The 57,419-nt window shown below is 69.3% G+C and carries 54 protein-coding genes, 1 tRNA gene and 4 pseudogenes (2 of these 59 cut by a window edge); 31 read left to right on the top strand and 28 right to left on the bottom strand.

Translation table 11 applies throughout. The annotated features are described in order from the left end of the window. The 3 genes and pseudogenes from HUT19_RS19295 to HUT19_RS44320 form a co-directional block, all read right to left on the bottom strand. On the bottom strand, positions 1-694 hold the 5' portion of the coding sequence (locus HUT19_RS19295; protein ID WP_176181670.1) for a PP2C family protein-serine/threonine phosphatase. It extends 551 nt beyond the left edge of the window; 694 of the gene's 1,245 nt are visible here — the first part of the coding sequence; it begins with the start codon at positions 692-694; its stop codon lies beyond the left edge, outside the window. A gap of 323 nt (positions 695-1,017) precedes the next feature. After that, a complete protein-coding gene (locus HUT19_RS19290) occupies positions 1,018-1,278 on the bottom strand; it encodes a hypothetical protein (RefSeq protein WP_176187045.1) in 261 nt (86 codons plus the stop codon). Positions 1,279-1,599: 321 nt separating this feature from the next. Beyond that, positions 1,600-1,929, bottom strand: a pseudogene (locus HUT19_RS44320) (DUF5994 family protein); the annotation flags it as partial. A 269-nt stretch (positions 1,930-2,198) separates the two neighbouring features. On the opposite strand from HUT19_RS44320, the gene HUT19_RS19280 reads away from it, so the two are divergent. Next, on the top strand, positions 2,199-2,726 hold the full coding sequence (locus HUT19_RS19280) for a DUF5994 family protein (protein ID WP_176181669.1): 528 nt from the start codon (positions 2,199-2,201) through the stop codon (positions 2,724-2,726). A 419-nt stretch (positions 2,727-3,145) separates the two neighbouring features. On the opposite strand, the gene HUT19_RS19275 is transcribed toward HUT19_RS19280, so the two are convergent. After that, complete coding sequence (locus tag HUT19_RS19275; RefSeq protein ID WP_176187042.1) at positions 3,146-5,584, bottom strand: SpoIIE family protein phosphatase; 2,439 nt, start codon at positions 5,582-5,584, stop codon at positions 3,146-3,148. Positions 5,585-5,898: 314 nt separating this feature from the next. On the opposite strand from HUT19_RS19275, the pseudogene HUT19_RS43095 reads away from it, so the two are divergent. Continuing rightward, positions 5,899-6,218: pseudogene (locus tag HUT19_RS43095) on the top strand (DUF5994 family protein); the annotation flags it as partial. Positions 6,219-6,341: 123 nt separating this feature from the next. On the opposite strand, the gene HUT19_RS19270 reads toward HUT19_RS43095, so the two are convergent. From HUT19_RS19270 to HUT19_RS19250, 5 genes are all read right to left on the bottom strand, one after another. Next, a complete protein-coding gene (locus HUT19_RS19270; protein ID WP_254886188.1) occupies positions 6,342-6,524 on the bottom strand; it encodes a hypothetical protein in 183 nt (60 codons plus the stop codon). Between the two features lie 186 nt (positions 6,525-6,710). After that, positions 6,711-7,112 carry a PIN domain-containing protein gene (locus HUT19_RS19265; protein ID WP_176181668.1) on the bottom strand — a complete coding sequence of 134 codons (402 nt, stop codon included), beginning with the start codon at positions 7,110-7,112 and terminating at the stop codon, positions 6,711-6,713. Beyond that, a complete protein-coding gene (locus tag HUT19_RS19260; protein WP_176181667.1) occupies positions 7,109-7,357 on the bottom strand; it encodes a type II toxin-antitoxin system CcdA family antitoxin in 249 nt (82 codons plus the stop codon). The genes HUT19_RS19265 and HUT19_RS19260 overlap by 4 nt, the downstream gene beginning before the upstream one ends. Positions 7,358-7,737: 380 nt before the next feature. After that, complete coding sequence (locus tag HUT19_RS19255; protein ID WP_059146466.1) at positions 7,738-8,001, bottom strand: hypothetical protein; 264 nt, start codon at positions 7,999-8,001, stop codon at positions 7,738-7,740. Then, entirely contained in the window at positions 7,998-8,351 is a 354-nt protein-coding gene (locus HUT19_RS19250) for a hypothetical protein (protein WP_176181666.1), read from the bottom strand. The genes HUT19_RS19255 and HUT19_RS19250 overlap by 4 nt, the downstream gene beginning before the upstream one ends. Before the next feature lie 574 nt (positions 8,352-8,925). Between HUT19_RS19250 and HUT19_RS19245 the strand changes: the two genes are divergently transcribed. The 6 genes from HUT19_RS19245 to HUT19_RS19220 all read left to right on the top strand — a co-directional run bounded on the left by HUT19_RS19245 (position 8,926) and on the right by HUT19_RS19220 (position 15,821). Next, positions 8,926-9,765 carry a hypothetical protein gene (locus HUT19_RS19245; protein WP_176181665.1) on the top strand — a complete coding sequence of 280 codons (840 nt, stop codon included), beginning with the start codon at positions 8,926-8,928 and terminating at the stop codon, positions 9,763-9,765. A 440-nt stretch (positions 9,766-10,205) separates the two neighbouring features. After that, the gene (locus HUT19_RS19240) at positions 10,206-11,576 is read left to right on the top strand and encodes an IS701 family transposase (protein WP_254885339.1); all 1,371 of its coding nucleotides are present in this window, start codon (positions 10,206-10,208) and stop codon (positions 11,574-11,576) included. Between the two features lie 96 nt (positions 11,577-11,672). Continuing rightward, a complete protein-coding gene (locus HUT19_RS19235) occupies positions 11,673-12,167 on the top strand; it encodes a winged helix-turn-helix domain-containing protein (protein ID WP_176178559.1) in 495 nt (164 codons plus the stop codon). A 41-nt stretch (positions 12,168-12,208) separates the two neighbouring features. Beyond that, positions 12,209-12,739: a transposase gene (locus HUT19_RS19230; RefSeq protein WP_254886098.1), complete on the top strand. Its 531-nt coding sequence runs from the start codon at positions 12,209-12,211 to the stop codon at positions 12,737-12,739. A 171-nt stretch (positions 12,740-12,910) separates the two neighbouring features. Next, entirely contained in the window at positions 12,911-14,281 is a 1,371-nt protein-coding gene (locus HUT19_RS19225) for an IS701 family transposase (protein WP_254885339.1), read from the top strand. A gap of 169 nt (positions 14,282-14,450) precedes the next feature. Then, a complete protein-coding gene (locus HUT19_RS19220; protein ID WP_254885339.1) occupies positions 14,451-15,821 on the top strand; it encodes an IS701 family transposase in 1,371 nt (456 codons plus the stop codon). A gap of 237 nt (positions 15,822-16,058) precedes the next feature. Here HUT19_RS19220 and HUT19_RS19215 read toward each other — a convergent pair whose 3' ends face one another. The 10 genes and pseudogenes from HUT19_RS19215 to HUT19_RS19170 form a co-directional block, all read right to left on the bottom strand. Further along, on the bottom strand, positions 16,059-17,435 hold the full coding sequence (locus tag HUT19_RS19215; RefSeq protein WP_176178549.1) for an IS1380 family transposase: 1,377 nt from the start codon (positions 17,433-17,435) through the stop codon (positions 16,059-16,061). A 270-nt stretch (positions 17,436-17,705) separates the two neighbouring features. Continuing rightward, positions 17,706-18,128, bottom strand: coding sequence for an integrase core domain-containing protein (locus tag HUT19_RS19210; protein ID WP_176181664.1), 423 nt, complete (start codon positions 18,126-18,128; stop codon positions 17,706-17,708). A gap of 22 nt (positions 18,129-18,150) precedes the next feature. Further along, positions 18,151-18,456 (bottom strand): annotated as a pseudogene (locus tag HUT19_RS43090) (DUF4253 domain-containing protein); the annotation flags it as partial. 252 nt (positions 18,457-18,708) lie between these two features. After that, positions 18,709-22,878, bottom strand: coding sequence for a trypsin-like serine protease (locus HUT19_RS19200; protein ID WP_254885651.1), 4,170 nt, complete (start codon positions 22,876-22,878; stop codon positions 18,709-18,711). Between the two features lie 69 nt (positions 22,879-22,947). After that, a complete protein-coding gene (locus tag HUT19_RS19195) occupies positions 22,948-23,286 on the bottom strand; it encodes a CU044_2847 family protein (protein WP_176181662.1) in 339 nt (112 codons plus the stop codon). Positions 23,287-23,667: 381 nt separating this feature from the next. Further along, the gene (locus HUT19_RS19190; protein ID WP_176178549.1) at positions 23,668-25,044 is read right to left on the bottom strand and encodes an IS1380 family transposase; all 1,377 of its coding nucleotides are present in this window, start codon (positions 25,042-25,044) and stop codon (positions 23,668-23,670) included. 60 nt (positions 25,045-25,104) lie between these two features. Then, on the bottom strand, positions 25,105-25,416 hold the full coding sequence (locus tag HUT19_RS44315; RefSeq protein WP_176181661.1) for an HNH endonuclease: 312 nt from the start codon (positions 25,414-25,416) through the stop codon (positions 25,105-25,107). Between the two features lie 404 nt (positions 25,417-25,820). After that, complete coding sequence (locus HUT19_RS19180) at positions 25,821-26,111, bottom strand: hypothetical protein (protein WP_176181660.1); 291 nt, start codon at positions 26,109-26,111, stop codon at positions 25,821-25,823. Continuing rightward, positions 26,108-26,464, bottom strand: a complete 357-nt coding sequence (locus tag HUT19_RS19175) for an ATP-binding protein (RefSeq protein WP_368661698.1) — start codon at positions 26,462-26,464, stop codon at positions 26,108-26,110. Before HUT19_RS19175 ends, HUT19_RS19180 begins: the two co-directional genes overlap by 4 nt. 108 nt (positions 26,465-26,572) lie before the next feature. Beyond that, positions 26,573-26,980: an NUDIX hydrolase gene (locus HUT19_RS19170; protein ID WP_176187036.1), complete on the bottom strand. Its 408-nt coding sequence runs from the start codon at positions 26,978-26,980 to the stop codon at positions 26,573-26,575. 111 nt (positions 26,981-27,091) lie between these two features. On the opposite strand from HUT19_RS19170, the gene HUT19_RS19165 reads away from it, so the two are divergent. The 12 genes from HUT19_RS19165 (at position 27,092) to HUT19_RS19110 (ending at position 34,473) form a co-directional block, all read left to right on the top strand. Next, the gene (locus HUT19_RS19165; RefSeq protein WP_176181658.1) at positions 27,092-27,877 is read left to right on the top strand and encodes a GntR family transcriptional regulator; all 786 of its coding nucleotides are present in this window, start codon (positions 27,092-27,094) and stop codon (positions 27,875-27,877) included. A gap of 186 nt (positions 27,878-28,063) precedes the next feature. Further along, positions 28,064-28,414 (top strand): hypothetical protein, encoded by a 351-nt coding sequence (locus HUT19_RS19160; RefSeq protein ID WP_176181657.1) that lies wholly within the window; start codon positions 28,064-28,066, stop codon positions 28,412-28,414. A gap of 5 nt (positions 28,415-28,419) precedes the next feature. Continuing rightward, positions 28,420-29,796 carry an FtsK/SpoIIIE domain-containing protein gene (locus HUT19_RS19155; RefSeq protein WP_176181656.1) on the top strand — a complete coding sequence of 459 codons (1,377 nt, stop codon included), beginning with the start codon at positions 28,420-28,422 and terminating at the stop codon, positions 29,794-29,796. A gap of 79 nt (positions 29,797-29,875) precedes the next feature. Next, positions 29,876-30,085: a hypothetical protein gene (locus HUT19_RS19150; RefSeq protein WP_176181655.1), complete on the top strand. Its 210-nt coding sequence runs from the start codon at positions 29,876-29,878 to the stop codon at positions 30,083-30,085. Between the two features lie 50 nt (positions 30,086-30,135). Further along, entirely contained in the window at positions 30,136-30,327 is a 192-nt protein-coding gene (locus HUT19_RS19145; RefSeq protein ID WP_176181654.1) for a hypothetical protein, read from the top strand. Positions 30,328-30,329: 2 nt separating this feature from the next. After that, a complete protein-coding gene (locus HUT19_RS19140; RefSeq protein WP_176181653.1) occupies positions 30,330-30,926 on the top strand; it encodes a DUF2637 domain-containing protein in 597 nt (198 codons plus the stop codon). Positions 30,927-30,938: 12 nt separating this feature from the next. Beyond that, positions 30,939-31,124 carry a mobile element transfer protein gene (locus tag HUT19_RS19135; RefSeq protein ID WP_176181652.1) on the top strand — a complete coding sequence of 62 codons (186 nt, stop codon included), beginning with the start codon at positions 30,939-30,941 and terminating at the stop codon, positions 31,122-31,124. Positions 31,125-31,137: 13 nt separating this feature from the next. Further along, positions 31,138-31,332, top strand: a complete 195-nt coding sequence (locus HUT19_RS19130; RefSeq protein WP_176181651.1) for a hypothetical protein — start codon at positions 31,138-31,140, stop codon at positions 31,330-31,332. 24 nt (positions 31,333-31,356) lie between these two features. Then, on the top strand, positions 31,357-31,653 hold the full coding sequence (locus HUT19_RS19125) for a hypothetical protein (protein ID WP_176181650.1): 297 nt from the start codon (positions 31,357-31,359) through the stop codon (positions 31,651-31,653). Positions 31,654-31,818: 165 nt separating this feature from the next. Then, positions 31,819-33,111, top strand: coding sequence for a replication initiator (locus HUT19_RS19120; protein WP_176187034.1), 1,293 nt, complete (start codon positions 31,819-31,821; stop codon positions 33,109-33,111). Further along, on the top strand, positions 33,104-33,316 hold the full coding sequence (locus tag HUT19_RS19115; RefSeq protein WP_176181649.1) for an excisionase family DNA-binding protein: 213 nt from the start codon (positions 33,104-33,106) through the stop codon (positions 33,314-33,316). Before HUT19_RS19120 ends, HUT19_RS19115 begins: the two co-directional genes overlap by 8 nt. Beyond that, positions 33,316-34,473, top strand: coding sequence for a tyrosine-type recombinase/integrase (locus HUT19_RS19110; protein WP_176181648.1), 1,158 nt, complete (start codon positions 33,316-33,318; stop codon positions 34,471-34,473). The genes HUT19_RS19115 and HUT19_RS19110 overlap by 1 nt, the downstream gene beginning before the upstream one ends. Positions 34,474-34,524: 51 nt before the next feature. Here the strand turns inward: HUT19_RS19110 and HUT19_RS19105 are convergent. After that, a tRNA-Gly gene (locus tag HUT19_RS19105) sits at positions 34,525-34,598 on the bottom strand. Between the two features lie 577 nt (positions 34,599-35,175). On the opposite strand from HUT19_RS19105, the gene dcd reads away from it, so the two are divergent. Then, positions 35,176-35,751, top strand: a complete 576-nt coding sequence (gene dcd / locus HUT19_RS19100; protein ID WP_176181647.1) for a dCTP deaminase — start codon at positions 35,176-35,178, stop codon at positions 35,749-35,751. A gap of 23 nt (positions 35,752-35,774) precedes the next feature. Then, on the top strand, positions 35,775-36,287 hold the full coding sequence (locus HUT19_RS19095; RefSeq protein ID WP_176187031.1) for a phosphoribosyltransferase: 513 nt from the start codon (positions 35,775-35,777) through the stop codon (positions 36,285-36,287). Between the two features lie 314 nt (positions 36,288-36,601). Here HUT19_RS19095 and HUT19_RS43990 read toward each other — a convergent pair whose 3' ends face one another. The 6 genes from HUT19_RS43990 to HUT19_RS19075 form a co-directional block, all read right to left on the bottom strand. Continuing rightward, positions 36,602-36,724 (bottom strand): hypothetical protein, encoded by a 123-nt coding sequence (locus tag HUT19_RS43990; protein ID WP_303331915.1) that lies wholly within the window; start codon positions 36,722-36,724, stop codon positions 36,602-36,604. Between the two features lie 534 nt (positions 36,725-37,258). Beyond that, the gene (locus tag HUT19_RS43085; RefSeq protein WP_254885650.1) at positions 37,259-37,852 is read right to left on the bottom strand and encodes a zinc ribbon domain-containing protein; all 594 of its coding nucleotides are present in this window, start codon (positions 37,850-37,852) and stop codon (positions 37,259-37,261) included. Between the two features lie 51 nt (positions 37,853-37,903). Next, positions 37,904-38,629, bottom strand: a complete 726-nt coding sequence (locus tag HUT19_RS43080) for a recombinase family protein (protein WP_254885649.1) — start codon at positions 38,627-38,629, stop codon at positions 37,904-37,906. A 236-nt stretch (positions 38,630-38,865) separates the two neighbouring features. Beyond that, complete coding sequence (locus HUT19_RS19085) at positions 38,866-39,831, bottom strand: Yip1 family protein (RefSeq protein ID WP_176181646.1); 966 nt, start codon at positions 39,829-39,831, stop codon at positions 38,866-38,868. A 156-nt stretch (positions 39,832-39,987) separates the two neighbouring features. After that, positions 39,988-41,496 (bottom strand): FG-GAP repeat protein, encoded by a 1,509-nt coding sequence (locus tag HUT19_RS19080; protein WP_176181645.1) that lies wholly within the window; start codon positions 41,494-41,496, stop codon positions 39,988-39,990. Between the two features lie 529 nt (positions 41,497-42,025). Next, complete coding sequence (locus HUT19_RS19075; protein ID WP_176181644.1) at positions 42,026-43,540, bottom strand: FG-GAP repeat protein; 1,515 nt, start codon at positions 43,538-43,540, stop codon at positions 42,026-42,028. Positions 43,541-44,452: 912 nt separating this feature from the next. Here HUT19_RS19075 and HUT19_RS43075 point away from each other — a divergent pair. Beyond that, positions 44,453-47,671 carry a SpoIIE family protein phosphatase/ATP-binding protein gene (locus tag HUT19_RS43075; RefSeq protein ID WP_254885648.1) on the top strand — a complete coding sequence of 1,073 codons (3,219 nt, stop codon included), beginning with the start codon at positions 44,453-44,455 and terminating at the stop codon, positions 47,669-47,671. Between the two features lie 161 nt (positions 47,672-47,832). Here HUT19_RS43075 and HUT19_RS19060 read toward each other — a convergent pair whose 3' ends face one another. Next, positions 47,833-50,097 (bottom strand): (Fe-S)-binding protein, encoded by a 2,265-nt coding sequence (locus tag HUT19_RS19060; protein ID WP_176181643.1) that lies wholly within the window; start codon positions 50,095-50,097, stop codon positions 47,833-47,835. A gap of 305 nt (positions 50,098-50,402) precedes the next feature. Here HUT19_RS19060 and dnaK point away from each other — a divergent pair, with 305 nt between their 5' ends. The 7 genes and pseudogenes from dnaK to HUT19_RS19025 all read left to right on the top strand — a co-directional run. Continuing rightward, positions 50,403-52,274: a molecular chaperone DnaK gene (dnaK, locus tag HUT19_RS19055; protein ID WP_176181642.1), complete on the top strand. Its 1,872-nt coding sequence runs from the start codon at positions 50,403-50,405 to the stop codon at positions 52,272-52,274. Further along, positions 52,271-52,927 (top strand): nucleotide exchange factor GrpE, encoded by a 657-nt coding sequence (gene grpE, locus HUT19_RS19050; RefSeq protein ID WP_176181641.1) that lies wholly within the window; start codon positions 52,271-52,273, stop codon positions 52,925-52,927. Before dnaK ends, grpE begins: the two co-directional genes overlap by 4 nt. 54 nt (positions 52,928-52,981) lie before the next feature. After that, a complete protein-coding gene (dnaJ, locus tag HUT19_RS19045; RefSeq protein ID WP_176181640.1) occupies positions 52,982-54,148 on the top strand; it encodes a molecular chaperone DnaJ in 1,167 nt (388 codons plus the stop codon). Between the two features lie 4 nt (positions 54,149-54,152). Beyond that, entirely contained in the window at positions 54,153-54,632 is a 480-nt protein-coding gene (locus tag HUT19_RS19040) for a heat shock protein transcriptional repressor HspR (protein ID WP_176181639.1), read from the top strand. A 222-nt stretch (positions 54,633-54,854) separates the two neighbouring features. Beyond that, positions 54,855-55,403, top strand: a complete 549-nt coding sequence (locus HUT19_RS19035; protein WP_176181638.1) for a hypothetical protein — start codon at positions 54,855-54,857, stop codon at positions 55,401-55,403. Between the two features lie 87 nt (positions 55,404-55,490). Next, a complete protein-coding gene (locus HUT19_RS19030; protein WP_176181637.1) occupies positions 55,491-55,871 on the top strand; it encodes a cupin domain-containing protein in 381 nt (126 codons plus the stop codon). A gap of 104 nt (positions 55,872-55,975) precedes the next feature. Then, positions 55,976-56,245, top strand: a pseudogene (locus HUT19_RS19025) (MFS transporter); the annotation flags it as partial. A gap of 28 nt (positions 56,246-56,273) precedes the next feature. Here the strand turns inward: HUT19_RS19025 and HUT19_RS19020 are convergent. Further along, positions 56,274-56,687 carry a pyridoxamine 5'-phosphate oxidase family protein gene (locus HUT19_RS19020; RefSeq protein ID WP_176181636.1) on the bottom strand — a complete coding sequence of 138 codons (414 nt, stop codon included), beginning with the start codon at positions 56,685-56,687 and terminating at the stop codon, positions 56,274-56,276. A gap of 131 nt (positions 56,688-56,818) precedes the next feature. Between HUT19_RS19020 and clpB the strand changes: the two genes are divergently transcribed. Continuing rightward, positions 56,819-57,419, top strand: partial view of an ATP-dependent chaperone ClpB gene (gene clpB / locus HUT19_RS19015; protein WP_176181635.1) — the beginning only. 1,994 nt of this gene lie beyond the right edge of the window; only the first 601 of its 2,595 coding nucleotides appear in the window; it begins with the start codon at positions 56,819-56,821; the stop codon falls past the right edge of the window.

The following is a 57,419-nucleotide window of genomic DNA, read 5'->3' as shown; positions in this document are numbered from 1 at the left end:
CCAGCACGGCCGCGTCCAGCCCGTGCCCCATGGCATCGATGATGGCCATGTGCAGGATGTTGTCGTTCAGGGCGTAGTCGAAGCTGTCACCCGCGACGTCGTAGGCAGGCTCGAGGATTCCGGCCACCGCGACCTGCGGTGTGATCATGGTCAGCGGGGGGAGCAGTGACCACTGGATCTCCGCGGCCAGGCTCATCGGCTCACGGCGCCGGGCCTGGAAGAACTGATCGGTATAGCTGTTCTTGGTGACCAGCATGTCGGCGACCAGGCCGGAGAGGCGCCGCAGCAACCGCCGGTCGTCGTCATCGACGGTGCTCAGGGTGACGGTCAGCACCCCCACTACGTCGCTGCCGTCCAGCAACGGCAGGAACATCCGTACGCCGTCGGCCTGCCGCTGTTCCACCACCGCCGCGCCGAGAAAAGCCTTACCGGCCTGCGAATCGTCGATCCGCTCGGGCTCCCCGACCATGAGTCTCCTGCCCGGCAGGGGTGCCAGCATCAGCTGGTCGTAGTCCTGGAGGAGGATCGAGACGTCCCACCCGCCGATTCTCGCCACCTCCTCCGCGACCAGCGGGGCGATCAGCTGGGGCGGCATCTCATGGGCCCGGTCCAGCAGCACACCCAGCAGCCGCTCACCGAAGCCCTCCGACCGATCCACTGTGACTCTACGGAAGTCCCGTTCACCGTCTGTCATGGCGACCTCGTTCCGCCGCACGGCCCTCACACAGAGGCGAGCGTCTGCGTGTTCGCCCCATGCTGGTCCTGCGGTCTCCTCTCACCCCAGCGTCGCGCACATGGGAATCCGCGGCACCTGTCACCAGGTCGCCGGAGCGCGGCCGATGTCCGAGGCGTCCCGAAGAGCGATGTGCCCACCCCGCCGGAGGCGTCTCGTGCGGCGATCAGCCACGCATGTCGACCTTCGCCTCTGCCCCACCCCGGCGTGGCGGAGGGTACTGACGATGAGTCCATGGACACGGGGCGGCGGTGCCCTGCCGCACCCGTTTGCGAGGCGTCACTTCAGACTTCGTCCGTTTGCGTGCGGTCTTGCCCGGAGGACTGACTCGCTGCCAGCCAGGACCGTGCCGGCTCCGCCGTGCGTGTGGTGTCCACGGTGAGATGGAGGCGGGTTCCGCCGTCGGCGCCGGCCGGGTAGCTGCGCTGTTCGGCGCCGGCGAAGCAACGACGGAGCACCTCAGCGACCTGACGGGCGACCTCGGGTGACGCGGCGACAATACGCACCTCGGCGCGCCCTGCCGAGGGTGGTTCCGGTGGCTGCATGGTGACCTCGTTCATCAGAAAGACGCGGCGAGCTCCGAGCATGATCATGGTGATGATCAGGGACACCGTGATGACGGTCTCCACATCCTCACCTCCCCTGGAGCTCAGAAGTCCGGTCGGGTTCGGCTTCCGGGCACCATCGAGGGAGGCCCGCCATCGGTCTCCCACTCCTCCTCCCGGCTGGCATCCTCCCCGGCCGTCACGGGTGGCGGCCTCGTTCGCCATCAGACCGCTGGCGGTGAGAAGGCCGCCGACGGTCGCCGCGGCGGCCATCAGCCGGGCGGCGGCTGCCGCACTCGTCTCCGGCGGGATCACCAGAAGGTCCCAGCGGCCTGCGGTGTAGGAGCGCAGGATCAACTTGTGCGGGTCCTGCTCGGTGAACCAGCCCACGTGCACCGTGTGTCCGGTCGCGGGCACCGTGCGCGGGATCACGGGCCAGTGGGTCGGGTTCACGGAGACGCGGGTGATCCGGCCCCAGCGTGCGTCCAGCACATCCGTCAGGGCGGGCAGCTCACGGAGCAGATCGCGGGAGCGAGGCCACCACGCACCGTCCAGAAGACCCGCAACCGGGCCGGCCGGGGTCAGTGACAGGCGGGTTGGTGGGGAGGGCGCACCTTCATCCGGGAGCGTACGGTCGATGGTCACGGTCATGGCGCGGACCTGTCCCCGGGGCGTCATCAACGTCCCGGTGTTGTTGCTCACCGAAAACGACACCGGCGTGGAAGCCGGTGTGCGAAGTGCTCCCGGTGGTTCGAGTGTACTCCGGGGCGGCCCGCTGAACCCTCGTATGATCAGCGACTTCTTCAGGGGCCCGGCTCTGGGTCCGCAGGGCATGGGCGAGCCTGGGAGCGGGCTCTCGGAGTACGGTGAAACCGGTGGCCCACGGCCCGCCACCGAACCCCGCGGAGGGTGAGCAGACCATGTCCGACGCCGACACCCCGCGTGAAGTGAATCTTCTGCCGGACGCGATGCATCATGCGGTGAAACCTGGAACGGCCCTGCTGCGACTGGTGACGACACATACCCGTGAGGGCAATCTCGACGGTGCGTGGTGGCCGCGTTCCCGCGACATAGGCGCCGAGCTTCCCGCCCTGATCACCGCGCTGACCGAGCACCTCGGGCCCATCGTGCGCGTCGGCTTGGACTCCAGTGCCTGGGAAGAACTGCCGACACGACTGATCATCGACGACCGCATCGTGCACATCGACTCGTTCCCGGTGGGTGACGACACCATCCTCATCACCCGAGGCGATCAAGACCTCTTCTCCCTGCTGGTGGTCCCGCCACACGCGACGCCCGACGCGGCACGCGCCGCGATGGCCCGGTCCGTCCGCTTCGACAACATCACACCCGCCAAGCAGATCCTCATCGACACCGGCACCGGCCGAGCCCGCCCGATCGCCGAGGAAGGCCCGCGGACAGGCCAGGAACGCCGCGGCACGGCCTGATGCCGGCCTCCTCCCGGCGCAACCATGGGCGCAGCCTCAGCCCGCCGACCCCCAGTAGGACACCGACGTCACACCCCCCGATGAACGGTCGGCCGCGAACCCTTCCTGATTTCCGCTGCATGCGGCCCATGACGACTGAACGTGCCCTTGGCGCGCGGTTGTGCCCGTATGGAGCGGGTGACGGGAATCGAACCCGCGCTCCGAGCTTGGGAATCACCGGCGCTTCTCGCTCCCCGAAACGGTCTGACCCGTGGACGTCTACTGCCAGGGAGCGTGGTCGGTGTAGCGTTCCGGCCCCCCGATCGACTGCTGGTGACCGCTGTGAAGGGCACGGATGGGGAACGACGGTGTCGTGTTCCGGACCAGGACGAAGTCCGCCAGGTCGACGTCGACCGCGGCGCCGGCAGCAGACGTCCCGCTCAGCTTCCACTGGACAACACAGAGGTGGGCGTGCCGGCCAGGGGTTGTTCGGTCCACACGGTCTTGCCCTCGCGGGTGTAGCGGGTGCCCCAGCGCTCGGTCATTTGGGCTACCAGGAACAGGCCGCGCCCGCCCTCGTCGGTGGTACGGGCTCGGCGCAGGTGCGGTGAGGTGTGGCTGGCATCGGTGACCTCGCACACCAGACACCGTTCACGGATCAGCCGCAGGGTCGCGGGGCCGCTGGCGTACCGGTAGGCGTTGGTGACCAGTTCGCTGACGATCAACTCGGTGGTGAACGCCAAGTGCTCCAGCCCCCATTCCGTCAGCTTGGCAGAGGCCAAGGCCCGGGCATGAGCGGCGCTGGCGGGCTCCAGCGGCAGACTCCACGAGGCGACACTGTCCGATGGCAGTACGCGGGTGCGGGCGATCAGCAAAGCGATGTCGTCGGCGGGGCGTGCGGGCACGAGCGAGTCGACAACCGCCTGGCAGGTCCGTTCGAGCGCGTCCGCGGGGCGGGTGAGCGCCGCGCGGAGCCGGGTCAGACCCACGTCGGGGTCGATGTGACGTTCGCCGATGAGCCCGTTGGTGTAGAGGCAGAGCAGGCTTCCCTCGGCCAGTTCGATCTCCCGGGCCTCGAACGGCAGGCCGCCCAGGCCGAGCGGTGGACCGGCAGGCAGGTCGAGCACACCCACCTGCCCGTCCGGGGCGGTCACCACCGGCGACGGGTGGCCGGCGCGCGCCGCGGAGCACCGCCGGGAGACCGGGTCGTACACAGCGTACAGACAGGTGGCGCCGACGACCTGCTCGCCCAGGGGCCGTTCGCCGACCGCCTCCTGTTCGGCCGCCAGCAGGCTGACCAGATCGTCCAGGCGGGAGAGGACCTCGTCCGGTTCCAGGTCGAGGCTGGCGAGCGTATGCACGGCGGTACGCAGTCGGCCCATGGTGGCAGCGGCGTGGACGCCACGGCCCACCACGTCGCCGACGACGAGGGCGACCCTGGCCCCCGACAGGGGAATGACATCGAACCAGTCACCGCCCAGGCCCGGGGCCGCACTGGCCGGCAGATAGCGCAGGGCCACCTCGACGGCCGACTGGTGCGGGACCGCCCTGGGCAGAAGGCTGCTCTGCAAGGTGAACGCGGTCTGCTGCTGCTGGGTGAAGCGCCGGGCGTTGTCGATGGCGACGGCGGTGCGCGAGGCGAGTTCCTGGGCCAGCGTGAGATCGTCCGTCTCGAACGGATCGGGGCGCCGCGAGCGCCACAGGGTCATCACGCCCAGCACCAGGCCCCGCGCGGCAAGCGGCACCACGATCAGCGAGTGGACGCCCGGGTCGGGAGGGTGGCCACCTCGGCGGTCCTCCATCGAGAACCAGTCGGGCGGAAGAACCGGCTCCAGGACAGGCCGCCCGTCGGCCAGGCATCTGGCCTGGGGTGTGTCCGGTGCGAACTCGACCGGCTCGCCCTGCGGGTGCGGCGGGACGCGTTCCCCGGCATCGACGCTGCAGACCCCCACCCGTACCACAGGCCCCGCCAGAGCCTGCGCCGGTTCCTCACCACGGATCACCGGCTGCAACAGGTCCACTGATGCCTGGTCGGCGAGATGAGGGACGATCACCGCCGCGAGTTCCCGGGCCGTCTCCTCCACATCAAGTGTGGTTCCGATACGGGTGCCGGCTCGGCCGAGAAGTGCGAGCCGACGCTGAGCCCGATGGCGTTCGGTAATGTCCTCGATTATCTCGGCCACTCCCAGGACCCGGCCGGAGGGATCCTCCATCCGAAAGGCCGACACCAACGCGACCCGCTCTCGTGCCGGATCCTGCTCCAGGCGGGTGTACTGCTCGGAGTAGACCAACGATCTTCCAGTCTCCATCACCTGGCGCACACGATCCACGGCCTGCCGTGCGTCCTCGGGGAGGAGGAGAGAGCCAGTGGGAATGCCCCGAAAGTCTGCGGCCGGGACGCCGGTGAACCGTTCGACCGCCCGGTTGACCCGTAGGATCCTCAGCTCGGGGCAGTGAACCACCAAGCCGATCGGGCACCGGCGGTACATCCCGTCGAGAACCGCGTGGTCCCTCTGCCACTCCAGGACATCAGCCGCGAGCGCCCCGGCAACGAACCATTCACGCACCCCGTCATCACGGGAGAGCGCACAGACCCTGAGCCCCATCTCCACGAACTGCCCGCCGCGGTGCCGCACCGCAAGCACCCCGAACCAGCTGCCGGTTCGCCTGCACCTCGCCGCGGCGGCCTTGACGGACGACAGAGCGCGGTCATCCGTCAGGGCATCGAATGCCGGACGGCCGATCACGTCTTTGTCCGAGTAGCCGAGCAGCTCCTGGGCCCGCCGACACCACCCCACCACGGTCCCCCGGTCGTCGAGCACCGCCAGGGCGGCGAGGTTCCCCGCGACCGGATCGTCATGGCACTCGCTGAGCTCCATCACCCGCTTCTCCACGGCTGGACACCACCTCGTACACGGTTACTGAGCTGCCCCGGGTCTTCGTCCACTGCCGATGCCGGATGACCTGCTGGTGTCATGCGAGCCTAATCCTGCCCGACGGTGCAGCGGCGAAGGCCGGGCTGATGGGGCTGAATGAACCGGATCCCGGCGCGGGTGGGGAGTCTTGCCGGGCATCCTCGAGCACAAGGCTGAAAGGCCGGTCGCATCCCCGGGTATCGCAGTGGACGTGGCGTGTACCCCTCTGAGCGGCGTATTCGTGGAAGGGAAGGCGTGTTACGCGGTCATGGGACGGCACGCGGGTCGGCTTGGACTCCAGTGCCTGGGGAGAACTGCCGACACGACTGATCATCGATGACCGGAGCGTGTACATCGACTCGTTCCCGGTGGGTGACGACACCGTCCTCATCACCCGAGGCGATCGAGACCACCTTTCCCTGTTGGTGGTCCCGCCACACGCGAGCCCGACGCGGCACACGCCGCGATGGCCCGGTCCGTCCGCGTCGACAACATCACGCAGGCCGAACAGATCCTCATCGACACCGACACCGGCCGAGCCCACCCGATCGCCGAGGAAGGCCCGCGGACAGGCCAGGAACCCCGTCGCACGCCCTGACGCCTCCTTGCGGCGCGACCACAGCCTCAGCCTGCTGACGCCCAGTAAGGCACCGACGTCACATCCCCTGAGGAACGGCTGGGCCGCGAACTCTCGCATGCGAGCTTGCGCCGTAGCGACTGATCAGCCGAGCCATCTGACGCGGGTGATCACAACCAACTCAAGGCGTCCCAGCGCCATGAACATGAAGAAGCCCCGTCCCCCGAAGATGTCCTGGGTCCGCAGACCTCCGCCGTGCGGATTTCCGCGGCCGACGTCGACCGCGTCGCGGCCCAGGACCGTCAGCTGCTCAGCCAAGCCCCCCACCTCGGCCACGACTTCGTGAGGCAGGCCGCCTACGACGTGCGTCGCTGACCAGCGCAGACGAGCGCTGGCGGCAAACTGGCGCGTAACTCGCTCGCAGCACCGTCATTGACCGCTGTTCACGGCTCTATCTGGTGCGCATCTGGTGCGTCGTCCACCGCGCATCTGTCTGTCCTGGAGGACCGCACCTCATGGGGCGATCAGTCGCACGCGCTCATTGCAGAGCCTGGCCATGTCGGCGGTGTCGGAGGTGAGTACGGCGACTGGTGGCGGCTGGCGCAGGGCAGCCTCTGCGACGGTGGCGTCAATCGCGTATTTGTGCCCGTGCAGTCCTGCTGACTTGAGTAGTTCGGCGGCAGCCTTGGCCGCCTGTTCGGTGACGGGTTCGACCTTGACCCGTGAGAGGGCCCAGTTCAAGCGTGGCAGGTTCACCCGCGAGTGGCTGACTTCGACGATGGTGTTGGCGCTGACGACGAGATCAGCTCCCATTTCGTGGAACACCTGGAACATCGCGAGAACTTTGCGATCCTGGGCAACCCAGGCGGACAGCCCCTGGGAGTCCAGGACGACGGTCTCCAGGTGTGTGCTCACGCCGCGCCCGTGTGGCCGGCACGGTCGGCGGTGCCGAAGATCTTGGCGCGGGCTTCGGCCAGCTCTTCGTCTGTGAAGGCGCCTTGTTCCTCCTGATGGCGCCGCAGATCGTCGCCGAGGAGTTGGTGCCTGATCTGGCGGGCCACCGCTTCGGCCACATACCCGGACACGTTGTCCGTGAGCTTCCTCAGCTCGGCGACCTGCTCGGTGGGCAGGGTGACGGTGATGCGTGTCGTGGCGGACATGAGTCGAGCATACTCCAGTATGCGTCCAATCGAGCCCCCGACTGCGAACGGCATCCCGTGAAAAGCGGACAAGGCCCGGGTCTGTGACCTGGGCCTTCGCTATGGAGCGGGTGACGGGAATCGAACCCGCGCTCTGAGCTTGGGAATCACGTGATGATCAGGACTGAGTAGGCTGCTGACCAGCGCAAACGAGGGCTGGCGCACGTTGCCGACCTTTCGCAGTTCCCGGCATTGACCGCTGTTGACCGCCGTATCTGGTGCGCTTCTGGTGCGGGGAACGCTACGCAGTTGCTCAGGCGGCGTCCTGGCGCGCCCACCCTGGCTCACCCCGCAGCAGTCAAGCGGGCCGATCGCATGCAGGCTGGCGCCGTAGTCGCTGATCAGCCGAGCCATGTGACGCGGGTGATCACAACAAGTTCGAGCCGCTCCAGAGCCATGAACATGAAGAAGCCGCGCCCTCCGAAAATGTCCTGTGTCCGCAGACCTCCGCCGTGCGGGTTTCCGCGGCCGACATCGACGGCGTCGCGGCCCAGGACGGTCAGCTGCTCAGCCAAACGCTCTACTTCGGCCACGACTTCATGAGGCAGGCCGCCTACGACATGCTCGGCATCGGGGTCGTAGTCCCAGGTCCAGTTATCGCTCACGCGGAGATCTCGCGCTGCGCCAGGTCTGTGATCTGTCGCATCTCGGCGAGTACGGAACGCAGGGCCTCGCGGTCCGTTGCCTCTTCCGCCACGGTTTCCAGTTCACGCAGGCGGGCCGCTCGCGCGGGATAGCGCTGGATGGCTACGAATTCTCCCCACCACAGCAGGAAGGTACGCAGCGGAGCGATAGTGCTCTGCGTGGCGGCTTGTTCGACCGCGCGGTCGAGGTGTTCGACAAAAGACGGCAGCTGGGCGGGGGCGATCTGGGCGACCGCTGCGCGGAGCGCTGCCGGAGTGAGTGCCGGCATGGGGATCAGGGGCCCGTCGGGGGCAGAGGGCTGCTCGGTCATCGGAACGTCTCCTGCGCGGCGGTCTGCGTGATCATCGTGAGCCTGGCCGTTGTTGCGGACGCTGGGTTGAGCCTACGCCCGCACCTCGTCAGCCACACAACACCCGACGCGTCTCGATCGCTTTGGCTCAGGTGTGATCGCGTTGTGCTGGCTCTTGGTAGTCGTCACGGGTTGACAGAGACCCCAGCGGCCCCGGGCAACGAAGAAGCCCCGGGCCGCTGGCCTGGGGCTTCTGTCTGGAGCGGGTGACGGGAATCGAACCCGCGCTCTGAGCTTGGGAATCACCGGGCATGGTGGGCATGAAAACGGCTCTGACCTGCTGGAACGGGTGATCTGGTCTGCCGCGGCAGGGCTCGCCGCAGACCCTGGTTGACCGTGGTTCCCCGCCCCATCGGGCACGCATCGGGCACGGGCCGTCTGTTGATCACTGACATGCCTTGCAAGGGGCTTGCCTCTGCTGCTGCGCCCTGCGTTGGACACAAGTCGTCATCGGATCGACGAGGCGTGTGTGAGCGGCCTCGAATCGTCACAGGTATCAGGTAGCTTCCAGGTAGTCCCGACCCGGGGAGGGGTAGTGGCGGAGCAGCCGGTGCAGGGGGAGTCGAGTGTTCCTCAGCGCCCTCGTACCTACGATGAAATCATCAATGACTCGTGGACCTCTGGGGAAGAGCAGAATCGTGCCAAGGCGGACTCCTTGCTCGGGCACATGGCTGCTCTTCTGTTTCAGCGGGGCGATACGAAGCACGTTCAGTTGCTTCTGCTAGTCCGTAACGCAGTCATTGAGTACGACCACGACTCCCGCTCAGACGATCTGTGGCTAGAGATTGATCCGGGCAATGAAGCAGCCTTTACCGATGAGGTCCACGCCCATCTCCGCTCGGTATTCGAGCGGGTCAGCGGTCGACTCGACTACAACGTTCCCTGGCTCGGCTTTCGTGAGACGCTGCCGCGGGTAGGTCCCGACTGGCGTCAGCGGCTGCAAGAGATGATGACCACCGATCGGCCGACTAATCAGGCGCGTCGGACCATGCCTGAAAAACCACAGTGGGTGATGGACAGGCTTGCCTTCACCAACCATGGCGAACAGCGCGTTTACCAGGCTTTGAAGCACTTGCAGGAGAAGGAGCTTCCTGCCGAAGAGACGATCTCAATTTTTCCTCTGCCGAACGGTAGGGTCTTAGGGCATACCTGGGAACCGGACCTGCTCGTGACCTACAGGGGGCGGGCCGGCGTCCTGGAGATCGATGGTCCGGACCACCGTGTACGGCGCGCTATGGATACGTCGCGGGACCACTTGCTTCGGGACGCAGGCATCGCGTACGTCGACCGAGTTCCTGTTGAGGTCATAGACAACCCACAAGAGCTGATGGCCTCGCTTAAGAGATTTCTTCGTCGGTTGCGTGAGTGTCCCTAGCGGTCACATCCTCTCTGCCTTCCTGGTGCCCCGCCGAGCCGATGTCAGGCACGGCGGTTTCGGACCGTTGACTCTAAAGGTCGAGAGGCTGTGCTGCCACCCATCGGCGCAGGAATGCGATTCCAGATGGGGTGAATCTGAAGAGTTCGTAGGGGTGTGTTTCGCCCTTCGGAAAGCGATACCTTTCGAGGTATCCGTCCTGTATCAGGTACCAAACCAATAGGTCCGAACCGACGCCGAGTCGAATGGTCCTATTTTCTGGTATCTTTCCTTTTAGTAATAGATTTCCGAATACCTCGATTACCGGTAGTTCGTTAAATCCGGCGGTGGTGCGGGTTGACGGCAGGCCGGGTTGGTCGTAGGCCGGTGGTAGGAGTCAACTACCTGGCTGGGGGCTGAAGATGACCGCTCGCCGTCCGTGTCCGCCTGCGCCGGGGCCGTTGGAGGACTATGCGGCGCGGTTCGACGACCTCTTCTTCAGTCTGGCTCAGCGGCGGGGGTTTCGCGAGTACCTGACGGGACTGCTGGCACCACGGGAGCGGAACAAGACGATCACATGCCTGGCAGGGGCGGAGCCGGTGGCGGGTGCGGGGACGGCGGGGGTGCAGCGGCTGCAGTTCTTCCTGTCCGAGTCCCCTTGGGAGGCCGAGCAGGTCAACGACCGGCGGCTTGAGCTGCTGCGTGAGCAGTCGGCGACGGCTCCGCACGACGGCGGGGTCATCGTGATCGACGATTCCGGGGACCGTAAGGACGGCACGGCCACCGCGCACGTGGGCCGACAGTGGCTGGGCCGGTACGGCAAGACGGACAACGGCATCGTCACGGTGACCACGGTGTGGACCGACGGCCGTGTGTACTACCCGCTGCACGCGGCTCCCTACACCCCCGCCCACCACTTCACCCGCAGCCGCTCCGACCCGGACTTCCGCACGAAACCACAGCTGGCCGCTGCCCTCGCGGCCCGAGGGAAGGAGGCCGGCTTCGGCTGCCGGGCGGTGGTCGCCGACTGCGCCTACTCGGTCAGCGACGACTGGTACCTCGCACTGCGCGAGGCCGGCCTGGCCTACGTGGTCGCGCTCAAGCCGCACCGCGGCACCTGGGCTCCGGCCGACCAGCCGCACACCCCCATCGAAGCCGCACACTCACTGGCCTGGCGCGATGCCAGGCATCCAGGCGACTGGATGCCCGTGGAACGTCACTTCCGTGACGGGCACACCGAGACCTGGTGGGCGGCTGATGCCCGCCTGGGCGGCTACGGCCCCGACTCTCCCTGCCGGCTGGTCGTGGCCACCACCGATCCGGGCAGCCTGCCGGAGAAGGCCACCTGGTACCTGGCCACCAGCCTGCCCCACCCCGACACACCCCACGCTGCCACCGGCCCGCACCCGCCGGCGGGCCTCGCCGAGATCGTCCACCTCTACGGACTGCGGCCCTGGATCGAGCAGAGCTACAAACAGATCAAGGACGAACTCGGCTGGGCCGACTTCCAAGTCCGCTCCGACCGCGCCATCCGCCGCCACCAGACCCTGGTCAACTGCGCCTTCTCCTTCTGCTGGGACCAGTGGTTCGCCCCACCGGGACCCCTGGATGCCACCGCGCCGGACCCATGCCCCGACGACGGGCCAGAGAGGGGGATCAACCGAACCCCACCAGCCCCAACAGCCCTGCTGGCCCAGGGCCTTACGGGCCATCCGGTCCTGGCTCACCCCCGCCATCACCCTCACCCGGTGGTGGCGAGCCTGGACGGACACAGACCCACCCTCAGAGCTCCAGGCCCTGATCGACGCGGTCACCACCGGACACGGCATTGACCTCTACCGCCGGATTTAACGAACTACCGTTACTGAGGTTGAACTCGTGGTGTCGTAGGGGCTGACGGCTCGTCGTCTGTGCGGTATCACCAGGACATGCGGTATCCACAAGGGGGCGGGCTGACCGCCGAACGGCAGCAGTTCCGCGAGGAGTTACGGCTGAAGGCGGCTGAGAGGTTCGCCCAGGGTGAGGCGAGCTCGGTGATCGCCAAGGACTTGCGCGTCAGCGTCCGCTCGGTACAGCGGTGGCGGCAGGTGTGGGACGAGGGCGGTCCGCGGGCTCTGCGGTCGCAGGGGCCGGCGTCGCTGCCGCGACTGAGCGATAAGCAGTTCGCCCAGTTGGAGGCAGAGCTGGCCAAAGGGGCGGCCGCTCACGGCTGGGAAGACCAGCGGTGGACCCTGAGCCGCGTGAAGACGGTGATCGGCCGCCGCTTCCACCTGACCTACACGGTCCAGGGCGTGCGCAAGCTGCTGGTCCGTAACGGATGGTCCTGCCAGGTCCCGGCCCGACGGGCGATGGAGCGGGACGACGATGCGGTGGCCGGGTGGGTCAAGGAGGTGTGGCCCTGCGCGGAAGGCTCGCGGCGGTGAGTGGAGCCTGGCTGGTCTTTGAGGACGAAGCCGGATTCTCCATGACGCCGCCGCAGGCGAAAACCTGGTCCCAGCGCGGCCGGACCCCGGTGGTGCGGGTCCGCGGCCGTTCGCGCAGACGGATATCGATCGCTGCGCTGACCTGCTACAAACCCGGCCACCGGTCCCGGCTGATCTACCGGCCGCGCCGGGACGACGGCCCGCGCGACGGACGCAAAAGCTTCTCCTGGCGCGACTACCGGGACCTGCTGATCGCCGCCCACCAGCAGCTCGGCGGCCCGATCGTTCTCGTCTGGGACAACCTGAACGTCCACAAAGCCGCCGACCTGCGGGAATGGGCGGCAGTCCGGGACTGGCTGACCATTTACTACCTGCCGCCCTACGCACCCGACCTCAACCCCGTCGAAGGGATCTGGTCACTGCTGCGGCGCGGTTGGCTTTCCAACGTCGCCTTCAGCACTCCCGAACACCTCGTCCACCGCATCCGACGCGGCTTACGGCACATCCAGTACCGCAGCGACCTCATAGACGGCTGCCTCGCCGAGACCGGCCTGACCATCCGACCCGCCTGAGCACCCCAGCGACATCACGAGTTCAACCTCAGTAGCGGTAGTTCGTTAAATCCGGCGGTGGTGCGGGTTGACGGCAGGCCGGGTTGGTCGTAGGCCGGTGGTAGGAGTCAACTACCTGGCTGGGGGCTGAAGATGACCGCTCGCCGTCCGTGTCCGCCTGCGCCGGGGCCGTTGGAGGACTATGCGGCGCGGTTCGACGACCTCTTCTTCAGTCTGGCTCAGCGGCGGGGGTTTCGCGAGTACCTGACGGGACTGCTGGCACCACGGGAGCGGAACAAGACGATCACATGCCTGGCAGGGGCGGAGCCGGTGGCGGGTGCGGGGACGGCGGGGGTGCAGCGGCTGCAGTTCTTCCTGTCCGAGTCCCCTTGGGAGGCCGAGCAGGTCAACGACCGGCGGCTTGAGCTGCTGCGTGAGCAGTCGGCGACGGCTCCGCACGACGGCGGGGTCATCGTGATCGACGATTCCGGGGACCGTAAGGACGGCACGGCCACCGCGCACGTGGGCCGACAGTGGCTGGGCCGGTACGGCAAGACGGACAACGGCATCGTCACGGTGACCACGGTGTGGACCGACGGCCGTGTGTACTACCCGCTGCACGCGGCTCCCTACACCCCCGCCCACCACTTCACCCGCAGCCGCTCCGACCCGGACTTCCGCACGAAACCACAGCTGGCCGCTGCCCTCGCGGCCCGAGGGAAGGAGGCCGGCTTCGGCTGCCGGGCGGTGGTCGCCGACTGCGCCTACTCGGTCAGCGACGACTGGTACCTCGCACTGCGCGAGGCCGGCCTGGCCTACGTGGTCGCGCTCAAGCCGCACCGCGGCACCTGGGCTCCGGCCGACCAGCCGCACACCCCCATCGAAGCCGCACACTCACTGGCCTGGCGCGATGCCAGGCATCCAGGCGACTGGATGCCCGTGGAACGTCACTTCCGTGACGGGCACACCGAGACCTGGTGGGCGGCTGATGCCCGCCTGGGCGGCTACGGCCCCGACTCTCCCTGCCGGCTGGTCGTGGCCACCACCGATCCGGGCAGCCTGCCGGAGAAGGCCACCTGGTACCTGGCCACCAGCCTGCCCCACCCCGACACACCCCACGCTGCCACCGGCCCGCACCCGCCGGCGGGCCTCGCCGAGATCGTCCACCTCTACGGACTGCGGCCCTGGATCGAGCAGAGCTACAAACAGATCAAGGACGAACTCGGCTGGGCCGACTTCCAAGTCCGCTCCGACCGCGCCATCCGCCGCCACCAGACCCTGGTCAACTGCGCCTTCTCCTTCTGCTGGGACCAGTGGTTCGCCCCACCGGGACCCCTGGATGCCACCGCGCCGGACCCATGCCCCGACGACGGGCCAGAGAGGGGGATCAACCGAACCCCACCAGCCCCAACAGCCCTGCTGGCCCAGGGCCTTACGGGCCATCCGGTCCTGGCTCACCCCCGCCATCACCCTCACCCGGTGGTGGCGAGCCTGGACGGACACAGACCCACCCTCAGAGCTCCAGGCCCTGATCGACGCGGTCACCACCGGACACGGCATTGACCTCTACCGCCGGATTTAACGAACTACCGGTAGCGGTAGTTCGTTAAATCCGGCGGTGGTGCGGGTTGACGGCAGGCCGGGTTGGTCGTAGGCCGGTGGTAGGAGTCAACTACCTGGCTGGGGGCTGAAGATGACCGCTCGCCGTCCGTGTCCGCCTGCGCCGGGGCCGTTGGAGGACTATGCGGCGCGGTTCGACGACCTCTTCTTCAGTCTGGCTCAGCGGCGGGGGTTTCGCGAGTACCTGACGGGACTGCTGGCACCACGGGAGCGGAACAAGACGATCACATGCCTGGCAGGGGCGGAGCCGGTGGCGGGTGCGGGGACGGCGGGGGTGCAGCGGCTGCAGTTCTTCCTGTCCGAGTCCCCTTGGGAGGCCGAGCAGGTCAACGACCGGCGGCTTGAGCTGCTGCGTGAGCAGTCGGCGACGGCTCCGCACGACGGCGGGGTCATCGTGATCGACGATTCCGGGGACCGTAAGGACGGCACGGCCACCGCGCACGTGGGCCGACAGTGGCTGGGCCGGTACGGCAAGACGGACAACGGCATCGTCACGGTGACCACGGTGTGGACCGACGGCCGTGTGTACTACCCGCTGCACGCGGCTCCCTACACCCCCGCCCACCACTTCACCCGCAGCCGCTCCGACCCGGACTTCCGCACGAAACCACAGCTGGCCGCTGCCCTCGCGGCCCGAGGGAAGGAGGCCGGCTTCGGCTGCCGGGCGGTGGTCGCCGACTGCGCCTACTCGGTCAGCGACGACTGGTACCTCGCACTGCGCGAGGCCGGCCTGGCCTACGTGGTCGCGCTCAAGCCGCACCGCGGCACCTGGGCTCCGGCCGACCAGCCGCACACCCCCATCGAAGCCGCACACTCACTGGCCTGGCGCGATGCCAGGCATCCAGGCGACTGGATGCCCGTGGAACGTCACTTCCGTGACGGGCACACCGAGACCTGGTGGGCGGCTGATGCCCGCCTGGGCGGCTACGGCCCCGACTCTCCCTGCCGGCTGGTCGTGGCCACCACCGATCCGGGCAGCCTGCCGGAGAAGGCCACCTGGTACCTGGCCACCAGCCTGCCCCACCCCGACACACCCCACGCTGCCACCGGCCCGCACCCGCCGGCGGGCCTCGCCGAGATCGTCCACCTCTACGGACTGCGGCCCTGGATCGAGCAGAGCTACAAACAGATCAAGGACGAACTCGGCTGGGCCGACTTCCAAGTCCGCTCCGACCGCGCCATCCGCCGCCACCAGACCCTGGTCAACTGCGCCTTCTCCTTCTGCTGGGACCAGTGGTTCGCCCCACCGGGACCCCTGGATGCCACCGCGCCGGACCCATGCCCCGACGACGGGCCAGAGAGGGGGATCAACCGAACCCCACCAGCCCCAACAGCCCTGCTGGCCCAGGGCCTTACGGGCCATCCGGTCCTGGCTCACCCCCGCCATCACCCTCACCCGGTGGTGGCGAGCCTGGACGGACACAGACCCACCCTCAGAGCTCCAGGCCCTGATCGACGCGGTCACCACCGGACACGGCATTGACCTCTACCGCCGGATTTAACGAACTACCGGTAGGCGCCGTTCTGTATCGCCGTATCGGTGGTTCAGGATGCCTAGCCTCGATCGTTCATGAGGGGTCGTCAGTTTGCTGGCGGACTCTTTGGGGTGGGGGTTTCGGCGTCTGGGCAGGCTGACGGCCCGGTTGTCGCGTCGGGTGGGCGCCGGGTTCCACGGCTCCGGTCGGGGGTGGTGCTGCTCGCAGGGACGGGAACGTGCCGGTCAGCCGGGGTTCGGGAGGACGCGGAGCCGGTCCAGGGCATCGCTGATCACGTCGGCCCAGGGCCAGTGCCTGGCCAGGCGGAGGTAGCGGCGGCGGCCGGTGGTGATGAGCTGCGCGGCGGCGGAGAACAGCCGAAGCCGAAGGCGGCGGGGCTCCCACAGGCGGGCCTTGCCGGTGAGAGCGAGCAGGGGCATCCAGGCCAGCAGGTCCAGGGCGATCTGGACGATCTCCAGCCAGATCTGGTTCTGTGCGGCGCCGTGGTGGGGAAGGTTGCGCAGGCCGGTGGCGCGGGCGGCGCGGATGCGGTCCTCAGCACGGGCACGCTGGCGGTGGCGCAGTTCAAGGGCGGCGATCGCCTCGCCCGCTGTGTTGGTGGCAAAGCAGGTCAACCGCATGCCGTCGGCGTCGGTGAAGCGCAACTGGGCACCGGGGTGCGGCCGTTCCTTCCGCACGATCAGCCGCAGCCCGTTGGGCCAGCCGGTCAGGCAGTCGCCGCCGAGTTCGGCAACCCAGGCGCCGTCGCGGATGTCGCCGTCGGGTTCGACGGCCGGTGTCCAGGCCGAGGCCGGGACCTTCAGGACGGCCTGGTGGATGGCGTCGGTGATGGTCATGCCGACCGAGTACGACAGCCACCTTCCGCGCCGGGCGAGCCAGGCGACGAACTCGTGGGTGCCTCCGCCGGAGTCGGTACGGATCAGCGTCTGCCGGCCGCGCCGGAGCCGTTTCGGCAACTGGGCCAGGGCCAGTCTGGTGGCCTCGATGTGGTCGGCGGCGGTGTTGGAGCCCGCGTTGCCGGGCCGCAGCAGGCCCACGACCGGCTCGCCGGACCCGCTGCGGCCGTGGTCGACGAATCCCATCAGCGGGTGGTGGCCGAACGTCTTCTTCCAGGTCGCGGCTGCGTCCTGCTTCTCGGAGTGGGCCAGGACGAGGACGCCGTCGATGTCCACGATCACCTGCCCGCCCGTGTCCGGCGCTGCTTCACCGGCCAACCGCCATACGCGTTCGCGTACTTCAGCACGGGCGGTGCGCAGTGCTGCCAGGACCCGCTGTCCGCCCGACGCCAGCGTGTTGATCAGCCGGGAGACCGTGGGGTCGGAGGCTACCGGCCCGAACACGGCCGGCTCAGCCCGCAGCAAGCCCACGTCGGCCAGGCAGTCCCCGCCGAGTGCCACCGCGAGCGCGACATCCAGCAGGATCTTGCCCGGATCGTGCACCGCCCGGGCCTTCCGCCACGGCTCAAGCGCCGCCGATATCGCCGTGTCGAGACCGGACTTGCGGATCGTCTCGACCAGCAGCACGGCCCCGGCCTGCGAGACGACCCCACGACCGCCGCCCTCGACGCGGACACGCGGGTAGGACCCGATACGCTTCTTCACCTGGAAAGTGCCTCCGGCGGTGGCGGGAACAAGGACCTCAGCAATTTTCATTCTCGCTGGTCAGAGGCACTTTCTGCTTTCTTGATCACCAGTCGGACAGCCCGCCTCGTGAAAGCGCGAGGCTAAGCTCACCCGGCTGGACCGTGCGCTGCTGGCTGCCCTCCTCCATGCTCTCCCGCCGGGCACGCCAGCTACCGCTCATCGTCTCGCCGGACACGGTCCTGCGCTGGCACCGCGACCCTGTGCCGCTCGAAAAGTCATCGCTGTATGTCATGCCGCGTATCTGTACTCGTTGATGAGGCCGCCGAGGATCCGGGTGCGCAGGACTTTGCCGGTGCTGAGGCTGTGCATCGCAGCGGGTTGTTCGTGGGCGTCGGGTGGTAGCTGGTTGCGGGCCTGGTGAGGTCGGTGTTCGTTGTAGTGCTGCTCGTAGGCCGCGAGGACGTGGCGGGCGTGGGCCTCGTTCATGATGAGGATGTGGTCGAGGGCTTCGTGTCGGATGCTGCCGATGATGCGTTCGCAGTGCGCGTTCATGCGGGGAGCCTGTGGCGCACTGTTGAGGATCTCCATTTCCTCGGCCTGGAAGACGGCGTCGAAGGCTTCGCCGTACTTGCCATCGCGGCCGCGTAACAAGAAGTGCAGGGAGTCGATGCGTATGCCCAAATCGGCGGTGAGATTCCGCGCCTGCTGCACCTGAAGGGTGTCAATATTCCGATCAGGCTGCTGAGCTGGTCCTTTCCTGTGGATTGAGCCGCTCAGCGTACGCGGCCAGTGTGTACGGCCGTCTGCCTTGCCAGATGTTGTCAGGGCAGAAGGCGAAGTGCTCAGCAGCGACCAGGAGGGCGTCCTCTTCAGCTGTGGGTGGGGCTGCAACGCTGAGGTGCAGGGGGGAGAAGCCGACCGCGACGACACGGGCACCGAACCGGTTCTCCCAGTCGCCGACGATCGCGGAGAACTTCGCCGTGTCGTTGTCGTAGTTGGCGGGACCGGACCATCCTGCCGCTGTGAGGGCTTCTGCGCCGGATGCGGCCGGCTGCGATGACTCCTCCGCAGCCATCGCCTCCTGCGGCGGCCGACCGGTGCACCGGCCTGGGAGATCTCGGCGAGCACCTCGGCGACCGTCTCCCAGGTCACCCGCAACCGCGACCACGCCTCCCGCTCCACCTCCAGCCTCCCCGTCAGCTCCGCGATCCGGGACTCCTACGAACCGAGCCGCACCCATCAACGTTCGCCACGACTGCTGCACGGCGAGCAGGACCCCCATCTCCCCCTCTCACGGAGCACAGGTGTATTCCGGCCGACCCGAGAGGTACGTCGCTCGCTCTTGTGCGGTGAAGTTTCGGTGGACGGCCCTACAGATTCTCCTGATGGCATCGGTCTGGCCGGGTAGAGCGACCTCCCACAGTCTTGCCCTGCGATCGATCCCGCCGGTGGCCAGGCCATGGCCACCGGGGCTGAACGCCACAGAGGTCACGTAGCCGACATGGCCTGTGAGAGTGGTGCGGGTGCCTCCGGCGGCGACATCCCACAGTTTCGCCGTGCCGTCGTTGCTCGCGGTGGCGAGGGTGTGGCCGTCGGGGCTGAACGCCACGGAGGTCACGCCGTCGCTGTGGCCGGTGAGTGTGGTGCGCAGGCGGCCGGTGCCGGTGTCCCACAGCTTCGCCGTACGGTCGATGCCGCCGGTGGCGAGGGTATGGCCGTCGGGGCTGAACGCCACGGAGGTCACGCCGTCGCTGTGGCCGGTGAGTGTGGTGCGCAGGCGGCCGGTGCCGGTGTCCCACAGCTTCGCCGTACGGTCTTCGCTTGCGGTGGCGAGGGTATGGCCGTCCGGGCTGAACGCCACCGACCACAGGCCGTCGCTGTGGCCGGTGAGTGTGGTGCGCAGGCGGCCGGTGCCGGTGTCCCACAGCTTCGCCGTACGGTCGATGCCGCCGGTGGCGAGGGTATGGCCGTCCGGGCTGAACGCCACCGACCACAGGCCGTCGCTGTGGCCGGTGAGTGTGGTGCGCAGGCGGCCGGTGCCGATGTCCCACAGCTTCGCCGTGCCGTCGTCGTTCGCGGTGGCGAGGGTATGGCCGTCCGGGCTGAACGCCACCGACAAGACGTACTTCACGTGGTCCGTGAGGACGGTGCGCAGGCGGCCGGTGGCGGTGTCCCACAGCCGAGCCGTGCCGTCCCAGCCGCCGGTGGCAACGGTGCGGCCGTCCGGACTGAACGCCACCGACATGACGGAGCCCGTGTGACCGGTGAGTGTGGTGCGTGTGTGACCTACTGCGATGTCCGAGAGGCGTGCTGTTCGGTCTTCGCTTGCGGTGGCGAGGGTGTGGCCGTCGGGGCTGAACACCACGGAGCTCACGCCGTCGCTGTGGCCCGTGACAGTGTTGCGAAGGACACCGGTCAGGGTGGTGTCGCCGGTTGCGGTGGAAAGGGCCCACAAGCGGACCCAATGGTCCTTGTCGCCGGTGGCGAGGGTGTGGCCGTCGGGGCTGAACACCACCGACGTCACGCCGTTGCTGTGGCTGGCCGGAGTGGTGCGCAGGTGGCCGGTGGCGGTGTTCCACAGTTTCGCCGAGCCGTCTTCGCTCCCGGTGGCGAGGGTGCGGCCGTCGGGGCTGTATGCCACCGAGGTCACACCGTCGTGGTGGCCCGTGAGTGTGGTGCGCAGGTGGCCGGTGGCGGCGTTCCACAGTTTCGCCGAGCCGTCTTCGCTCCCGGTGGCGAGGGTGCGGCCGTCGGGGCTGTATGCCACCGAGGTCACACCGTCGTGGTGGCCCGTGAGTGTGGTGCGCAGGTGGCCGGTGGCGGCGTTCCACAGTTTCGCCGAGCCGTCTTCGCTCCCGGTGGCGAGGGTGCGGCCGTCGGGGCTGTATGCCACCGAGGTCACACCGTCGTGGTGGCCCGTGAGTGTGGTGCGCAGGTGGCCGGTGGCGGCGTTCCACAGTTTCGCCGAGCCGTCTTCGCTCCCGGTGGCGAGGGTGCGGCCGTCGGGGTCGTATGCCACCGAGGTCACACCGTCGTGGTGGCCCGTGAGTGTGGTGCGCAGGTGGCCGGTGGCGGCGTTCCACAGTTTCGCCGAGCCGTCTTCGCTCCCGGTGGCGAGGGTGCGGCCGTCGGGGCTGTATGCCACCGAGGTCACACCGTCGTGGTGGCCCGTGAGGCGGTGCCGGAGGGGGAGGCTGGCTGCAGAGTAGAGGGCAAGGGCGGCGGCTGCCGTGGGGTGAGTCCGATATGCCTGTACGGCGAGCAGGGAGGCCAGATCGGGATCGGTGTCGGTGAGGCCCTGGGACTGAGCGGCGAGTTGTCGGGACAGGGCGATCTGCTGAGCAGCGACAGCGGTCTGACGTTGCCACAAGGCCAGACCCGTGGCGATCAGGGCCAGGACAAGGGCCCCGATCAGAATGAGGTTGATGCGCTTGGTACGACGCAGCGCCGCCTTCTGGTTGTGGTGGCTTGCTTCGAGGAAGTCCGCGACGGGGCCGGGCAGTCCGCGCTGGTGGGACCAGTCCAGGCCGTCGGCCAGGGCGGTGCCGTGCAGGAGGTCCTCAGGGTCGTGGCGTCGGGCCCAGCGGGCGCGTTGTTCCTCGGCTCGGTGCAGCCATGTGTGGAATTGCTGGTCTTCGGCCACCCAGTCACGCAACTCGCCCCAGTCCTGGGTCAAGGTGTCGTGGGCGAGTTCGGCCACCACGCCCACAGGTGGGGGCCCTGGGTCGCGGGCGTGGGTGGTGATGATCCTGTGCCGGGTGAGTGCAGCCAGGACCGCGTCCGTCGTCTGGTCGGCGGGCTCGGAGGCAGGCGGTCTTGGCGAGGTCCGGGAGGAGCCGGAGGCGAGGTCGCGCAACACGTCGAGTGGGACCTGCTGGCGGATGGCGGGGATGCGTCGGACGGGGTCTGCGGGCCGTACCAGGGCGGTGAGGAGACGACGTGCGGTGGTCCGTTGGGCGGTGGGCAACCGGTCGAGGGCGGTGTTGCACCAGGTGGTGAGAGTTCCGTTGATCTGTCCGATGTGCTCGTAGGCGGTGTGTGTGAGGCAGCCGTCGTCACGGCGCTCCCACAGCTGGCGCAGCGTCAGTTGCAGGGGGACGAGTGCGGTGACGGGTGCTGCCCGGGCGGGAGTGCCACGGAGGTCGGCGGCCAGGACGTCGGCGATGATCCGTTCGGTGAGTCCGGATTCGAGACGCAGGCCGGCCGCCCGGGCGGGGTGGGTGATGATGGCGTGCAGGTCCTGCTGACTCAGGGTGGCAGGCACGTTGACCAGGCCCGGCGAGGCGGCTTCCAGCAGTTGCGGGGCTTCGGCGGCCATACGAGGGTAGAAGTCGTCCCGCATGATGATGATCACCACGGCCGGTACAGGTGACCGGATCAGCTCGGTGATCTGCTCGGTCGCAGTCACGGACGCCTCCCCGCCGGATGGGGCCGTCTGGGCGGGAGGCAAGGGTGACGGGACGGCGGCCGGGCCGCTCAGGATCTCCTCGAACTGGTCGATGACCAGGACCAGACGATCACACAGGGTGTCTCCGTTGACCCGCTGCCGAGCAGCGGCGGTGATCCCGTCGGCCGCGGCACCGGGTAACCCATGGCGTTCCAGCGCAGTGGGCAGGTGTTCTCCGGGGCGGACGACGACGGGACGCCACCGGTCGCTCCCAGGCAACCGCCCACCGGCCAGAGCGGGGAGGACACCGGCTTGGACGAGGGAGGACTTACCCGATCCGGAGGGGCCCAGCAGCAGAAGTGCCCGCCGCTGCCCGGCCAACGCCGTGAGAACCGTGTCGACAGCGATGTCGCGGCCGTGGAACCACGCCGCTTGCTCGCTCGTGAACGGTTCCAGGCCGCGGTAGGGGGACACGGCATGCTCAACGGCCCCGGGCCGGATCCGGCGCAGGGCTTGGGTGGGCGTTGCGTAGGCGATGCCCTGGCCGCGAAGGTGCTCGTCGGCTGCGGTGATGGCGGTGACCATGCCGATCACCAGGCCGGTGACGTCGTCGACGACCGGACCCCCACTGAATCCCCGGGTCAGGTCATTGGCCCCGGTCAGCTGCAGCAGGCCGTCCGTGCCGTCGTCGGGCAGTAGGTCACCGGCCACCGCATAGCCGAAATGGCCCCCGGGGGGTGCCTGGCCGGGAAAGCCGAACGAGCGCACCGCGTGTCCCCGGCAACCGGCAGCGGAACCGAGTTCCAGCACCTGCGCTGCGCCCGGGGTCTCCCTCAGCCGGACGACTGCGACGTCCTCGGCTTCCGGGTCGCGCCAGGATTCGGCCGGGACATCGCCTTCAACCCACGGTGCCCCTTGCGCATGAGGGAAGACGATCCGTACCCGGTCGCCCGGACCGTATCCGCCGGCCCTCAGCACGTGAGCGCAGGTGACCACCGCATCGTCACCGATCAGGAAACCGGCCCCGACCGTTTCACCCCGGCGGGACTGGATTCGGGCCACCCCCGACTTCATGCCTGACCTCCGTCCGCCCTGTGACCCGCATCCGTACTCACTGCCGCGGTATCCCGCTCGCCGCGGATCTCAGTGGGCGTTGTCGCCGGACGCGCTGCGCCAGGCTACGGTCACCTTCAGGTGGCAACCCACCTCACTCTTGGCGATCACAGCACCTGCCTGCGCCGCCAGATCCACCCCGAACTCGATCTCGACCTCGTCCGGACCCGCCTGCCGCAGCTGTTCCAGAGCCGTTCGCGCCAGGTCCGTCACCGGACGGAGCTTCTCCCGCACGGTCAGCGGCAGATCCTGGATCACCTCGCCGACCCGGCCCGCCTTCACAGGCCCGTCCGACACCTCAGGCGTCTCGGGAGTCTCGACCAGAATCGAGCCCCCGTCCTCCAACAGAAGTCGCGCGAGAACACGCACAGTTCCCCCTCCTCTCGCAGCCCCGCCCTTCACGGGATTGCGCAGATGGATCAACAAGCTAACCAACCAGCAGAGGCAGCGTCGGGCATTCGCAAAATTCGTCCTGCCCTCGACGCAGGCCGAAGACCTTCAGCCGTCGGACCCCACACCGGGGCGCACCCTGCCTCTGTGAGTTCTCAGAGGGCATTTGATCTAGGCGTATTGCCCTGTATGCCCTAGCCTCGATCGTTCATGAGGGGTCGTCAGTTTGCTGGCGGACTCTTTGGGGTGGGGGTTTCGGCGTCTGGGCAGGCTGACGGCCCGGTTGTCGCGTCGGGTGGGCGCCGGGTTCCACGGCTCCGGTCGGGGGTGGTGCTGCTCGCAGGGACGGGAACGTGCCGGTCAGCCGGGGTTCGGGAGGACGCGGAGCCGGTCCAGGGCATCGCTGATCACGTCGGCCCAGGGCCAGTGCCTGGCCAGGCGGAGGTAGCGGCGGCGGCCGGTGGTGATGAGCTGCGCGGCGGCGGAGAACAGCCGAAGCCGAAGGCGGCGGGGCTCCCACAGGCGGGCCTTGCCGGTGAGAGCGAGCAGGGGCATCCAGGCCAGCAGGTCCAGGGCGATCTGGACGATCTCCAGCCAGATCTGGTTCTGTGCGGCGCCATGGTGGGGAAGGTTGCGCAGGCCGGTGGCGCGGGCGGCGCGGATGCGGTCCTCAGCACGGGCACGCTGGCGGTGGCGCAGTTCAAGGGCGGCGATCGCCTCGCCCGCTGTGTTGGTGGCAAAGCAGGTCAACCGCATGCCGTCGGCGTCGGTGAAGCGCAACTGGGCACCGGGGTGCGGCCGTTCCTTCCGCACGATCAGCCGCAGCCCGTTGGGCCAGCCGGTCAGGCAGTCGCCGCCGAGTTCGGCAACCCAGGCGCCGTCGCGGATGTCGCCGTCGGGTTCGACGGCCGGTGTCCAGGCCGAGGCCGGGACCTTCAGGACGGCCTGGTGGATGGCGTCGGTGATGGTCATGCCGACCGAGTACGACAGCCACCTTCCGCGCCGGGCGAGCCAGGCGACGAACTCGTGGGTGCCTCCGCCGGAGTCGGTACGGATCAGCGTCTGCCGGCCGCGCCGGAGCCGTTTCGGCAACTGGGCCAGGGCCAGTCTGGTGGCCTCGATGTGGTCGGCGGCGGTGTTGGAGCCCGCGTTGCCGGGCCGCAGCAGGCCCACGACCGGCTCGCCGGACCCGCTGCGGCCGTGGTCGACGAATCCCATCAGCGGGTGGTGGCCGAACGTCTTCTTCCAGGTCGCGGCTGCGTCCTGCTTCTCGGAGTGGGCCAGGACGAGGACGCCGTCGATGTCCACGATCACCTGCCCGCCCGTGTCCGGCGCTGCTTCACCGGCCAACCGCCATACGCGTTCGCGTACTTCAGCACGGGCGGTGCGCAGTGCTGCCAGGACCCGCTGTCCGCCCGACGCCAGCGTGTTGATCAGCCGGGAGACCGTGGGGTCGGAGGCTACCGGCCCGAACACGGCCGGCTCAGCCCGCAGCAAGCCCACGTCGGCCAGGCAGTCCCCGCCGAGTGCCACCGCGAGCGCGACATCCAGCAGGATCTTGCCCGGATCGTGCACCGCCCGGGCCTTCCGCCACGGCTCAAGCGCCGCCGATATCGCCGTGTCGAGACCGGACTTGCGGATCGTCTCGACCAGCAGCACGGCCCCGGCCTGCGAGACGACCCCACGACCGCCGCCCTCGACGCGGACACGCGGGTAGGACCCGATACGCTTCTTCACCTGGAAAGTGCCTCCGGCGGTGGCGGGAACAAGGACCTCAGCAATCCTCATTCTCGCTGGTCAGAGGCACTTTCTGCTTTCTTGATCACCAGTCGGACAGCCCGCCTCGTGAAAGCGCGAGGCTAGGTTGATCTTGTACTGCCGTAGAGACTTCTTGTCGATCTGATCCGGTCCGCTCCCCTTGCGGCGATGACACGTGGGGCAGAGGGCGATCAGGTTCTCGAACCGATGCTCGCGAACTGTCGCCCAGTCGTCGATGTGCTCGATGTCCACTGGGTGGCGACGGCATGTCGGGATGGCACAGCGGTGCCCGGCTTCAACTAGGACACGCCGTCGAAGCTCGGCAGGAAGGGCGGGTCGACCTTCAGGCATGAGGGAAGCGTAAAGGTCCTCGCTGACAGGTACTCGAGTAGAGAGGATCCCGTCACCGCAGTCGGTGGAGCGGGTTTGGGCGGTGGCCTGCCCGGTCTGGGGTCGGGCATGGTCAGGGGGCCGTACGCTGGTTGGCAACTCGGGCAGGCTTTGGACCTGCCCGCAATTAGCACGAGTGGCCCCCTGGCCTTGCCCGACGCGGGACCCGGACCGGGGAGGTGCCTAAAGCCGTGGAGCCGACCCTCAGCCACGACGTACCCCTTCTCCTCAGCAAGGTGCTTGCTGCTGGCGCGCGGTCCGGCGGTCGGGCCGGAGCGGGGCGGAGACATGAGCGGCGGCCCGCGCCGCCGGGCCGCGCGCGCCGCGCTTGCGCGGCGCCTTGAACCCGTAGAGAAGGTTGTAACTCACCTCTTGCGCTTGGCGCGTTCGCGCTCCGCGATGGTGATGATGCGCTCGACGCCGTCGATCTGGTGACGGAGCCTGTTGAGCACGTCGGTGCGAGCCGACTTGATGAGGTGGTCCGTGGTCGGCTGGGTGCCCGTGACGGTTCCGCTGGGGACCCAGAACGTCTTGTGGCTGCACTCGCGGACGATGTCCTGGCAGGTGCGGATCACCCAGTTCATCGCGATCGTGATCTCGGCGCGGTGCAGGTCGTCCAGTTCCCAGCCGTCATTGGTCTCGGGTCGGGGTGTCATTGGTCAGCCTTCTGGGGTGCGACGAGCTGGGCGGTGACGGTGCGGCCGTGCTTGCTGCCGGTGATGTCCAAGCGGCAGGCCAATGCCATGACGATGCTTAATCCGCGGCCGCGGGTGTCGTATGGGTCGGCCTCTGCACCACGGGGTTCGTCGGGGTGGCCTCCCTCGTCGGTTACGGAGATCGCGACGGTGCGCGGCAGCAGGGACAGGGTGAGCTGGAAGGTGCCGAAGTCGCTGCCGCTCGTGGTGTGGCTGACGGCGTTGCTTCCCAGCTCGCTGACGATCAGCTCGGCATCATCCGCACAGGGGTGTCCGCTGAGGATCTCCCGGGTCCAGCGGCGGGCGCGAGTCACTTCTTCTCGGAAACCTGGGCACATCAGCCCCCAAACTCGCGGGCTACTCATATACTCGTCCATACAAGTTCCTTCATGCTGGTAGGGGCGATGGATCGTGGGTTCGTGCTAGATGAGTCGCACGCCGTCGTGAGCACGGACGGCCGGCGGGCCGGTGTTGTCGAGCGCGTCCAGGACGCGGATTGCGTATGCCTCGTCGGCGAGCTCGGTGACTTCGTCGCGGGTGGCCCAGCGCAGAGCGCGGGTTTCCTCGCCGGTGGTCGGGGCGCCGTCGATCGCCTCGCAGCGGAAGACCATGGAGACGATCAGGCCGGTCATGTTCTTGTAAACGCCGGTGAGGGTCGCGGGAAGCGCGATCTTGACCCCGGTCTCTTCGAGGACTTCACGCTGAAGCGCGTCGGGGATGGTTTCCTCGCGTTCGAGCACGCCGCCGGGTGGCTCCCACTTACCGTTGTCCCGTCGCTTGATCAGCAGCGCTCGGCCCGCGTCGTCGACGATGACTCCGGCGACGCTCACGGAGTGCGGGCGCTCAGTGCTCACGTTCCTCGGCCCTCTCGGCTGGCTAGGCTCTCCACCGTAGCAACACCGGTCAGCCGCTCGTCTAGATACCTAAAGGAGTACGCGCGAATGGCTTCTCTCACCTCCGTCCTGGGTGCATTGGACCCGACGAGCGACCGGGCCGTGTTCCGGCAGATCGCTGACGCCCTGCGGGAAGCGATCGACAAGGGGCGCTTCCGCGAGGGCGACAAGCTGCCCTCGGAAACTGAGCTGGTCGACCACTTCGGGGTCTCGCGTATGACCGTCCGGAACTCGCTCTCCCTGCTCCAGCAGGAAGGGCTGGTGGTCTCCGAACACGGGAAGGGTGTCTTCGTCCGGCCCCGGCCTCCGGTCAGGCGGCTCGCCTCGGACCGCTTCGCCCGGCGTCACCGCGATCAGGGGAAGTCGGCGTTCACGGTGGAGGCGGAAGCCGCGGGGAGCCGTCCGGAGGTCGACGGCCTGGAGGTGAAGGAGGAGCGGCCGTCGCCGGATATCTCTGCTCGGCTGGGCTCACCCCGTAAGGTCCTCGCTCGGCGGCGCCGGTACCTGCTGGACGGGCGACCGGTGGAGTTCGCGACCTCCTACCTCCCGCTCGACCTCGCCCGGAACACTCCGATCGCCCAGCCCAACCCCGGGCCCGGCGGTATCTATGCCCGGCTGGAGGAGATGGGGCACCGCCTGGACCACTTCGACGAGGAGATCCGGGCCCGGATGCCCTCCCCTCAGGAGGTGCGGACTCTCCAGCTCGCCTCCGGTGTGCCGGTGATCCACCTTGTCCGGACCGCCTACGACTCCGAGGGGCGTGCGGTTGAGGTCTGCGACACCGTGATGGCTGCTGACGCCTACGTCCTCGCGTACCAACTCCCTGCCAACTGACCGGTGCCCGGGGCGTGGTGGCCCCGGCGTCACTTCTTCTGACTCGTACGCACGAAGATGCATACTCGTATAGACGAGTGGGCAAGCTGTGTGGCAAGGTGGTCTTCGTTCCCGGCAGTTCGGGTTCGAACCCTCCAACTCATCTAGATGACTAGGTGGGCTGAAGTGCGAGACAAGGAGAAAGTGTTGCGTTCCATCCGCGTTGAGACCTCCGGTGCCACGGTCCTGCTGACTGAGGCGCCGGAGCCGAAGGTCAAGGACCGGCAGACCGGCGAGATCGCCAAGGATGCCCAGAGCGGTGAGGTGCTGATGCGGCTCGGCGTCGTCTTCATCGACGGCGGGGAGTCCTCGCTGCTTCAGGTCACCGTGCCGGAGAGCGGCGTGACGGAAGGGCTGGCCCTCGGTTCGCCGGTCACGCTGATCGGGCTGATCGCCCGGCCGTGGGAGACCGTGTTCAACGGGCAGCAGCGGCACGGGATCGCCTTCCGTGCCGACGCCATCGCTCCGGCCGAGATGCCCGTTGGGGCGGGGGTCTGAGCCCGATGGCCGACGTGCTGACGTTGATGGAGGTGGGTGGCCCGGTCGCCGGAATGGTCGGCGGGGCCGCCTACCTCCGGGCCCGGCATCCGGCCGCGTACTGGTCCACGGTCGGCCTGCCGATCTCCACGGCGAAGCTGCTGGGCTCGTACGGATCCGTCATGGATGCCTGCGGGCTGACCGTCCCGCCGTCCCGGCTGCGGGCTTGGGCGACGCAGGCGCTCACCCACCGGGAAGTGCGGCCCGTTCCGCCCCGGCGTGGGCTCGTCCGCCCGACCTCGACCGGGCTGCGTGTTCGGCTGCGGCTGGCGCCGGGGCAGGAACCGGCTGATGTCGCGGCTTCGGCTGAACGGCTGCGGCACGCCTGGGGAGTTCACGGCGTGTACGTGGAGGTGGTGAAGCCCGGTGTCGTCGAACTGCGGCTGATCGGCTTCGACGTACTCAGGAAGGTCCGGATGCCACGGAAGTCCGGTGGCGGCTTCCTCAAAGTGCCGGTGGCGCTGAAGGAGGACGCGACACCGTTCGTGCGCGACTACCGGACCATCCCGCACCAGCTCACCCTGGGCGCGACGCTGTCGGGGAAGTCGATGTTCCTGCGGCACCTGATAGCTGGGCTGGCCCGGCAACGGGTCGCGCTGGTGGGCATCGACTGCAAGAGGGGTGTGGAGCTGGCGCCGTTCGCTCCCCGGCTGTCGGCGCTGGCCACCGACCCTGTACAGGCGGCTGACCTGCTGCCGGTACTGATTGAACTCATGGAGGACCGATACGACTTGATCAAGGCCCGGCAGGGCATCGCCCCGAGCACGCCGGATGAAGGGATCACCTCTGACATCTGGGGCCTGCCGGAAGAAGAGCGCCCGGTACCGGTGGTGCTGCTCGTCGACGAGGTGGCCGAGCTGTTCCTCGTGGCCACGCGGAAGGACGAGGAACGGCGGGACGAGATGGTCACCCAGCTCATCCGGCTCGCCCAACTCGGCCGCGCGGCAGGCATCTACCTGGAGGTCTGCGGACAGCGCTTCGGCGCCGAACTGGGCAAGGGCGCCACGATGCTCCGGGCTCAGCTGACCGGCCGCGTCTGCCACCGCGTGAACGACGAAGCCTCCGCCAAGATGGCACTCGGCGACATCGCCCCCGAAGCGGTCGGCGCGGCCTGCGCCATCGCTCCCGAACGGCCTGGGCTCGCGGTCGCCGGGGACACCTCCGGCGGCTGGTCCCGCATCCGCACCCCGTATCTCTCGCTCGGTGACGCTGCCGGAGTCTGCCGGGAGACCGCGCACCTCGTTCCGGACCTGCCAGCGCTGGAACCGTTCCGGCCCGATGTGCCGGCCGTTCCGGTGAGCGCACCGGTGTCGCTGCTCAAGCCGCTCCCGGCCACCGAGTAACCGCCCTCATCTCACGGTCGGCGCGACCGCACCGCGCCATGTCCCTACCGCGTCATGCCCGAAACCGATTGGAGTACCTGTGTCCCGCCCTTCCATCTCCGAGGTCTCCGCGCTGCTCGCTGACCTGGCCGACTTCCGCACGTCCAGTGCCGGGAACCACGCAGAGCTGATGAGCCGCAAAGCGGACCTGTTGGAGCGCATCGCGGCCACCATGCCCGGCGATGCAGAAGCCGCCGAAGTAGCCGCCGCTGCCCGCGCACGTGCCGACGAACTCACGGCGGGCGGCTGACCTCACTGGAAGCAGTCCCTACCCCTGCCATGCCTGAAAGGAGGTCCGTCGTGCACGACCAGACATGGCAAGCGATTCGTCAGATCGAGACCGCCGTACGAGCTGGTAACTACGCAACCGCATTGGACGACGCGCACCGCCTCTACCGGGATGCCGCTACCGAAGCTGAGCGCGCTGAGTTGCTGGCCGTACTTGGCCCACGCGCCATCCCACCGTCCGACAACGCCTGTGAAGGGGTGTAGACGTGCGCGCCTACCTGGCGCGGGTTGACGCGGTGCTCGTGCAAGCGGTCATCGCAGCCGCGCTGTCCTTCGCCCACCTGCACGACCTGGCCTCCGCGGCCGGGCAAGCCGGGTGGAAGGCGTGGGCCTATCCGGTCTCCGTCGACCTGCTGCTCGTGGCCGCCTGGAAGCGGCTGCGGTCCGGCTCGTCCAAGGCGGCGGGCTGGTGCTGGTTCATCGTCGCCCTGGCCGCGTCGCTGGGCGCGAACGTCGCCACCGCCGGACTGCTGGACCTGGCCGACGTCCCCGACTGGCTGCGCATCCTCGTCGCCGGATGGCCCGCCGTCGCCTTCCTCGGCGGAACGCTCCTTGCCCACACCGCACCAACGCCCGAACCCGCATCGGTTGCGGCCGAACCGGAAGCCGCGGGAGCTCCCGCCGCTCCGGACCTTGAACCGAAGCTGCCCGCCCCGCACGTACCGGCTGCCCTCGTGGCCCACGCACGCAAGCTCGCCGACGAACACCGCGCCCGTACTGGCTCGCCCATGGACACACCGACGCTCCGCGCTCGCCTCGGCGTCCCGGCGCCCCTAGCCGACGCCATCGCCGCCCACCTCTGAAAGGGGTCCGCCATGCTCCGCCGCTTCCGCAACATCCTCCGCATCGGCCCGGTCCGGATCGGCACCGCCAACGACCAACGGGGACGGCAGAAGCACACCGCCGTGTGCACCGCTCCCCGCTGTGACTTCTCCGCCGACTACGACACGCGTGCCGCCGCTGAACTGGCCGCCCGTACCCACCGTTGCCCCGTCCGCTGAAGGGAGTTCGTCTATGACTGTCAGCCTTCCCCTGGTCTTCATCCTGGGCGCCATCGCCTGGTTCGCGATCAAGTTCCTCGGCGTCCGTGTCTGGATCGCCGTCGTCATCGCGCTGTTCGGCTTCTGGCTCGCCCACACCGGGCTCGCACCCCTCGTGGAGTCCGGTACGCGCTCCGGCGTCGACACCGTCAACCGCGAACACGACTAGACGAGTAGCTGAGAGGAAACCGCCGTGTTCCGACCGAAGTACCCCGAGACCCCCACGCTGCCGACCGTCCACCTGCCCGGCTCGGCTACCCCGGCGACCCAGCGCCCCCACGCTCCGGCGGCCTGCGGGTGCCAGCACACCTCCGCGCCCGCACCCCGCCGGACACCACTGCTCGGGCTCAACGCCGGAACCGTCGGCGCCGTGGTCACAGTCGGCATCGTCCTGACCGCGCTCCTGGCCGCCGTCGCCGTCACGGCCATCTCCGTCGCCGTGGCCGCCGTTGTCATGCGCTCGCTGCTCACCGGCCAGCGCCGCCGCTGACCCCGATGAACACGACTGCCGGGGCGGCCTCGATACCGCCAAGCATCCGCCGCCCCGGCAATCCAACCCCCCTCCCGACCACAGCCGAAAGAGGTGACACCCATCATCACCCGCACCACCCCGCCACCGCTGCCCCAACTCGGCAACCTTGCAGCCCTTGGCACCATGCCCGCACTGCTCCGCCAGCTCTCCGGCCTCGGCGGCTGCACCAACCCCATCCGCCTCGACGGCCACCGCACCGAGCACGAGGTGAACCGGGAAACCGGCGAGATCGGCCGCGTCCTGCGACACCTGGACTCCACCGACCTGCCCGCCGGACACCTCCTCGTCCGCTGCAACAACCGCCGCACCACCCGCTGCCCGGCCTGCGCCGAGACCTACCGCCGCGACACCTTCCACCTGATCACCGCCGGACTGCGTGGCGGCAAGGGCATCCCGGAGACGGTCACCGGCCATCCGCGCGTCTTCGCCACCTTCACGGCACCCAGCTTCGGCCCCGTCCACAACCGGCTTACCGGTCCGGCCGGTACCCACCGCCCGTGCCGCTGCGGCACCCGACACGACCAGGAGGACGACGCCCTTGGCACCCCGCTCAACCCGACCACCTACGACTACGAAGCCGCCGTCCTCTGGAACGCCCATGCGGGCATGCTCTGGCGCCGCTTCTCGATCTACCTGCGGCGTGAGGTCGCCAAGCGGGCCGGGCTCACCCAACGCGCCTTCCGCGATCACGCCCGGCTGTCCTTCGCCAAGGTCGCCGAGTACCAGAAGCGCGGTGCCGTCCACTTCCATGCCGTGATCCGCCTCGACGGCCCCGGCGGCGGCGACACCTCGCCCCCGGCCTGGGCCACGGTCGAGATGCTGACCGACGCCATCCGCGCCGCCGCGACCAGGGCCGAGGTCACCGGGCCGGTCATCGACGGCCGGACCCACACCTTCGCCTTCGGTAACCAGCTCGACGTACGGCCCATCCGAGGTGCCGACCTCAACGGCGGCCAAGAGCTGACCGACCGGGCCGTGGCCGCCTACATCGCCAAGTACGCCACCAAGGGCGCTGAGACCGCGACCGGAGCCCTGGACCGGCCGCTACGCCTCATCGCCGAGATCGCTCAACTCGACATCACCGACCACGCCCGCCGCCTCATCCGCACCGCATGGGCCCTCGGCGCCCGCAAGGACCTGGAACACCTCCGGCTCCGCGCCTGGGCCCACATGCTCGGCTTCCGCGGCCACTTCTCCACCAAGTCCCGCCGCTACTCCACCACCCTCGGCGCACTCCGCGACGCCCGCGCCGCTTGGCGACGCGCTCAGGCAGCCGCCGATCTGGAGCACGAGGAGACCACCCTCGTCCTCGCCCACTGGGCCTACGCCGGAACCGGCCTCACCTCCGCCGAAGAATGGCTCACCGCCACCATCACCCCCGCCACTGGAACAGAAGGAGAGCCCACCCATGCATGACCGCTATCTCAGCGTTGCTCAAGTGGCGGAGCTGCTGGGCACCACGCAGCGCTTTCCCCGGCGGCTGATCGCGGAGCGGCGCGTCAAGTACGTCAAGGTGGGCCGTCACGTCCGCATCCCGGAGAGCGTCATACGCGAGTACATCGACGCGAACACTGTGCAGCCCGTGCAGCCTCGGCGCCGTCGCCTTGGGCGGGCTGCCTGATGCCGAGGAAGAAGCCAACGAAGAAGCGGCGTTTTGGGCGTGTCCGCAAGCTGCCCTCCGGCCGCTATCAGGCGCGGTACCTCGCCCCCGATGGGGTCGATCGCCCGGCACCAGTCACCTTCGCCACGGCCGGGGAGGCGGATGACTGGTTGGCTGAGCAGCAGACGGAGGTACGCAAAGGGGACTGGCAGGACCCGGACGCGGGGGCGGTCAACTTCGGTGAGTACGCCGTGCAGTGGGTTGAAGAGCGGGACCTCTCCGCTACCACCGAGGAGCTGTACCGGCGCCTTCTGCGGCTACACATCCTGCCCACCTTCCGAGCCTGGGATCTGGACGAGATCACCCCGCCCAGGGTGCGCACGTGGCGTGCTGAGCGGCTGAAGGCCACTGGAGAAACGACCGTCGCCAAGTCGTACCGGCTGGTGAAAGCGATCCTGGAAACCGCGGTTGAGGACGAGCTGATCCGCCGCAACCCGTGCCGGATTCGAGGGGCAGGCAAGGAGTCGGCTCCTGAGCGGCCCATCGCCACCGTGGACCAGGTGGACGCCCTTGCGGACGCCATCGGGCCCCGCTGGCGCCTCATGGTGTACATCGCGGCGTACGGGCCCGCGCGGCCGGAAGAGCAAGCCGAGCTGCGGCGGCCGGACGTGGACCTCGAAACGGTCGGCGTCTGGGTCCGGCGGGCCGCTCCTGAGCTGACGACCGGGCGGCGGGTGGTCGGCGACACCAAGTCCGAGGCGGGGAAGCGGTTCATCGTCCTGCCGGGCTTCCTGCGGAAGGACCTTGAACGTCATCTGAAGTGGTTCGCTGAGAAGGACCCCAACGGACTTCTGTTCGTGGGGGAGAAGGGGGCACCGTTCCGGCGGTCCTCCTTTGGGCGGAAGTGGCGTCGGGCGCGGGCGAAAGTGGGGCTCCCCGACGACTTCCGTTTCTACGATCTTCGTCACACCGGCCATACGCTCTCGACGCAATCCGGGGCAACGCTCAAGGACACCATGGTCCGGGCTGGCCAGTCCTCCGAGCGGGCCGCGCTGATCTACCAGCACTCCAACCTCGACCGTCAGAAGGAGATCGCCGCCGCCCTCGACGCTCGCGTGCGGGCACAGCGTGAGGCGGCCCGGAGCCCATCGGGCACGCAACGGGCACGGGAGGCATAGAGAGGTCTAGACAACAACAAAGCCCCGGGCCGCTGGCCTGGGGCTTCTGTCTGGAGCGGGTGACGGGAATCGAACCCGCGCTCTGAGCTTGGGAAGCTCATGTTCTACCATTAAACTACACCCGCGAGGGCGCCCAATTGGCCTGGCGCCGCATCGTCGCTCACTGTACCTCATGGCTGACCCCCGGCGCATTTGTCGTGGGGTCTTCTTGCTGTTCGAGGTGGTTTGCGCGAGGGGGAAGCGGCTGTTGGGGTGCGGGAGTTGGGGCGTACGGTGGGGGCGCGGAGTGCCGCGTGGAGTGACGTGCGATTGATCCCCTAATGTGGCTTTTGTCGTCCACGTCGTCCACGTTCTTGGGGAAGGGACTCAATGGAGCGCACCGTCGTCCGTTGTGCTGAAGGGCACGTGTTCAGTACCGCCTCGTTCCCGATGCAGCACCTCACCGTCGACCGGATCGGTCCCGGGCGGCTGCTGCGGTGTCCGCGCTGTGCGCGGCTGCGGCATGCGGTGCCCGTGGGGCACCAGAAGCGGTAACCGATGAGGCCAGGGGCGAGGGCTCGGTCCGGTGGGGCCGGGTCCTTTGCCGTGGGCCGCCGTGGCCCATCGTGGGATCCGTGCCGCAGCGCCTGGTCCGCCGTAGCGCCCCTGGTCCGGCGTAGGGCCTGTCCGTAGAGGGCCGCTCCGTTTGCGTATCCTCATTCCGTGCTTCTCTCAGACAAGGACATCCGGACCGAGATCGACGCCGGACGGGTGCGGATCGATCCTTACGACCCGACGATGGTTCAGCCGTCGAGCATCGACGTCAGGCTGGACCGGTTCTTCCGGGTATTCGAGAACCACCGCTACCCCCATATCGACCCGGCGGTGGAGCAGCCCGATCTGACGCGGCTGGTGGAGCCCGAGGGGGACGACGCGTTCATCCTGCACCCCGGGGAGTTCGTGCTGGCCTCGACCTACGAGGTGATCAGCCTTCCGGATGACATCGCCTCCCGGTTGGAGGGAAAATCGAGCCTGGGGCGGCTGGGGCTGCTGACGCATTCCACGGCCGGATTCATCGACCCGGGCTTCTCCGGGCATGTGACGCTCGAGCTGTCGAACGTCGCGACGTTGCCGATCAAGTTGTGGCCGGGCATGAAGATCGGGCAGCTGTGCATGTTCCGGCTGACCTCGCCCGCCGAGCACCCCTACGGGTCCGCGCGCTACGGCTCCCGCTACCAGGGGCAGCGCGGGCCGACGCCCTCGCGGTCGTTCCAGAACTTCCATCGGACGAAGGTGTGACCGGCGTGGGTGAGAGCGGGAGCGTGGGTGAGAAGCGGGAGAACCTGAGCTACGAGCGGTTCGGCGTCGCCGTCCGCGAGCTGGCGCAGGCCATCGCGGACGACGGCTACGAGCCGGACGTCGTGCTCTCCATAGCCCGTGGCGGGGTCTTCGTCGCGGGCGGGCTGGCGTACGCGCTGGACTGCAAGAACATCCACCTGATCAACGTGGAGTTCTACACCGGTGTCGGGACCACCCTCGAGATGCCGGTCATGCTCGCCCCGGTCCCCAACGTGATCGACTTCTCCGACAAGAAGGTGCTGATCGCGGACGATGTCGCGGACACCGGCAAGACGCTGAAGCTGGTGCGCGACTTCTGCCTCGGCACGGTCGCCGAGGTGCGCAGCGCGGTGATCTACGAGAAGTCGCAGTCGCTGGTGAAGTGCGAGTACGTCTGGAAGCGCACCGACGAGTGGATCAACTTCCCCTGGTCGGTTTTGCCTCCATGCCGTAAGTCTGGCACCCCCATTACGCCCTCAAAGGACGCACTTGAGTGACCTCGGTCACTGCGTCTGAGGCATGGAGATGCCCCGCCCGGCTGTCTCGGAATCGCAGGCGGACGAGGCGGCCCCGGGGGCCGCGCAGGCGCTTGGCCTCCTCGGCCCACTCCCCCTCCATCCCGCGCCCGAGGTTCTCGCTGAACTGCGCTGCGTCCGCATCTGACGAAAGGGAACGCCGCGCGCATGACCACGCCCGCGACACGCCGCCTGTCCGGCACCACCCTGCTGCGCACCGTGCGCGAAAACCTCGGGCCGTACCGGGAACACATCGAGCCCTCCGACAAGCGCGTGGCCATCATCCGCAAGGGCGGTCAGCCGCGGCGGCTGAGGAGTGCGGCGCCGACGAGCCCGGTCTCGGCGAGCCGGGTGATCTCGCTGCTCAGGGTGGCCAGGTCCGGGATAGCGGCCGGTGGGGAGGCGGGTGGTGTACTCACGCGCTCTCCCGGGGCCGGCGGAGCGCCGCCTCGCCTGCGGCCATCTGGTCCAGGGCTGGCTGGAGCCTGCGGGTGAGTTCCTTGACCAGCCGGGAGCGGGGGTCAAGCCGGGCATAGGACAGGCCGTTGCGGACCCACCACGTCCCTTGGTAGCGGAGTCGGCGTCGGGCGTGAAGGGGACGAGCTCATCGGAGTCGCCATCTCGTTCGTAACCGCTGGAGGCGATGGCTGTGCCTGCCTCGACCAGGTTCCGGGCGACAGCCGCCTCGTAGACACCACACCCCCGGCGCGGCCCTCATCGCCGCCGGAATCGCCGACGACCTCACCCGGAACCGAGAGATCGCTTGCGAGGAGCAGGCAGGGGGTGAGGGCTGATGGCGGAGCCGAAGAAGATCATCAGCCGGGAGGGGTGGATCAAGAAGCAGCTTGATCGGGCTCCGGCCCGTGATCAGGCGTGGGTGAGACGTGCGCTGATCCTGCATCGTCGCTGACAGACGTACGCCCCGGACCATGATCCGGGGCGTACGCGGCGTTCTACTGGCGCCAGACGGGTTCGATCAGATCGGGGTCGAACTTGCGGGCTCCGCGGCCTGCGGGGTGGATGAGAACGGCCGTCAGGCTGTGCAGGATGATCGCCTGCTGCCGCTCGATGGGGAGACCGTGGAAGTCCTTCCCGATGTCCGCGTGTACGGACTCGGCCCGCTTGATCTCCTTGTAGAAGCGCGCTCGCTCCAACTTCAGCTCGTCGCGCTTACGTTCCAGGTCAGGCAAGAGCTGGAGCAAGGACGACACGCTGAGCGTCCCGGCCTTGGTGGCCCGGGTGAGGGCGGTGATGTCGTCTTCGGCGGATTTGAGGTCGGCTTGCCTGGGCCAGCGCGCTTCGGCAGGGACGCCGCTGGACGCGGCTTCGTGGCGCTGCTCCTTCAGGACGAGATCGATGATGAGATCGTCGACTGGCTTGCCGACACGTCCGACCTTGCCGCAACCTCCGTTGACCACGGAGCACTGATAGCTGTACGGCGATGCCTTGGAACCGGGCTTCCAGTTCCTGTTGACCTGGCCACGAATCTTGGTGTGGCAGAGACCGCAGCGAGCGATTCCCGAAAGCAGGTACTTCCGCGCGAGCATGCGCCCGGGGGCACTCCGTTTCCGCTCGGCCACCGCCGCGCAGACGGCTTCTCATTCTTCGACGGTGTTGATCGTCTCCCACTCGCCGATGACCGGCTGTCCCTCGTCGTCGTGCAGGATCTCGCCGTGGTAGGCGCGGAAGCCGCACAGCCTCGGGTTGGTCAGGATGTGCTCCACGTGGTGGTGGGCCATCCGCTTGGTGCCCTGCCTGGGGTTGCCGAGTCCTTCCGCCTGCCAGCGCGTGCGGATGGTGCCGATGCGGACTCCGGAGAGGAGCTGCTTCTGCGCCTCGCGGATGTGGCGGGCGGCTTCAGGATCCACCTTGATCCCACCCTTCATCCATCCGTACGGGGCGGGGCCACCGTTCGACTTGCCTTGCTGGGCAAGTTGCAGGTGCTTGCGCTGGATGCGGCGTGACGCGTCGTGTGACGACTTGTTGGCGAACGCCACCATGACGCGGGCCATGGTGCGCCCGTCGGCCGTGGACAGATTCACATCGTTGGTGACGGTGGCGAACATCAGTCGCTTGCGGCCGTCGTACAGGTCGATCAGCCGTTCAAGGTCCTTGGGCTGGCGGGCCAGTCGGTCAAGGTCGTAGGCCACGACTCCGTCGATCAGCCCGGTGGCCAGGTCGGACAGCATCAGCTCGAACTCCGGTCGGCGGACGTTGCGCTTGAACGCCGACACATCGTTGTCCTCGTAGATCCTGGCTATGGCCCAGCCGCAGGTCAACCAGTCGTTCGCAGTCTTCGCGCTGGCGGGTGACCCCGAGGCCATCCCCCTCGTCGTCCCTGGAAATACGTGTGTAGACGGCCACCTCGCGTGCCACGCTCGGTTCCTCCCCCGTTACGCTCCGCTTGCGCCATAGCGAGTTCAGGTTACTACCGTCATTCAGTTCAGAATCCCTGAAGCGTCGAGCCGCCCGTCGTACGGCGTGCCGGGCAGGTCCTCGACGCCTGAGCCGGGCGCGTACGTCGTGGGGCCCGCGGATGCGGGCCCCTCTTTCGTTCCGGCTACAGCGTGCCCAGCTTCAGCAGGCTCAGCAGCGCGATCAGCTGGATCGCCGACGCGCCCAGCGCCTTCGGCCACGGGAGGTCGTGCGACTTGCTCACCATCGAGGTGAAGAGCGCGCCCGCCGCCAGCCAGGTCGCCCAGCCCAGCACCTTCACCAGCGAGCTGTCACCGCCCAGGAAGAGCGCGAACAGCAGCCGCGGCGCGTCCGTGAGCGACATGATCAGCATCGACAGGCCGATGGTGGGCGCCCATGTCCCGTCGCCGCCCAGCTGCCGGGCGAGCGTATGCGTGACCGCGCCCAGCACGAGACCGCTGAGCACCATCGCGACGGCCGTGCACAGCACCCACGGGATGCTGTTGGACATCGGGGCCTTGAGGACGTCGTCGCGGGCCGCTCCGAAGCCGAACACCGCCAGCAGGCCGTAGACGAAGGTCACGATGAGCGCCGGGCCCCAGACCGTGTAGTCACGCATCTGCCAGAAGGTGGCCGCCGGGCGGAGCACGATGCCGGTCAGCAGCTGCTTCCAGTGCAGACGGGGGCCCGCGGGCGGCGGGGTGGAGGAGCCGGCGCGGTAGGTGTTGGCGTATCCGTCGTCGTACGGGTCGTAGGCGTCGGGTGCCTCGCCGATGCTGAACGCCTGCGTATGACCCGCGTTGTTGTCGGAGTACGCGCCGGGGCCGGAGCCGGGGCCCGGTCCGGGGCCGTACGGTCCCTGCCCCGGGCCGTAGCCTCCGGGGTCGTGACCCGGCCCTTGTCCGGGGCCGGGACCGGGGCCGTAGTACGGGTCCTGGTCACCGCCGAAGTACTCCGGCTCTCCCTGTGAAGAGGGCTGCTGCCACTGCGGCTGCCGCCGGCCGTACGGGTCCTGCTGCCCGTACGGCGGCGGCTGCTGCGGTCGCTGCTGCTGCCCTTGTCGCGCGGAGTGGGAGTTCCGTCCGCGTCCGATCCTGAATCCAGCCACCATTCGAACGTACCCGGTCGTACGGGACACGGTGCCGGAGCGGTGGGACAGGCCCGGCATTGCGGCCGACCTGTGACATCCCTTAGGGGGACCCGGAGGGGCTGTCCCCCTGCTGGAAGGGGAGTTGTCGCTACCACTGGGCCGCCGGGCGGGCGGTGGTCAGTCGTCGTCCGCGTACGGGTCGCTCGTGAATGCCGTCCGGTCCTTCCGGCCGTCCGTGACCCACCAGCGCTCGGGGTGTTCGCCGTACCGCGAGAAGGTGAGGCCGCGGCCCCAGGCGAGGACCACCTCGTCCTTGCCGTCGTGGTCGAAGTCGGTGACCCGGTAGAGCCGGGCCGCGCGCTCGCCCTTGCGGACCTTCTCGCCGTCCAGCCGCGCCGGGACGGCACGGGTCAGGGTGCGGCGGTCGGCGACGGTGTCCGAGGAGCCGTGGCGGAGGGTGAGCAGCTCGACACCGCCCGAGCCGAGCGAGACGGCCAGTTCGTCGGTGTGGTCGCCGTTGGTGTCGGCGGCCGCCAGCACGCCGGACATCTTCGGCACCTTGATCGGGTGCGGGGTCCTGCCCCCGGCCCGGCTCGACGCGTGCGGGTAGACGCTGACCGTCTCGCCGATGTCCGGCCGCTCCGTCTCGTAGCCGGGCTCGTCGTTGCGGCTTCCGCTGTCGCCGACCGCGACATCGCGCTTGCCGTCCCCGTCGAAGTCGCCGAAGGCCACGGAGTTGCCCTTGCGCAGCTTGCGGCCGGTGGCGCGGAGGCCGTCCGGGCCCGCGGCCATGAGGGTCGAGCCGGACTGCTCCTCGTCGTTGAGCGCGTGCACCACCAGATCGGTGGGACGGTCTCCGTCGATCTTGTCGGCGATGAGATCGCCGATCTCGGTGCGCTCGCCGTGCTCGTGGAGGGGGCTGGCGTACGGGACGGTCCTGGCGGCCTTGCCCGCCCTGGTGAACGGGCCGTACATCACCAGCAGCGAGCGGCGGTCGGCGCGGATCAGCGCCAGGTCGTGGCGGCCGTCGCCGTCGAAGTCGCCCACGGTCGGGCGCTGGGTGTCCACGCTGTCGTCGGGGCCGGTCAGCTGGACGCGGGCGGCGGCCCGGGTCTTCCGCGGACCGCCCGCCGAGCCCCAGGAGATGTAGGGGACGGTACGGACGGTGGTGTGGGTGCGCTCGGCCTCGCGCTTGCTGAGCCGCTCGCCCGCCGTTGTTGTCACATCGGCGTAGCCGTCGTCGTCGAGGTCGGCCGTGGTCACCTCGCTGCCGCCCGCGACGGTGACGTCGGCGGCGGGCAGACCGAGGTCCCGGCGCCGGAGGACGGTGCGGGTGGCGGGGTTCAGGCCCTTGGCGGAGCTGTAGACGAAGCCGGCGCGGGTCGGCAGGCCCTCCTTGCGGGAGGGGACGGGGAGTTGGAGGTCCGGGTAGCCGTCGCCGTTGAGGTCGTCCGGCAGCCGGCTGCCCTTGCCGTGGGGGACGGGGGCGGACGCGGTGGGGGTGATCACGGCCTCGGAGGCGGCGTCGGAGGAGTGGTCCGGTGAACCCTTGTCGTCGCCGCCGAGCCCGCAAGCGGTCAGCAGCAGCGCGAGCGCGGCCGCGCAGGCGGCCCCGGCGGTGGTGCGGTACGGGGAACCCGGGACGCGGCCGGGCGGTGGTGCGGTGGGGGGATGCGCAGGCGTCATCGGCCCACCTCAACCCATAGGGGGTGGCCTGTGCCATGGGATGGGTCACTTTGTTACGAGGGTGATAGCGGGGCGTGGGCCATTCGGGGGCCATACGGGGTGGCCCGGGTGGGTGCCGGTGGCCCGGGTGGGTGCCTGGGGCGGGGCCGTGGGGTGCGTGGTGCGGGGGCGTACGGGCCGTGGTGGGCGCGCCCGCCTACGCTGCGGCCGCTGCGGGCGGCCCGTGGTGCGTCGGCCGTACGGGCGGCGGCGGTATCGCGGGGACGACGGCCGCTGCCGGGGTGGGGACCGGGCGCCCCCGGCGGCCCGCCAGCGGCGCTGCGGGCCATGGCCGTACAGGAACCGTGTGCGTGGCCGCCGCCTGGCGGGTACGTACGCCGCCGCGGCGTGTGACGCGTCGTGCGTCAGCTGTGCGGGAGCGGCGGTGCGATACCGGGACGGCAAGGACCTGCCGGGGCGGGCACGCGGCGGCCGCCCCCCGTACCGTGCGCGCCCCCACTGGGCGGCGGGGCGGCTCGCCTCGCCTCCCTCAGTGGTTCAGGACCGACGCGAACTCTTTGTCGCGGTAGGTGAAGCCGAACTTCGGGGCGCTGAAGGACGTCGCGCCCGTTGTCGTCGCCCCCGAGGCCGAGCCGCGGAGGACCCAGGCCGCGCCGTCCGCCGTGGCGCCCGCGGTGACGTCCTCGCCGTTGGCGGCGGCGGTCAGGTCCGTGCGGCCGTCGCCGTCGACGTCGGTGAGGAGGACGGTGGAGCCGAAGTGGTCCTGCTTCTCGCCGACGCCCGGGACGCCCGCCGTGTCCTGGTGGAGGGCCTGGGCGCCGGTGCCGGTCAGACCGTTCGCGCTGCCCTTGAGGAGGACCACGGAGCCGGTCGCGGTCCGGCCGCCGACCGCTTCGCCGGGTACGCCGACGGCCACGTCCGCGTAGCCGTCGCCGGTCGCGTCGCCGACGGAGACGGAGGTACCGAAGTGATCCACCCACTCGTTCAGCCCGGGCACCCCGGGGGTGTCCTGGTGGAAGAGCTCGCGGCGGCGGCCGGTGCCCAGGCCGTTCTCGTGGCCGTAGTAGACGGTGATCAGGCCGGCGGAGGCGCTCGGGTCGTCGACGGAGTCCTCGCAGCAGGTGCTGCCCGAACCGGTGACCAGGTCGTCGAAACCGTCCTTGTCGAGGTCGCCGACCCCGGCCGTCTGCGGGACGGCCGAGACGCCGTCGGTGAGCTGCCGCTGATAGGCGAGCCCGCCCGGACCGCCGGTGTAGACGGCGGCCCAGGCGCCGCTGGACTCGTCCGCGTCCTGTACGCCGTAGACGACGATGCCGCTGCTGCCCGAGCCGGTGAAGTCGCCGGTGGCCAGGCCAGCGGGATCCTCCGTGAAGCCGTCGGTGACGAGCGAGGCGGCGGAGGGGCGGGTGCGGGTGAAGCCGTCGGCGTAGGTCCACATGCCGTCGCCGCCGAGCACGACGAGGTTCTGGCCCTCGTCGCCGTCGAGGTCCGCCACGGCGGCGTCCAGGCCGAAGGGGCGCTCGTTGGGCGATCCCTGGGTGGGGACGGCGGTGCCGCCGCCCGTGAGGCCGCGCGGGCCGCCCCAGACCACCGTGACCGAGCCGGTGCGGCCGCTGCCGTCGTCCGCCTTCTCGCCCTCCGCGGTGACCACGAGGTCGTCGTAGCCGTCGCCGTCCAGATCGCCGCTGGTGACCTTGGTGCCGAAGGCGTCGCCGGCCTCGGCGGTGCCGGGGACGTGGCCCGCGCCCTGGGTGATCGTGGTGGAGCGGGAGGGGGAGACGCCGTTGGCCGAGCCGTAGACCACCACGACCTGGCCCGCGTTCGCCTCGCCTCCGACGGGGGCCTTGGGGGTGGCGGTGACGAGGTCGGCGTAGCCGTCGCCGTTGAAGTCGTCCCGCAGGGTGGCGCTGGTGGGCCGCTGAAGGGACGGGCTCGCCGTGGGCCGGTTGTGGTCGGTCAGGGCCGCGTGGACCACCGGAACGCCGATGGTCCCGGCCACCAGGGCCGTGGCAGCCGTGGCGATGGCGGCGTTCCGTATGCGCACAGGAACTCCCGGAGGTCGGCGGAGGGCTAGGGGCGAGGAGTGAGGGGTGAGGGGTGAGGGGCTGATGGGGCGGCGGGCCGAGGAGGGAATTGGCAGATATATGACAGGTGAAAAGGGTGTGGGCGCCGGGACAGGCGCTCCGGCGCCCGATGTGACTCATCAGGGGTACGGATGGTTGTGCCCCGGGGGTGTGGGGGTGGTGTGCGGGTGTCGTGAAGGTGAACGCGCCGGGCGCGGCCGGGGCGGGGCGGGGTGCGGCCGGTCCGGCGCGGCGGACCGGCCGTCGGCGTGCGCCCTCGCCCGTCCTCGGCGCGGGGGTGGCCATCGGCGGTGAGCGGGGCGCGCGGCACCCCGCTGAGCTGCCGTCGGGCGTCCGATGGCCGCCGCACGGCCCGTCGCCCGCCTCCCGCCGACCGGCCTCCGCCGCGCCTCCGCCCCGTCTCGGCCCGGCCCCGATCGATCGTCGATCGGCCGCGGATCGACCGTGTGTCGGGTTCGGCTCGGGTCCGGACCGAGAGCTGGTAGAACCGTCAACTACGGTGCGCGAACGTGGTACTTGTGTCTTTTCTGGAGGATCACGCAGGGATCCATCCGCTTGGCAGTAAAGATGACCTTTGGAGCACAAGGTCTGTCCAGGACATTTACCAATGGGCGGTTGGGGCATGATCCTGTAGAGATTCGCAACGTTGTTGTGAGAAGGGATACTTCACGGCCAGGATCGGTACATGTTCGAAGCGGGCGAGCGGGGGCAGCCATGTGCGTATCGCACGGAGTACGGGTTAGCGGTGAGGCGGCGAAACCGGTGAAGGAGGACGCGGGCGGGGTGTAGGCGCGATGTCGGACGCGAGTGGCCGGTCGGCAGCGGCGGATGCCGCTCGCCCGCCGCGGGACGAGGGTGCTAGAAATAACGACATGGCCGGACTTTTCGGTCGATCACGGGTTCCGTTGGCCCGCACGATGACCGACTGGCGCCCACGAGGTCGGCGTGAGGGCCCGCGCTCGGCGCGAGAGCGGCCCGAGCGCCGGAAGCATCGGGATCAGCCGGACCAGCGGGATTCCCGGAACCGGGCTCCGCGTGACACGCGGGGCCCCGGTGAGCGGTGGGCGAAGGGCGGTCTCCAGCACGCTCCCGCGGGGCCGCTCGGCCCCGGCGGGCCACGGCGCCGCCGCCGCGGCCCGGTGCGCGCCGTGCGCACGGTCGCGGGCCAGGTGTTCGTCCTCCAGGTGGGGGTCGTGCTGCTGCTCGTCGTCGCCGCCGTGGTCGCGCTCGTTCTCCAGTCCCGCTACGACAGCGAGCGCGAGGCGCGCAACCGCTCGCTCGCCGTCGCCGAGAGCTTCGCCAGCGCCCCGGGCATCGTCGCCGCGATGCGCGGTCCCGATCCCACCGCCGAGCTCCAGCCGCTCGCCGAGCGGGCCCGTGAGGGCTCCGGGGTCGACTTCATCGTCGCCATGTCGCCGGACGGCATCCGCTACACCCACCCCAATCCGCACCGGATCGGGAAGCACTTCATGGGCAGCATCGGGCCCGCGGTGGAGGGCCGGACCCTCACCGAGACCTTCACCGGCACCCTCGGCCTCTCCGTACGGTCCGTGGTGCCCGTCTTCGACGAGCGCGGGAAGGTCGTCGGCCTGGTCTCGGCCGGAATCACGATCAAGAAGGTCAGCGGCGCGGCCGATCACCAGCTGCCGCTGCTCTTCGGCGCCGCCGCGGCGGCGCTCGCCCTGGCCACGGCCGGTACGGCGCTGGTCAGCAGGCGGCTGCGGCGCCAGACCCATGGGCTGGACCCGGCCGAGATGACGCGGATGTACGAGCACCACGACGCGGTGCTGCACGCCGTGCGGGAAGGCGTGCTGATCGTGGGCGGCGACGGCCGTCTGGTGCTCGCCAACGACGAGGCGCGGCGGCTGTTCGACCTGCCACCGGACGCCGAGGGGCGCCCGGTCGCCGAGCTCGGCTTCGACCCGCACACCGCCGCGCTGCTGACCTCCGGCCGCCCGGCCACCGACGAGGTGCACACGGCCGGTGAGCGGCTGCTGTCCGTCAGCCACCGCCCCACGGACCGCAACGGCGGACCGCCCGGCAGCGTCGCGACCCTGCGGGACACCACCGAGTTGCGTGCCCTGTCCGGCAAGGTCGACCTCGCGCGCGAGCGGCTGAAGCTGCTGTACGACGCGGGTGTGTCCATCGGCACCACCCTGGACGTGGTGCGCACCGCGCAGGAGCTGGCGGAGTACGCGGTCGCGCGGTTCGCCGACTATGTGTCCGTGGACCTGGCGGACTCGGTGCTGCGGGGCGAGGAGCCGCAGGAGGGCGAGACGGGCACCAGCACGGGCACGAGCACCGCCACGGGCATGGCCCTGGGGCTGCCCGTCCCGGGTGCAGGAACGATCCCGGGTGCCGGAATGGTCCCGGCTGCGGGAATGATCCCGGGAACGGTCCCGGGCGAGGGCACGGCTCACGGCGCGGGGACGGCCCCGGAGGCGGGCACGGTCCACGGCGCGGGCACCACCCAGGGCACCGGAGTCATCCAGGGAGTGGTCCTGCCCCACCAGCCCTTCCCGGCGGACCCCGCGGCGGGTCCGGCCCCGTCGGCCGACGGCGGCCGACCCACCTCGCTGCGCCGTTCGGCCCTCAGCGGGATCCGTGACGGCGTCCCGCTCTACCCCGTCGGGATGCTGATCCAGTTCGGCGCGAGCGCCCCCCAGGCCAGGGGATTCCGCACCGGCGCGGTGACGGTCGAGCCGGTGCTGAGCGACTTCGGGGGGTGGCAGGAGCAGGATCCCGAGCACGCCCGGCGGATCGTTGAGTTCGGCATCCACTCGATGATCACGGTTCCGCTGCGGGCCCGGGGCGTGGTGCTCGGCGTGGCCAGCTTCATGCGCTCGGAGAAGCCCGAGCCGTTCGAGGAGGACGATGTCTCCCTCGCCGAGGAGCTGGTCACCCGCGCCGCCGTCAGCATCGACAACGCCCGCCGCTACACCCGCGAGCACACCATGGCGGTCACGCTCCAGCGCAGTCTGCTGCCCCGGGTGCTGCCCGAGCAGGACGCCCTGGACGTGGCGTACCGCTATCTGCCGGCGGAGTCGGGGGTGGGGGGTGACTGGTTCGATGTGATTCCGCTGCCGGGGGCGCGGGTGGCGCTGGTGGTGGGTGATGTGGTGGGGCACGGTCTGCATGCGGCGGCGACGATGGGCCGGTTGCGGACGGCGGTGCACAACTTCTCCACGCTGGATCTGCCGCCGGACGAGATCCTGTCCCATCTCGACGATCTGATCGCCCGGATCGACCAGGACGAGCGCGGCGCGGGCGCCGAGGGCACCGACGGCGGGACCGAGGTGATCACCGGTGCCACCTGTCTGTACGCGATCTACGATCCGGTGACGCGGCGCTGCACGATGGCGCGTGCGGGCCATCCACCGCCCGCCGTGGTGTGCCCGGACGGTTCGGTGGAGTTCCCCGATCTGCCCGCCGGTCCACCGCTGGGCCTGGGCGGGCTGCCGTTCGAGACCGCCGAGCTGGAGCTGCCCGAGGGCAGTCATCTGGTGCTCTACACGGACGGGTTGATCGAGAAGCGTGACCGGGACATCGACATCGGCCTGGAGCTGCTGCGCGACGCGCTCTCCCATCCCGGCCGGACCCCGGAGGAGTCCTGTACGGCGGTGCTGGACGCGCTGCTGCCCGACCGCCCGAGCGATGACATCGCGCTGATCGTGGCGCGTACCCGGGTGCTGGAGCAGGGCCGGATCGCGAACTGCGAGGTGCCCTCCGATCCGGCGCATGTCGCCGAGGTGCGGGCGGCGGTGGCCCGCAAGCTGGCCGAATGGGAGCTGGGGGACGTCGCGTTCACCACCGAGCTGATCCTCAGCGAGCTGATCACCAACGCGATCCGCTACGCCACCGGCCCGATCCGGGTGCGGCTGCTGTGCGACCGCAGTCTGATCTGCGAGGTCTCGGACACCAGCAGCACCTCACCGCATCTGCGGTACGCGGCGACGACGGACGAGGGCGGCCGCGGGCTGTTCCTGGTCTCGCAGTTCGCGGACCGCTGGGGCACCCGGTACACCACGGACGGCAAGGTCATCTGGGCCGAGCTGGCGCTGCCCCAGCAGAAGAACGGCAAGCGGTCCTGACGGCCCGGCGGTTCTGACGGACGAGCGGTCCTGACGGCCCGGCGGTCCTGACGGTCCGGCGGTCCTGACGGACGAGCGGTTCTGACGGCCCGAACGGCGACGGGGTCCGTCCGCGCATCGCGCGGACGGACCCCGTACCCATGTGCTCCGTGCTCCGGGTCCTACTTGACCGGCTCGGACTCCGGCTCCTCGGCCGTCTCGCCGTCACCCTCGGGGTCGGCGGGCGTCTTCACCGAGTCGAGGAGCAGCTGCGCCACGTCCACGACCTGGAGCGCCTCGTTGGCCTTGCCCTCGTTCTTCTTGCCGTTGACCGAGTCCGTCAGCATCACCAGGCAGAACGGGCAGGCGGTGGAGACGATGTCGGGGTTGAGCGACAGCGCCTCGTCCACCCGTTCGTTGTTGATGCGCTTGCCGATCCGCTCCTCCATCCACATCCGGGCGCCGCCCGCGCCACAGCAGAAGCCGCGCTCCTTGTGGCGGTGCATCTCCTCGTTGCGGAGCCCCGGCACCTTGGCGATGATCTCGCGCGGCGGGGTGTAGACCTTGTTGTGGCGGCCCAGGTAGCAGGGGTCGTGGTAGGTGATCAGACCCTCGACCGGGGTGACCGGGGTCAGCTTGCCCTCGTCGATGAGGTGCTGGAGCAGCTGGGTGTGGTGGATGACCTCGAACTCGCCGCCCAGCTGCGGGTATTCGTTCGCGATGGTGTTGAAGCAGTGCGGGCAGGTCGCCACGATCTTCTTCTTGGACTTCTCGACGACGACGCCTTCGTCGGCATCCTCGCCGAAGGCCATGTTCAGCATCTCGACGTTCTGCTGGCCGAGCTGCTGGAAGAGGAACTCGTTGCCGAGGCGGCGGGCCGAGTCACCGGTGCACGCCTCGTCGCCGCCCATGATCGCGAACTTGACCCCCGCGATGTGCAGCAGCTCCGCGAAGGCCTTGGTGGTCTTCTTGGCCCGGTCCTCCAGGGCACCGGCGCAGCCGACCCAGTAGAGGTACTCGACCTCGGTGAGGTCCTCCACGTCCGTGCCGACCACCGGCACCTCGAAGTCGACTTCCTTGGTCCACGCCAGGCGCTGCTTCTTGGCCAGACCCCAGGGGTTGCCCTTCTTCTCCAGGTTCTTGAGCATCGTGCCCGCCTCGCTGGGGAAGCTGGACTCGATCATCACCTGGTAGCGGCGCATGTCCACGATGTGGTCGACGTGCTCGATGTCCACCGGGCACTGCTCGACGCAGGCACCGCAGGTGGTGCAGGACCACAGCACATCGGGGTCGATGACGCCGTTCTCCTCCAGCGTCCCGATCAGCGGGCGCTCGGCCTCCGCGAGGGCGGCCGCGGGTACGTCCTTCAGCTGCTCCTCGGTGGCCTTCTCCTCGCCCTCCATGGTCTTGCCGCCGCCCGCGAGCAGATACGGGGCCTTGGCGTGCGAGTGGTCCCGCAGCGCCATGATCAGCAGCTTGGGGGAGAGCGGCTTCCCGGTGTTCCAGGCCGGGCACTGCGACTGGCAGCGGCCGCACTCGGTGCAGGTGGAGAAGTCGAGGATGCCCTTCCAGGAGAAGTGCTCGATCTGGGAGACGCCGAACTGGTCGTCCTCGCCCGGGTCCTCGAAGTCGATCGGCTTGCCCTCGCTGGTCATCGGCAGCAGCGCGCCGAGGGCGACCTCGCCGTCCGCCTTCCGCTTGAACCAGATGTTGGGGAAGGCGAGGAAGCGGTGCCAGGCGATGCTCATGTCGATGTTCAGCGAGACAGTGATCATCCAGATGAACGACGTGGCGATCTTGACCATCGCGACGAAGTAGGTGAGGTTCTGCAGCGTGGTCAGGCTCAGCCCCTTGAAGGCCACGACCAGCGGGTACGAGAACAGGTACGACGCCTCGTAGCCCTCGACGTGGTGCAGGGCGCCCTCGAGGCCGCGCAGCGTCATGATGCAGACACCGACGATGAGGATGACGTACTCGACGAAGTACGCCTGCCAGGCGGTCGAGCCCGCGAAACGGGACTTGCGGCCCGCCCGGGACGGCAGGTTCAGCTGGCGGATCACGATGAGGACGAGGATGCCCAGGGCGGTCCCCGTCCCCATCACCTCGACCAGCAGCTCCCATGGCAGCCAGTCGCCGATGAGCGGAAGCATCCAGTCGGCCTGGAAGAGCTGGCCGAAGGCGTTGGCGATGGTGAGGAGCAGGGTGAGGAAGCCGACCGCGACGAACCAGTGGGCGACGCCGACGATGCCCCACTTGTTCATCCGGGTATGCCCGACGAACTCCCGGACCAGCGTGACGGTGCGCTGCCAGGGGTTGTCGGTCCGCAGACCTGCCGGGACCGGCGCGCCGAGCATGAAGAAGCGTACGAACTGCACGACGGCGCGGCCTAGCAGGGCAACGCCGACCGCAATGAGGACCAGCGACACGATGATCGCGGCGAGTTGCATGGTGGGGCTCCTCGAACCTGCGAGAGCGATGATTACTAAGCAGTAACTTAATTCGTCTTGACCGACATTACCCGCCGGGGAGCTCCCCCATGTAGCCGACCGGCCGGTGATCTGTGTCGCTCAGGGTCCCCTCTCCTCGCCTTGTTCGGGGGCGTGTTCGCGTGGGGTCGCCCCCTTGGTCATAAGGGTCATATAAAAGTTGAGTCGTGCCGACTCAGGTCTGTTGACAGGGTGCGGTCGATCATGCACGCTTGAGTCTGTTGCACTCAATGCTGTACTCGAAGCGGTAGCTGGAGGATTGCGAAATGGCTCGTGCGGTCGGCATCGACCTGGGTACGACGAACTCCGTCGTCAGTGTTCTCGAAGGCGGTGAGCCCACCGTCATCACCAACGCCGAGGGCGCCAGGACCACGCCGTCCGTCGTCGCGTTCGCGAAGAACGGCGAGGTGCTGGTCGGTGAGGTGGCCAAGCGCCAGGCCGTGACCAACGTGGACCGGACCGTTCGCTCGGTCAAGCGCCACATGGGCACCGACTGGAAGATCAACCTTGATGGCAAGGACTTCAACCCGCAGCAGATGAGCGCCTTCATCCTGCAGAAGCTCAAGCGGGATGCGGAGTCGTACCTGGGCGAGAAGGTCACGGACGCGGTCATCACCGTCCCGGCGTACTTCAACGACGCCGAGCGTCAGGCGACCAAGGAAGCCGGTGAGATCGCGGGGCTCAACGTCCTGCGTATCGTCAACGAGCCTACCGCCGCCGCGCTCGCCTACGGCCTGGAGAAGGACGACCAGACCATCCTGGTCTTCGACCTCGGCGGCGGCACCTTCGACGTCTCGCTGCTGGAGATCGGTGACGGCGTGGTGGAGGTCAAGGCCACCAACGGCGACAACCACCTCGGTGGTGACGACTGGGACCAGCGCGTCGTCGACTACCTGGTCAAGCAGTTCAACAACGGCCACGCCGTGGACCTGTCCAAGGACAAGATGGCGCTCCAGCGGCTCCGCGAGGCCGCCGAGAAGGCGAAGATCGAGCTGTCCAGCTCGTCCGAGACCACCATCAACCTGCCCTACATCACGGCTTCCGCCGAGGGCCCGCTGCACCTGGACGAGAAGCTCACCCGCGCCCAGTTCCAGCAGCTCACCTCCGACCTGCTGGAGCGCTGCAAGACCCCGTTCCACAACGTCATCAAGGACGCGGGCATCTCGCTGTCCGAGATCGACCACGTGGTCCTGGTCGGCGGCTCCACCCGCATGCCCGCCGTCGCCGAGCTCGTCAAGGAGCTGACCGGCGGCAAGGAGGCCAACAAGGGTGTGAACCCGGACGAGGTCGTCGCCATCGGCGCGTCCCTCCAGGCCGGTGTGCTCAAGGGTGAGGTCAAGGACGTCCTGCTGCTGGACGTCACCCCGCTGTCCCTCGGCATCGAGACCAAGGGCGGCATCATGACCAAGCTGATCGAGCGCAACACCACGATCCCGACCAAGCGCTCGGAGATCTTCACCACGGCCGAGGACAACCAGCCGTCCGTGCAGATCCAGGTCTACCAGGGCGAGCGCGAGATCGCCGCGTACAACAAGAAGCTCGGGATGTTCGAGCTGACCGGTCTGCCGCCGGCCCCGCGCGGGGTCCCGCAGATCGAGGTCACCTTCGACATCGACGCCAACGGCATCATGCACGTCGCCGCGAAGGACCTGGGCACCGGCAAGGAACAGAAGATGACCGTCACCGGTGGCTCCGCGCTGCCGAAGGACGACATCGACCGCATGATGCGCGAGGCCGAGCAGTACGCGGAGGAGGACCACAAGCGCCGCGAGGCCGCCGAGACCCGCAACCAGGCCGAGCAGCTCGTCTACCAGACGGACAAGTTCCTGAAGGACAACGAGGACAAGGTCCCCGGCGACGTCAAGACCGAGGTCGAGGAGGCGCTCACCGAGCTCAAGGAGAAGCTCAAGGGCGACGACACGGCCGAGATCCGCACCGCCACCGAGAAGGTCGCCGCGGTCAGCCAGAAGCTGGGCCAGGCCATGTACGCGGGCGCCCAGGGCGAGGGTGCCGGCGCGGCCGGTGCCGACGCCGGTGAGCCGGGTGCCGCGGGCCAGGCCAAGGCCGAGGACGACGTGGTGGACGCCGAGATCGTCGACGACGAGAAGGCCGACAAGGGTCAGGGTGGTGCCGCGTGACGGAGGAGACCCCGGGCTTCGAGGAGCAGCCCGACGTCCCCTCCGAAGCCGCGCAGACCCCTGACGACGCGGCGAAGGGCGCCGGGTCCGCCGACAAGGCGGGTCCGGCCCCGGCAGGGGACCTCGAGCAGGTGGCCATTCAGGCGCAGCTGGACCAGGTCCGTACCGCCCTCAACGAGCGGACGGCCGACCTCCAGCGACTCCAGGCCGAGTACCAGAACTACCGGCGCCGGGTCGAGCGGGACCGGGTCTCGGTCAAGGAGGTCGCCGTGGCGAACCTGCTGTCCGAGCTGCTGCCCGTGCTCGACGACATCGGCCGTGCCCGTGAGCACGGTGAGCTCGTCGGCGGCTTCAAGTCCGTCGGTGAATCGCTGGAGACGGTGGCGGCGAAGCTGGGCCTCCAGCAGTTCGGCAAGGAGGGCGAGCCCTTCGACCCGCTGGTGCACGAGGCCCTGATGCACTCGTACGCGCCGGATGTCACCGAGACGACGTGCGTGCAGATTCTGCAGCCGGGGTATCGAATCGGCGAACGTACGATCCGACCGGCGCGGGTCGCGGTCGCCGAGCCCCAGCCGGGCGCCACCCCCACCAAGGGCGGCGAGGGCGAGGGACCGGCCGCGGACGAGGAGAGCGGTGGCCCGGACGAGGGCTGACGCGACGGTGACGGCGGATACGGCGGGACCGATGAGAGAGGAGGGACGTCGGGGATGAGCACCAAGGACTTCGTCGAGAAGGACTACTACAAGGTTCTCGGCGTCCCCAAGGACGCGACCGAGGCGGAGATCAAGAAGGCGTACCGGAAGCTCGCGCGCGAGTTCCATCCGGACGCCAACAAGGGCGACGCCAAGGCGGAGGAGCGCTTCAAGGAGATCTCCGAGGCCAATGACATCCTCGGCGACCCCAAGCGGCGCAAGGAGTACGACGAGGCCCGCTCGCTGTTCGGGAACGGCGGCTTCCGCCCCGGTCCCGGCGGCCCGGGCGGCACCGGCAGTTTCAACTTCGACCTGGGCGACCTCTTCGGCGGCGGCGGTGGCGCGGGCGGTTTCGGCGGTGGACTGGGGGACGTCTTCGGCGGCCTCTTCAACCGCGGCGGCACCTCCCGCACCCAGCCGAGGCGTGGTCAGGACATCGAGTCCGAGGTGACGCTGAGCTTCACCGAGGCGGTGGAGGGGGCCACGGTCCCCTTGCGGATGTCCAGTCAGGCCCCGTGCAAGGCGTGTTCCGGCACCGGCGACCGGAACGGCACCCCCAGGGTCTGCCCGACCTGCGTCGGCACCGGACAGGTCAGCCGCGGTGGCGGGGGCGGTTTCTCGCTCACCGACCCGTGTGTGGAGTGCCGGGGGCGCGGGCTGATCGCGCAGAACCCGTGCGACACCTGCAAGGGCAGCGGACGGGCCCGTTCCGCCCGCACCATGCAGGTCCGGATCCCCGCGGGCGTCAGCGACGGCCAGCGGATCCGGCTGCGTGGCAAGGGCGCCCCGGGCGAGACCGGCGGTCCGGCCGGTGACCTCTACGTCATCGTCCATGTGGACCCGCATCCGGTCTTCGGCCGCAAGGGCGACAACCTGACCGTCACGGTGCCCGTCTCCCTTCCGGAGGCGGCGCTCGGCGGTGAGATCAAGGTGCCGACGCTGGGCGGCCCCCCGGTCACCCTGAAGCTGCCGGCCGGCACGCCCAACGGCCGGACGATGCGCGCCCGCGGCAAGGGCGCGGTCCGCAAGGACGGCACCCGGGGCGATCTGCTGGTCACCGTCGAGGTCACGGTGCCGAAGGACCTCAGCGACTCGGCGCGCGAGGCGCTGGAGTCGTATCGCGAGGCGACCGCGGGTGAGGATCCGCGGGCGGAGCTGTTCAAGGCCGCGAAGGGAGCGTGACGCAATGGAGGCGCACGGCCGAGGGGGAATCGGAGGCAGGGGAGCGGGCCGGAGCCGCAATCCCTATGAGCTGACCGACGAGTCGCCGGTGTACGTCATCTCGGTCGCCGCTCAGCTCTCCGGCCTGCATCCGCAGACCCTTCGTCAGTACGACCGCCTCGGCCTGGTCTCCCCCGACCGCACCGCCGGCCGCGGCCGGCGGTATTCGGCGCGTGACATCCAGCTGCTCCGTCAGGTCCAGCAACTGTCCCAGGACGAGGGCATCAATCTCGCCGGGATCAAGCGCATCATCGAACTGGAGAACCAGGTCGCGGCCCTCCAGGCCCGGGTGGCCGAACTCCAGTCCGCGGTCGAGGGCGCCGCGGCGGCCATGCAGCAGCGCGAGGCCCAGGTCCACGCCTCCTACCGGCGCGACCTGGTCCGCTACCAGGACGTCCAGCAGACCAGCGCCCTGGTCGTCTGGCGGCCCAAGCGCTCGGAGTAGCCTCCCGCGGTTGATGGACCGGCCCGGTGACCTTCCACAGGTCGCCGGGCCTTTCGCGTGCCCGGCGGGCGATGCGGGCGACGCCCATGCGGCGGACGGTGTTCTGGTCATCTCGCAAGTGGCCAGGGGGACCACAGAGGTCATCCGCACTGGGCGGGGTTCCCCCTCCTGGGCCGTTCGGCGCCCACCGCTGTGGTGACCGCGTCGCTATACGGTGCCGCCATGTCCGGGTTCATACAGCAACTGCCCGCGCTGCTGGGCGTGATCATCGGCGCCCTCGGCTCCTATCTGGCGATCACCAAAGGCGATCAGGCCCGCTTCCGCCGTGAACAGCGAGTCCGCTGGGAGGAACGCCGACTGGCGGTCTACGCCGACTACGCCACGGCACTGAAGCGCAGTGTCACCCTGGCCTACCGGATCGCCTCCCACCTGGGCGTCGATCCCCATCCGCATCCGCTGTCCCCCGAGGAGGCGGCAGCCGACCTGGCCGAGGCCACCGACGCGCGGGATCCGGTGGGGGAGGCGCTGCTGATGCTGGGCACCCCCGAGGTGGTGGAGCGGGCGCGCGCCTGGGTGGTCGCGGTCATTGAGATGGAGCAGTTCCTGCGGGAGCCGGACCCCACCCGGCAGACCTGGTCCGCGCTGCTCGCCCGCCAGCGCATCGCGCGCGAGGCGTACTACTCGGCCGTCCGCGGCGACGTGGCCCTCCCGCCCGGCCACTCCGGCCACTGGACCCTCCACTGGCGCTCCTCACCCGGGCAGCCGGACTAGCGCCCGTCTCCGCCCGGAGCCGTCCCGGTGCGCGCGACGGTGCGGCGGTGGGAGGGGCACCATGGAGGTACGGCAGGAGGTACCGCCATGGTGGAAGTCAAGACGATCGACAAGCCGGATGAGCGGCGTGACTTTCCCGGGGGCCACCTCGACACCGTGCATCTGACGGGGCTGGATTTCGCCGTCGGTGTCTTCGAGCCGGGCTGGCGCTGGAAGGAGTCGGTGCGGCCGATCGCCGGTACGTATCTGTGCGAGGTCCACCACACGGGGTTCGTGGCCAGGGGGCGGATGCGGCTGCGGATGGCGGACGGCGCGGAGACCGAGGTGGGCCCGGGGGACGTCTTCGTCTGCCCGCCCGGGCACGACGCGTGGGTGGTCGGCGACGAGCAGGTCGTGGTGTACGACTTCGGCGGGGGGACGGCCGAGACCTATGCGCGGGTGCGGCAGGCGCAAGAGGCCGAGGACTGAGGACGCCGACGCCGTGGGCGGCTGAGCGATGAGTACCGGTCCGGGCCGGAGACCGCCGCACGGTCCGCACCGCCCGGGGCGGCCGGGCCGGGGCGGGCCGCGCGGTGGCGGCGACGGCGGTCGGCAACACCGTGGAGTGGTTCGACTTCGGCGGCTACGCGTATGTCGCGGTCACCCTCGGCCAGGTGTTCTTCCCCGCCGACGACCTGGCCACCCGGGTGGTCTCCGCCTTCGCCACCTTCGCCGTGGTGTTCCTGGTGCGTCCGCTGGGCGGGCTGGTCTTCGGGCCGCTGGGGGACCGGATCGGACGGCGGGTGCTGTCCGCCACCATGATCATGATGGCGATCGGCACCTTCGCGGTGGGGGTGCTGCCGGCCGGGCGCCGGGCCCGCGACGCGTGGATCATGGTGCTGGCGCCCGGCCCATGGCGCGGGTGACGGTGATCTCGATCATGACCCGGTCGGGGTTGGGGGCCGGGGTGCGGTGGTACCGCTCCGCGTAGCGGCGGACGGCGTCCGCGACGAGCTCCGGCTCCTCGCGGACCACGGCGAGCCCCTCCAGGGTGGCCCACCGTCCCTCCGCGAGCTGGCAGACGGCGACCCGTGCGCCGCCGTCGCCCGCGGCGCGGACATGGGCGACCTTGCGGCTGTGCCGGTTGGTGATGACGCGGGCGAGCCCTGCCTCGGGGTCGTAGGTGACCCCGACCGGGACCACATGCGGGGTGCCGTCCGGGCGCGGGGTGGTCAGGGTGCACAGATGGCGCTCGCGCCAGAAGGCGAGGTAGCCGGGGTCCGGGTTGCGGGGATCGATGGCCATGGCCCAGAACCTACGGCCGGAAGTGTTGGCGCAGCACAGTTGAGTGGAATAGACTCAAGTTTACGGAGGTTGGGCAGGGCAGGATTGAGCCTTATCGGTAGGGTCATGGAAGCGAGGAGGAGCACAGGGACGTGGATGCCGAGCTGACCAACAAGAGCCGGGCGGCGCTGGGCGCCGCCAATGACCGCGCGGTGACCGCCGGACACGCGGACATGACACCCGCGCATCTGCTGCTCGCCCTGCTCCAGGGGCAGGAGAACGAGAATGTGATGGACCTGCTGGCCGCCGTCGAGGCCGACGCGGCCCAGGTGCGCGGTGGCGCCGAGCGGCTGCTCGCCGCGCTGCCCAGCGTCCAGGGCTCCACCGTGGCCCCGCCGCAGGCGAGCCGGGAGCTGCTGGCCGTCGTCGCGGACGCCACCCAGCGCGCCAAGGAGCTCGGGGACGACTATGTGTCCACCGAGCACCTCCTCATCGGCATCGCCGCCAAGGGCGGCCAGGCCGGGGAGCTCCTCGACCAGCAGGGGGCGAGCGCCAAGAAGCTGCTCGCCGCGTTCGAGAACGTCAGGGGTGGACAGCGCGTGACGACGGCCGACCCGGAGGGCACGTACAAGGCCCTGGAGAAGTTCGGCACCGACTTCACCGCCGCCGCGCGCGAGGGCAGGCTCGACCCGGTCATCGGCCGGGACCAGGAGATCCGGCGCGTGGTGCAGGTACTCTCGCGCCGCACCAAGA

The sequence above is a fragment of the Streptomyces sp. NA02950 genome, assembly GCF_013364155.1.
Lineage (GTDB): Bacteria > Actinomycetota > Actinomycetes > Streptomycetales > Streptomycetaceae > Streptomyces.
Note: the sequence above shows the minus strand (reverse complement) of the source record. Positions and strands in the feature narration are given on the sequence as shown.

Bases quoted from the DNA above. Each gene is read 5' to 3' on its own strand.
- HUT19_RS19040 (WP_176181639.1), top strand. From the start codon at position 54,153: ATGGAGGCGCACGGCCGAGGGGGAATCGGAGGCAGGGGAGCGGGCCGG.
- HUT19_RS19275 (WP_176187042.1), bottom strand. From the start codon at position 5,584: ATGGAGCTCAGCGAGTGCCATGACGATCCGGTCGCGGGGAACCTCGCC.
- HUT19_RS44315 (WP_176181661.1), bottom strand. From the start codon at position 25,416: ATGCCTGAAGGTCGACCCGCCCTTCCTGCCGAGCTTCGACGGCGTGTC.
- dnaJ (WP_176181640.1), top strand. From the start codon at position 52,982: ATGAGCACCAAGGACTTCGTCGAGAAGGACTACTACAAGGTTCTCGGC.
- HUT19_RS43075 (WP_254885648.1), top strand. From the start codon at position 44,453: ATGGCCGGACTTTTCGGTCGATCACGGGTTCCGTTGGCCCGCACGATG.
- HUT19_RS19115 (WP_176181649.1), top strand. From the start codon at position 33,104: ATGCATGACCGCTATCTCAGCGTTGCTCAAGTGGCGGAGCTGCTGGGC.
- HUT19_RS19030 (WP_176181637.1), top strand. From the start codon at position 55,491: ATGGTGGAAGTCAAGACGATCGACAAGCCGGATGAGCGGCGTGACTTT.
- HUT19_RS43080 (WP_254885649.1), bottom strand. From the start codon at position 38,629: ATGGCCTCGGGGTCACCCGCCAGCGCGAAGACTGCGAACGACTGGTTG.
- HUT19_RS19085 (WP_176181646.1), bottom strand. From the start codon at position 39,831: ATGGTGGCTGGATTCAGGATCGGACGCGGACGGAACTCCCACTCCGCG.
- HUT19_RS19060 (WP_176181643.1), bottom strand. From the start codon at position 50,097: ATGCAACTCGCCGCGATCATCGTGTCGCTGGTCCTCATTGCGGTCGGC.
- HUT19_RS19280 (WP_176181669.1), top strand. From the start codon at position 2,199: ATGTCCGACGCCGACACCCCGCGTGAAGTGAATCTTCTGCCGGACGCG.
- HUT19_RS19110 (WP_176181648.1), top strand. From the start codon at position 33,316: ATGCCGAGGAAGAAGCCAACGAAGAAGCGGCGTTTTGGGCGTGTCCGC.
- HUT19_RS19130 (WP_176181651.1), top strand. From the start codon at position 31,138: ATGACTGTCAGCCTTCCCCTGGTCTTCATCCTGGGCGCCATCGCCTGG.
- HUT19_RS19080 (WP_176181645.1), bottom strand. From the start codon at position 41,496: ATGACGCCTGCGCATCCCCCCACCGCACCACCGCCCGGCCGCGTCCCG.
- HUT19_RS19200 (WP_254885651.1), bottom strand. From the start codon at position 22,878: ATGAAGTCGGGGGTGGCCCGAATCCAGTCCCGCCGGGGTGAAACGGTC.
- HUT19_RS19165 (WP_176181658.1), top strand. From the start codon at position 27,092: ATGGCTTCTCTCACCTCCGTCCTGGGTGCATTGGACCCGACGAGCGAC.
- HUT19_RS19035 (WP_176181638.1), top strand. From the start codon at position 54,855: ATGTCCGGGTTCATACAGCAACTGCCCGCGCTGCTGGGCGTGATCATC.
- HUT19_RS19230 (WP_254886098.1), top strand. From the start codon at position 12,209: ATGACGCCGCCGCAGGCGAAAACCTGGTCCCAGCGCGGCCGGACCCCG.
- HUT19_RS19290 (WP_176187045.1), bottom strand. From the start codon at position 1,278: ATGCAGCCACCGGAACCACCCTCGGCAGGGCGCGCCGAGGTGCGTATT.
- HUT19_RS19250 (WP_176181666.1), bottom strand. From the start codon at position 8,351: ATGACCGAGCAGCCCTCTGCCCCCGACGGGCCCCTGATCCCCATGCCG.
- dnaK (WP_176181642.1), top strand. From the start codon at position 50,403: ATGGCTCGTGCGGTCGGCATCGACCTGGGTACGACGAACTCCGTCGTC.
- HUT19_RS19135 (WP_176181652.1), top strand. From the start codon at position 30,939: ATGCTCCGCCGCTTCCGCAACATCCTCCGCATCGGCCCGGTCCGGATC.
- HUT19_RS43085 (WP_254885650.1), bottom strand. From the start codon at position 37,852: ATGCTCGCGCGGAAGTACCTGCTTTCGGGAATCGCTCGCTGCGGTCTC.
- HUT19_RS19020 (WP_176181636.1), bottom strand. From the start codon at position 56,687: ATGGCCATCGATCCCCGCAACCCGGACCCCGGCTACCTCGCCTTCTGG.
- HUT19_RS19120 (WP_176187034.1), top strand. From the start codon at position 31,819: ATGCCCGCACTGCTCCGCCAGCTCTCCGGCCTCGGCGGCTGCACCAAC.
- HUT19_RS19235 (WP_176178559.1), top strand. From the start codon at position 11,673: ATGCGGTATCCACAAGGGGGCGGGCTGACCGCCGAACGGCAGCAGTTC.
- HUT19_RS19260 (WP_176181667.1), bottom strand. From the start codon at position 7,357: ATGTCCGCCACGACACGCATCACCGTCACCCTGCCCACCGAGCAGGTC.
- HUT19_RS19180 (WP_176181660.1), bottom strand. From the start codon at position 26,111: ATGACACCCCGACCCGAGACCAATGACGGCTGGGAACTGGACGACCTG.
- HUT19_RS19155 (WP_176181656.1), top strand. From the start codon at position 28,420: ATGGCCGACGTGCTGACGTTGATGGAGGTGGGTGGCCCGGTCGCCGGA.